Here is a 55099-nt window from a genome sequence, read left to right as displayed (position 1 = left end):
ACGGTGCGGACCGGGGCGCCGGGCTTCCTCGACGCGCCCGACCCCGGGCACCTCCGGGTCCGGGTCGCGCCCGAGCCCGACGATCCCGCCGAGGCGGGGCTCTCGGACGGCGCCGCGATCGGCCTCCTGGGGATCGACCTCGGCACGCGGCGGCGCAACCGCCTGAACGGCTCGGTGGCGCGGGACCGGCCGGACGGCTTCGCCATCCGCGTGGCGCAGAGCTTCGGCAACTGCCCGCAATACATCCGGGTCCGGACGGACCCGGAGCCGGTCCCGGCGGCAGCGGCCGCGCCCCAGGTGTCGGATCGACTCGACGCGCAGGCCCGCGCCCTGGTGGCGGGCGCGGAGACGCTGTTCGTGGCGAGCTACGCGGTCGGTCCGGACGGCACCCGGCAGGTCGACGTCTCGCATCGCGGCGGCCCCGCCGGCTTCGTCCGGGTCGGCGCCGACGGGGTCCTGACGGTGCCGGATTATTCCGGCAACCGGTTCTTCAACACGCTGGGCAACATGCTGGCCAACCCGCGCGCCGGGCTGCTCTTCATCGACTTCGCCACCGGCGACCTCGTGCAGATGACCGGGCGGCCCGAGATCGTCCTCGATGCCCCCGATCGCGCGGATTTCCCCGGCGCCGAACGGCTCTGGCGCTTCGCCCCCCGCAGCGTGGTCCGGCGTCCGGGCGCCTGGCCGCTGCGCTTCGCGCGCCCTACGGCACGATCTCGATGAGCGGCACCCGCGGGATCTCCCCCGCGGCGAAGGCCGACAGGTCGATCGTGAGGTCGTCGGTGTCGAAGCGGACCGGTACGTCGAAGTCGAAGCCCGCCGTCACGCGGGAGCCCGCCCCCGGCACGGCATCGCCCGCGAAGGTGAGGCGGCCGGTGGCGGCGTCGCAGGCGACCTTGGCGGTCGGCACCGCGAGGCCGTTCACCGCCACCCGCACGCTCTCGGCCACCGGCTTGGCGATGATCCGGCGATAGGGCGTCGGTCCGCTGCCGTAGGTCTTGGCGAGCTGGAACACCCGGGTGGTCCCGTCGCCGAGGCCGAGGAGCTGGTCGGTGGCCGCGATGGCCCGCGAGGGCGGGCCGGACCGGGCATCGACCCGGTCGCGGTAGCGGAAGCCGTAGAGCCGGCCCCGCCGCTCCTCGAAGAAGCTCAGCACGGCGTGCAGGGCGTCGAGGGTGCGGATGCCGAAGCCGGCATCGTAGCGCCGGCGCGAATCGGCCCAGCGGCTGTTGCGGTGCTCGCGGCCCGAGGCCAGGGTGACGATCTCGGTCAGCCGGCTCGGGCCGCCGCTGCCGCGCAGGGCGACGTCGAGGGGAAAGCGGACCTCGTGGAAGTCGCTGGGCCGGTCGCTGGCCATGGTGTGCTCCTTGATTCCCGGCTCACAGGCCGCGCCGGCCCCGGGCCACCGCCCGGGCGAGACCGGCGGCCACCTGCGCCTCCGAGCGGCGGAAGCTCTCCAGATCGGGCGTGGCGATGTGGATGGTCACCGGGGCGGAGGCCTGGCCGCCCGTCGCGACGCCGAGGCGCCCGTCGCTGCCGCGCTTCAGCGGCAGGATCGCCTCCGGCCCGGCCTCGCCCATCAGGCCGAGGCCGTCGCGCATCGGGAAGTAGGTCGGCGCGGCCACCACGCCGCCGGCCGCGAAGGGGCGCACGCGCCCCTGCTGGAGGACGCCGCCCCGGGCGAAGGCCGTGTCGCCGCCCGTCCCCGCCCCGATCAGCCCGTTCACCAGCCCGGTGATCCCGGCCTTGACCGGGCTGAGGGCCGCCTTGATCGCCACGCTGGAGAGTTTCGTCGCCAGGGTGCCGAGCACGCTGTCGAGCTGGCGCCCGGCCCCGACATTGAGGCTCAGCGCCTTCGACAGGCTCTGGCCGAAGCGCTGGGCGAGCTTGTCCAGGGTCTCCAATTGCCGCGCGCGGGCGGCGCTGGTGCGGTCGGATTCGGTCTCGGCCATGGCGGGGTCCCTCGGTCAGGTCGGATCGGGATAGCGGGCGATCAGGTCCCGCAGGGCCGTCCCGTCGAGGGCGGCGCGGGATCCGGTCAGGCCGGCGGCGGCCATCAGCTCGCGCGGCGTGGCGCGCCAGAAGTCGCGCGGGCGCCAGCGCAGGCGCGCGAGGCCCAGCGCCAGCGCCTCGTCCCACGGGAAGGCGGAGGGCGGCTCCGGCGCGGTCCCGCCCGTGGGGCTCAAGGGTTTTCGGAGGCCTCGCCGAAGGCCGCCGCGAGCACGGCGCCGATCGCCGTGGCGATGGCCTCGAGGTCGCCGGCGAGCGGCAGGGCCGCGACGGCGCCGTCGTCGAGGTCGTGGCCGCCGCCGCGCAGGGCCGCACCGAGGAGCGCGATGAGGTCGCGGCTCTTCAGCCGCCCGTCGCCGAAGCGGGCGGCGAGGTCGGTGAGATCGGCGGCCCCGAGGGCAGCCTCGAGTTCGGCCAGCGCCCCGAGGGTGAGGCAGAGGGTGTAGCGCTCGGCGCCCAGGGCCAGGGCCACCTCGCCGCGCCTGCGGTTGGCCATCAGGCGGCCGTGAAGGTCAGGGGGCCGGCCGAGTCGAGGGCCATGTCGAAGGTCACCTCGCCGGCGTGATCCCCCCGGTATTCGAGGCTGGTGATCTGGAACAGGCCCTCCAGGGTGCCGAAGCCCGGCACCACGATCTGGTAGGTCTCCAGGGTGCCGTCGAAGAACACCTGCCGCAGGCGGAGGTCGGAGGTCTCGTCGCGGAACACGCCGGAGCCCGAGAGCGCGGCGCGGCGCACCCCGGCCCCTGCCAGGAGCTCGCGCCAGCGCCCGGCGGAATCGGCGCTCGTCACGTCCACCGTCTCGGCGTTGAAGGCGATCTGGCGGGCGCGCAGGCCCGCCACCGCGAGGAATCCGCCGCCGTTGGCGATGCGGATGAGCAGGTCCTTGCCGCGTTGGGCTGCCATGGGTGGGCTCCGGTGTTCGGGGAGATCAGGCGGTCAGGCGCTCGGTGACCGCCCGCAGGGTCAGGATGGCGCGGGCCTCGCCGCTGGCGGGGTCGCGCCGCACGGCGATCGCCTCCAGGTCGAGCCGCACCAGGGCGTGGCCCGAGAGGGCGAGCGGCGCGTCGTGCAGGAGATCGGCGATGCGCTCGGCGGCATCGACCGCACTGCGGATCGCGCCCGGCCGGGCGAAGACCGTCAGGCCGAGGGCGTGCCGGTGGCGCCGGGCGCCGTCGACGGAATCGTCGCGGATCTCGGCGTCGCCGAACAGGGCGTAGACCGGCGCGCTGCCCCGGGGCGGCTCTTCGGTGAGGCGCAGGGACCCGCCCATCAGCCGCGCCAGGGTCGCGTCGGCGGCGAGGTAGGTCAGGATGGCGGCGCGCAGGGCCAGCAGCGGGCTGGTGGGCGAGGGGGCCAGGCTCATGCGGCGGCCTCGGCGAGGAGTTCCTCGACCTGGCAGACGAGGTCGCGCCGCCGCCCGTCCGGATCGCCGGCGCTGCGCACGGCGAAGCGGCGCGGGCCGCTGGCGAGGCGCATGCCCGCCGTGATCTCGGGCCCGAAGCGGAACCGGACCCGGTGGGTCGGGACCGTCTCGGGCCGGCCGAAGCGGACCCGGTCCATCGGGCGCAGGGGCTCGATCGCGCCCCAGAGCAGCGGGCCGGCCTCGAACCGGCGCACCACGCCGCCGAAGCCGTCCGGCGTCTCCAGGGGACGTTCGAGCACGAAGCGGCGGCGCCGCGCGCCGATCGGCACGCGGGTCAGGGGCTCGAGCATGGCGGGGTCTCCCGGGGGAAGGGCGCTAGAGGCGCATCCGCCGCAGCGGCGCGACCAGTGCGGCGAGCGCGGGCGGGGGGACGTCGTCGCCCGGCCCGTCGCCGCGATGCTCGAAGGCATGGGCGACGAGGTGCCGGATCGCCTGGGCGAGCGGCGGCGGAAGCGGCGGCCCGGCCCCGCCATAGCCCGCATCGACCTCGATCAGGGCGGCGCGCCGGTGGAGGGCGGGCACCGCCGGGTCGATGACGAGGGCGGGCGCCTCGAGGCCGTCCTCCCCGAGCCGGACGAGCCCGGCGGCGAGATCGGTGACGGTGCCGCCGGTATCGACGAGGCCCGCCCGCGCCACCGCCACCAGGGGGCTGAGCGGCAGGGGCAGCCGGCCGTCGCCGGGCCAGGCGGTGAGCATCAGGCGATAGCGCCCGGGCACCAGGATGCGCCGGGCGGCCAGCTCCACCTGGGCCCGGGCCGCCGCGATCAGGCGCTCCACCAGGGCGTTCTCGGCCCCGCCATCGTCCGGGTCGAGGCGCAGGACGCCCCGCATCTCCGCGAGCGTGACCGGCTCGACGATGGCGCTGTCGACGCGTATCGGGGTCATCGTCGTCTCCGTGTGGGGCCGTCCAGGAAAGGGATCGCGATGGCGCGCAACTTCGGCCGGACCCGCCGCGCGGCGCGGCGCGGCGCCGTGGCGCTGCTGGGGCCTCTGCTGTGCCTGGGGCCGCCGGCCTCCGGGCCGGCCGGTGCGGTGGTGGGCGGCCGCCCCGCCCCCGAGGCGGCGGGCTCGGCCGTGATGGTGCTGTCCTCGAACGGCGGCGTCTGCACCGGCATCGTCGTGGCGGCCGACGCGGTGCTCACCGCCGGCCACTGCGTGGCGGCCCGCGCCGAGCACCGGGTGCACTACAAGGACGAGGCCGGCGCGCCGGTGCTGGCCGAGATCGCCGCCCGCGCGCTCCACCCGGGTTACGATGCCGGCGCGGTGGCCGGGCGCCGCCGCTCGGTCGACCTCGCCCTGGTGCGCCTGGCCGATCCCCTGCCGTCCCGCTTCGTGCCCGCCGCCCTCAGCGCCGCGATGCCGCGGGCGGGCGAGCGCCTGACCCTGTCGGGCTACGGCGTCGCCGCCGCCGGGGTCGCCCGCAGCACCGGGACCTATCGCAGCGTCGAGCTCGACGTGATCGAGCCCTACGGCCCGAGCCGCATCCTGGTCTGGCTCGCGGCGGGCGCCGGCGGCGCGAGCGCCTGCCAGGGCGATTCCGGCGGACCGATCGGCGCGGGCTCCGCGATCCTCGCCGTCTCCGCCTGGGCCGCCGGCAAGGCCTGCGGCGGCGTCTCCCAGGGTGTCCTCCTCGGGCCGCAGCGCGACTGGATCGACCGCACCCTGTCGGGGTGGCGCACCGCCGCCCGCTGGTCCGGGGCCTGAGCAGGTCTACGGATGACGAAGGGTCCGCGGAACCAGAGCTTGGCCGAGCCATTGCCTTCCGATACGCTTGAGACCGTTCTCGTCCAGAACATCGCCGGACGCGGGAGAGACACGATGTTGCCGACCGCGCTGCGCAAGGCCGCCCCCAGCACGACCGTTGCCCGCCGGAGCGCCCGGATCGGAGCCGCGCTCCTGGCCTTGGGCGTGCCGGCTCTGGGCGCCCTGGCGCCGCTGCCGGCCCAGGCGGTGATCAACGGCGAAGTCTCGCGCGACCCCGACGGCCTGCGCGCCTCGGTGGTGCGGATCGAGAGCACCCAGGGCGAGATCTGCTCGGGCACCCTCATCGCCCGGGACCTCGTGCTCACCGCCGCCCACTGCGTCATGCACCAGGCCGGCTACAGCGTGGTGGCGGTCGACCGGGCCTTCCGCCAGCGGCGCATCAACGCGATCGCTTTCGCGATGCATCCCGACTTCGTGCCCGGCACCACGCCGGAGGACCAGCCGGGCATCGACCTCGCGCTGATCAAGCTCGCCGAGCCCCTGAGCGGCGACTTCCAGCCCCTCGATCCCCGCGGCGGCGCCATCAACACCGGCGACGCCGTCGACATCGCGGGCTTCGGCGTGGTCGCCGAGAACCGGCGCAACACCGCCCGCACCCTGCGCCAGGCCCACCTCGTCTCCATCGGCTCGCTCCAGGTCGCCAACCGGGTCACGGTGGTGACCGACCGCCGCCGCATGGCCGAGACGGCCGGCGCCGGCGCCTGCCTCGGGGATTCCGGCGGCCCGATCCTGCGCGGCGGCCCCGGCGGCTACCAGATCGTCGGCGTGGTGAGCTGGTCCAGCGGCGCCATGCGCCAGGACAAGAAGGCCCGCACCGCCTGCGGCGGCTTCACCGCGGTGACGCCCACCGGCGAGCATGCCGGCTGGATCAACGCCCGGGCCGCCGAATTCGCCCGCATGCCCTCCGGTGCCGCCATCGGCGCGACCCGGTCGGACTGGATGGCCAAGCCTGGGCGGAGATAGGGTCCGGCCGGAGATCGGCCCGGCCTCAAGCCGGCCGGCTGCCGGGGCATCATGCCTTTGGTGGACGCATCGGTGGGTGCCCCCGGGCCCGAAGGCCCGGAGGCCGTCCGCTCACGCCGAGAAGGCCAGGAGCTTGATCGCGTCGAAGTCCTGGACGCCGCCGCCGACGCGCTTGGTGGTGTAGAACAGCACGTAGGGCTTCGCCGAGTAGGGGTCGCGCAGCACCCGCAGGCCGGCACGGTCCACCACGAGGTAGCCGCGGCGGAAATCGCCGAAGGCGACCGAGAGGCTGTTCGCCGCCGCGTTGGGCATCGCCTCCGCCTCGGCCACCGGGAAGCCCATCAGGGTCGCGGCGGTGCCCGCGGCCAGGGGCGGCTGCCACAGGTAGTTGCCGTCCGCGTCCTTGAACTTGCGGATCGTGCTCTGCAGGCGCCGGTTCATCACGAAGGTGGCGTTCTGGCGGTAGCCCGCCCGCAGGCCGTAGACGAGGTCGAACAGCACGTCCGAGGGGTTGGCCGCCGGGAAGGCGCCGGCGGCGCCCGTCGACACGGTCCCGATCTTGCCCGGCACCCAGGCGGTGTTCGCCACCAGGTCGTAGGTCAGGAACCCGCGCGGGCGGCTCGCGCCGTTGCCGGTGACGAAGGCGATGCCCTCCTGCTCGGCGAAGCTCGTCTCGACCTCGTCGGCGAGCCAGGAATCGATGTCGACGATGGCGTCGTCGAGGAGCGTCTGGGTCGCCGCCGGCATGGCGTAGAGCTCCATCGCCGGGAAAGTCAGCTCGGACAGGACCGGCGAGTCGGTCTGCGCCCGCGGCGCGGTCTCGGCGACCCAGCCCGCGATCGCGTCGCGCACCGAGACCGCGCGCTTGTACTGCCCGCCGGAAATGACCCGCACGGTGGCGAGGGACCGGATCGGCGACAGGTTGGCGAGCCGCGTCAGCACCATCCGTTCGACCTCGGCCGGCACGAGGTAGCCGCCGTCCGGGCCGGAGCCGGCGGAGAGGGCCTTCTCCTCCAGCCGCTTGAGACCGCCGCTCTCGCCGGCCCGGACATAGAGGTCGAAGGCGGCCTTGTGCTCGATGCCGGCGCCGTCGCGCGCGGCCGCGTCACGTCCCGGGAGGCCGCCGGCCCCCAGGGGCGGGCGGCGGCCCTCGAGGGTGAGGCGGTCGAGGCGGGTGCGCGCCGTGTCGAGGGCGGCGTCGATGCGGGCGAGCTTCTCCTCGGTCAGCACGTCGCCGGGGGCGCGGCCCTCGATCGCGGCCAGCCGCGCGTCGTTGGTCTCCTTGAACGCCTCGAAGGCGCGGGCGAGTTCGGCCATGGCGGTGCCCACCGCCGGATCGTTCGGCGCCGGGTCATGCGGGGCGCGGCCGGCGGCCTTGTCCTCCAGGGGCGGCAGGGCGCCCTTCACCTCGGGGGCGTGCGGTGCGGTGGCGTGGGTCTCGAACGGGACGGGGACGGTCATGCGAACCTCGCGGAGCGGGCGGGACGAATGGCGGCGGGCCGGAACCCGGGCCGGGTGGAGGGGGAAGCCGCGCGCCGGGGCGGCGCCATGCGGTGGGCCAGAGCCCGGATGTCCTGCGCCAGGGCGGTGCCCGCCGGGGAGGCCGCTGCCGGGGCCTGGGCGCCGGCCTGGGCCGGGGCGGCGATCCGCGCGCCCGTCTGGAGCGGGAAGGTGACCAGGGAGATCTCCCACAGGTCGATCGCCTCCAGCCGGCGCAGACCGCCGCGCTGGGGCTGCGCCCGCACCGTGCGGAAGCCGATGGAGAGCCCGTCGAGGCCGCCCTCGCCGAGGAGGGCATCGAGCTCGCGGGCGCGGCGGACGGCGAGGTTGAGCTGGCCCGCCACGCGCAGGCCGCGGGTATCCTCCCGCAGGGAGAGCCAGCGCCCCACGGGCTCGGCCGGATCGTGCTGCCAGAGCATCCGCACTCCCGCGACGCCCCGCGCCGCCAGGCTCGCCGCGAAGGCACCCGGCGCCACCACGTCGCGCCCGAGATCGGGCACGCCGAACAGGCTGGCATAGCCGCTGAAATGGCCGTCCATGGGAGACTCCGGTGACAGGGGCGGTGACAGGCGGCCAAGTTCGGGATATTCTCTCGGCTCTCAAGGATATCCGGAGGCGTCGATGCCGCTCTACATCAAGGACGACCGCACGGCGGTGCTGGTCGCCCGTCTGGCCGAGACAGCCGGGGTGACGAAATCGGAGGCGGTCCGTCGCGCCGTCTCGGCCGAGCTCGCCCGGATCACACCGGCCGTTCCCCTGCGCGAGCGCTTCGCCACCCTCCGCGCCCGCCACCCTCTGCCGGCCCCCACCGGCGAGCCCGCCGACAAGGCCTTCTTCGACGATCTGAGCGGCGCGTGACGATCTTCGTCGACGCCTCGGCCCTGATCGCCATCATCACCGGCGAACCGGAGGCCGATGCCCTGAGCGACCGGCTCGAGGCCGACGCGGACCGCCTGTGCTCCGCCCTTTCGGTCTGGGAGACGGTGGCGGGTCTGGTCCGCAGCTACGCCTTCACGGTGGAGGCGGCCCGGGCGCAGGTTCGCCTCTATCTGGAGGCCGGCGACATCCGATTCGTGCCCCTCGGCGAAGCCGAGGCCGATCTCGCCATCGCGGCCTATGACCGGTTCGGAAAGTGCCGGCATCCGGCTGCCCTGAACATGGGCGATTGCCACGCCCATGCCTGCGCGCGGGCGCATGGGGCGACCCTCCTCTACAAGGGCGACGACTTCGCGCGGACCGATCTCGCTCATCCGACGGGCGCCGGCCCGTAGCCCACCGCCGCGCGCTTCTCCGCCTCGGTGAGGAAATCCGCGGCCTGGACCCGGCGCCACAGGCTCTCGCGCTCGGGGGCCAGGGCCTCGATGGCGTCGAGGTCGGGCTCCAGGCGGGCGGGGCCGAAGGCCGGCGCCAGCCACTGGGCCAGGGCCTCGGCGGTGCGCCGCACGAGCGGAATCACGGTCTGGCGGTAGAAGGCCCGGTTGGCCTCGGCGTAGTTGGCGTGGGTGTTGTCGCCGGGCAGGCCCAGCAGCAGGGGCGGCACCCCGAAGGCCAGCGCGATCTCGCGGGCGGCCCCGCTCTTGGCCTCGACGAAATCCATGTCCTTGGGCGAGAGCGCCAGGGGCTTCCAATCGAGCCCGCCCTCTAGCAGCAGGGGCCGGCCGGCATTGCCGGCGCCCTGGTAGTTCGCCTCGAGCTCGCCCTTGAGCCGGGTGAACTGCGCGTCGCTCAGGGTGGCGCCGCTCTGGGTCGCGAAGACCAGGGCGCCGGAGGGGCGCGCCGCGTTGTCGAGCAGCGCCTTGTTCCAGGCGCCCGCCGCGTTGTGGATGTCGAGGGCGACGGCCGCCGCCTCCATCGGCGAGAGGCCGTAATGGTCGTCGGTGGGGTGGAACAGGGTGAGGTGGAGGATCGGCGGTACGCCGTCCCCGCCCTGGTCGAAGCGCAGGGTGCGGCCGCCCACCGCGTAGTCGTAGGCCGCCGGCCAGCCGTCGGGGCCGGGCACCACCCGCATCCGGTCGGGGCGAAGGGCGTGGAGCTCGCGGGGCACCCCGTCGAGGCCGCTCGCCTGGAGGTAGGCGTTCCCCGAGACCATCAGGTGCCCGTAGAGCGCTTCGAGCAGGGCCGCCCCGCCCTGGCGGGGGTTCGGCCGGGCCAGCAGCGCCTCCAGGGGATGCGCTCCGGCGCCGCCCGTCCCCACCAGCCCGAGCGGCAGGGCGGCGGCGGCCTCGGCCACCAGGCGCACGGCCCGATGCACGATGGCGTTGCGCTGGAAGCCCTCGCGGGCCAGCGCCCCGATGTCGCGCGGGGTCCAGCTGGCCCGGCCCTCGCCGTAGAAGGCGACGCCGATTCCCGCGAGGGGCGCGGCCTTGGTGTCGGGGGCCGCGGGCGCGGCCCGGCGCACGAGCCGGGAGAGGAGGTTCGCCATCGGGGCCTCGCTGGAGGAACGGATCGGTCGGTGGAGCGCCTAGAGGCGCCGGATGCGCGGCTCGGGGCCGCCGCGCAGGAGGAGGTGCGTCAGCGCCCAGACCAGAGCGTCGAGGCGGTCCGGCGAGGCGCCGGAGGAGAGGCCGTCCGGCCCGAAATCGCAGAGCTCGTCCTCCAGTGCCGGCAGGGCGCCGACATGGTGGACGCGCCCCTGCGCGTAGAGCATCGAGACCGGCTCGGCCCGCAGGTACTTGCCGCGCGTGGCCCGCACGGGGGTCACCGGCACCGCGGCGTCGACCTGGTGCAGGACGGCGCTCGCCATCTCGCCGCCCTGGTTGACCTCGACCACGAGGCTGTCGGCCGCGAGGCGGTGGTAGAGGGCCAGCGCCGCCGAGGCCCAGGCCTCGGGGGCGGCCCGGGCCAGAGTGGCGTCGGCCAGCACGTAGGCGTGGCCGGCGGCGTCGAGGCCGGCGGCGACGATCCCGCAGGCATCCGCCCCGGCCTTCGAGGAGGCCGGCGGGTCCACCGCCACGACGATGCGGCGCAGGTCCGCCGGCGCCGCCGGGACGCGGGCCGCCTCCAGGCGGTCGCGGGTCCAGAGGGCGTCGGCGCGGTCCTCGATCAATTCGCCGTCGAGTTCCTGGCGCCCGAGGCGGGTGCCGCTGTAGCGCCCCACCACCGCCTCGAGGAAGGCGGGCGCGAGGTGGGCGGCGTTGTCGGCGGTGCGGGCGCGGCTGATGACGGTCCGCGGATCCGCCAGGATCCGCCGCAGCAGCGGGATCGGCCGGGGCGTGGTGGTGACGAGGCCGCGCGGCCGGTGCCCGAGGCGCAGGCCGAACTGGATCATGTCCCAGGCGGCCTCGGCATAGCGCCACTTGGCGATCTCGTCCGACCAGGCCGCGCCGAATTGCGGCCCGCGCAGGGAATCCGGCTCCTCGGCCGAGAAGGCGAGGCCGACCGCGCCGTTGTCCCATTCGAGGCGCCGGCGCGAGGGCGACCAGCGCGGCCGCCGCCCCGGCAGCCCGAGGAGGCCGGAAGGCCCCTCCACCATGACGTCGCGCACATCCGCGAAGGTCTCGCCCACGAGGGCGATGCGCCCGACCGGCCGGGCCGTGAAGGCCGGGTCGCCGAGCGCCAGCGCGCGGACCCACTCGGCCCCCGTGCGGGTCTTGCCCGCGCCGCGCCCGCCGATCACCGCCCAGGTGGTCCAGTCCGGCAGGGCCGGGCAGGGCGGAAGCTGGTCGGCCCGGGCCGCCAGGAGCCAGTCAGTCGCCAGGGCCCGGATCTGGGAGGGCGGCAGGCTCGCCAGCAGGGCCGGCATCCGCCCGCTCGCCGCCGAGCGCCTCAGCGCGGCGCGCGATCTCCGCGCGCAGGGTGGGCAGATCGCCGGCGGACAGATCGTCGCCCGGCCGGCCGCTCCCGTCGCCGTCGCCGCGGGAATCCGACCCATCGCGTCCTCCTCGCCCGTCATCCGTGGTCTCGTCGAGGAGGCGCTTCAGTCCGCCGAGGTCGCGCAGGACGCGGGCGCTGTCGAAGGCCGGGGCGCCCGCCGCCCCGTTCAGCGCCGCGTCGAAATGCAGGATCTGCCGGGCGATCTGCGCCCGGAGCGCCGCCCGCATCCGGCGGGGATCGGCGTCCCGCCCCAGGGCGCGCCCGACCTCGCCGGGCCGGCGCCCCTCCAGGCCGCACTGGGCGAACAGGGCCTCGGCCCGGTGCCGGGCCACGCCCAGCGCCAGGGCGAGGTCGCCGATGTCGATCCAATCCTCCCGGTAGAGCCGCGCCACCGCCGCCCGCCGCGCCGGCTTCCAGCGCTCGGGGGTGAAGGCCGTGGAGGCCGTCGCCGCGGCCGGGCGCCAGCCGAAGCGCTTGTTCCAGGTCCGGATGGTGGTGACCCGCACGCCGGTCTCGGCCGCGATCGCGGTGACGGGCCGCTGGGTTTCGCGCATGGCCGTCGCGACGGCATCACGGATCGACGCGACGATCGGCACGAGCTTCGCCAAGGCCGCCTCCCTCGCCACTCACACTTCCTGAGCGTGCCCTCCTGATACCTCAGGAGCGTCGCGCTGTCAAACATAAAATCCTATTGAATGATTTTATTCGTAGACTCTGCCGCGCCGTCGCTCCCGTCGCAACCGGTGATTCTTCCGAAGACGGCGACATCGCAGCGCCGTTCAGCGACGCGACCTCGAGCGTCTTCCTGAGGACGCCGCAGGTATTTGCCGGCCTCGGTACGGTATCCGACCCGGGTTATCACCCGGGAGATCTTGGGACGGACGCTTCCGATGACTGCCCACGACGGCAACGCGATCTTAGCACTTTGTCAGCACGATCCCGGTTCCGATCGGCCGCTTCTTGTCTGGGTCTTCCGTTGTCACGCCCGCGCACGTTGAACATGGAGCGTCCGACCCATCTCTCGGGGGTGATCACCGTCTTCAGTGTGGCGGTCGTGGTCGTTCTCTGCGCCATGACCGGCGGCGTCGTCCTGAACATGCGCGAGCATGCCTGGAGCCAGGCCACCCTCACCTCGGAGACCCTGCTCCGCAGTGCCGAGCGCACCCTCGACCGCGACATCGAGCTCTACGACCTCTCGCTCCAGGCCGTCGTCGACAGGCTGCAATCGCCGGAGCTGGAGGGCATTTCCCCGGAGGTCCGGCGGCTCGCGCTCTTCGACCGGGCCTCCACGGCACCGGGTTTCGGCTCCATCTTCGTTCTGGACGCGCACGGACAGGCCTACGTCGATTCCAGCTCGGTCGTTCCGCGGCCCCTGAACGCGTCGGACCGCCGCTACTTCCAGGTCCACCGGGACCGCGCGGATCTCGGCCTGCATCTCGGCCGGCCGATGCGGTCCAGCGTGAGCGGCCGGTTCGTGCTCCCGCTGAGCCGCCGCGTCAGCTACGCGGACGGGTCGTTCGCCGGAGTCGTCATCGGAACCATCGAGGTCGCCTACTTCACGGAGATCTTCCGGCGCCTCAACACCGAGGCGACGGCCGCCATCAACCTCTTCCACGACGACGGCATCCTGATCGTCCGAACGCCGGCCGACTCGCTGGTGCCCGGCCGCGACATGTCCGCCGTGGCGAGCGTCCAGCGCTTCATCCGGGAGGAGGCGGGCCAGCTGATCGCGTCGTCGGCCATGGACGGCGTCGACCGCCTGTACACCTTCAAGCGCGTCGGACGCTGGCCGCTGCGCATCAACGTGGCCCTCAGCGTCGCCTCGATCACCGAGGCCTGGCGGCCCAAGGCCCTCGCCCTCGCCCTCGTCCTGGCCTCGATGTGTGCCGGCACGAGCGTCCTGTCGGTCTTCCTCCACCGGGAGCTTCGCCGCCGGATGAGCGCGGAGGACGCCGCCGAGGGAACGCGCCTCGAGCTCGTCCGCCTCGCCAGCACCGATGCCCTGACGGGACTGGCCAACCGCCGGCAGTTCGACGAGGCGCTGGCGGCGGGCCGCGCGGATGCCCGGCCGGACGCGATGGCGCTGCTCCTGTTCGATACCGACCGGTTCAAGCGCTACAACGACCTGTACGGTCACCTGGCGGGCGACCGGGTGCTGAAGGCCATCGCCGCCACCCTGATGCGGGAGGCCCGCGCCACCGGCGGCCTCGCATGCCGGATCGGCGGCGAGGAATTCGCGCTGATCCTCTCCCCGGCGACCGAGGCGGAGGCCGTCGCCTGCGCCGACCGCGTCCGCCGGGCCATCGAATCGGAGGGGCTCCCCCATGCCGGGCAGGACCACGGCGTCGTCACCGTCAGCGGCGGCGTCGTGCACGCCGCGCACGGTCCCGGCCTGACGACGGAGGCGTGGTTCGAGGCCGCGGACGTCGCCCTGTACGAGGCCAAGCGGCAGGGCCGCAACCGGGTGCTGGTCGCGGGCGCGCCGGGCGAGGGGACCCCGGCGGCCTCCGCGGTGGCCGCCGGGGCCTTCGGCCGCCTCCCGGAAGGCGATGCCGAGGGCGAGTTGCAGCGGATCCTGAAGCGCTACAAGGCCCTGATCGATGCCAGCGCCTCGACGGTCTGGCGGGCCTGCCCGGACGGCCGCATCATCGACAGCGGGGACTGGGAGCGCCAGACGGGCCAGGCCCAGGGGGCCGCCGGGGGCGACGGCTGGCTCGACGTCGTCCATCCCGAGGACCGCGCCCATGCGCTGTCGGCCTGGCGCCGGATCACGGCATCGGCCGAGACCGGCGTCGCCGAGTACCGGGCCCGCCACGCGGCCGGCGGCTACCGCTGGATCTCGGCCCGCGCCGTCCCGCTGAAGGACGAGACCGGCCGGATCGTCGAGTGGGTCGGCGTCGCGACGGATATCCACGAGGCGCGCCAGGCCACGGAGGCGCTGCGCATCCAGGAGGAGCGCCATCGCCTCGCCGTGCTCGCGACCCGCGACGCCATCTGGGACTGGGACCTGGCGACCGACGAGACCCAGTGGAGCGAGGCCGCCCCGCATCTGTTCGGGGAAGGCGATTCCGGAACCGACCAGGGCGGCGAATCATGGGCCGGCCGGATCCACCCGGACGATCGGGCCCGCGTCCTGGCCTCCGTCCAGGACGCCGTCGGGGGACGGGACAGCCGGTGGGACGAGGCGTACCGCTTCCTGCGCGTCGACGACACCTACGCGGAGGTGATCGACCGGGGCTTCATCATCCGGGACGAGGCCGGGCGCGCCCTGCGCATGGTCGGGGCGATGCACGACGTCACCCAGCAGCGCGAGGCCAATTCCGCCCTGCGAAGCAGCGAGGAGCGCCTGCGCCTGGCGCTCCAGGCGGGGCGCATGGTCGCCTGGGAGCGGGACATGACGACCGGGTTGGCCACCCGTTCCGCCAACTCTGTCGCCCTCCTGGGCATCGGCTCGGGCTCGATCGCGCTGCTGATCGACCAGGTCCACCCGGCCGATCGGCCGCAGGTCGAGAACTTCGTCGCCTATGGCGGGACCGCGCACGCGGTCGAGTTCCGGTATCGCCATCCCGCGGGGCCGATGATGTGGCTCATCATGCGGGCCGACCGGGTCACGGACGACCGGATCGTGGGCATCACCTTCGACATCACGGACCGCAAGCGCGCCGAGGAACATGCCTGGTCGGTCGCCCATCACGACGGACTCACGGGCCTCGCCAACCGCGGCTTCTTCCTGCAGCAGCTCGAGGCGGCGCTGACGGAGGCGGAGCGGGCGGGGTCGTGCGTCAGCCTGCTGCTGATCGACCTCGACGGGTTCAAGGACGTGAACGAGACCCTGGGCCACGACGTGGGGGACGCCGTGCTCGTCGAGGTCGCCGAGCGCCTGCGGGCCGGCCTCGGCCCTCGGGACGCGGTGGCGCGCCTCGGCGGCGACGAGTTCGCGCTGCTCCTGACCGAGCCGCCGGAACTCGCGCAGACGGTCCGGCTGGCATCGAGGCTGCTGGAGCGCCTCCACGAGCCCCTGACCTATCGGGGGCAGACGCTCGCCTGCAAGGCCAGCATCGGCATCACCGCGTTTCCCGACCACCATCGCGATGGCCTCGAACTGCTCAAGGACGCGGATATCGCGCTCTACCGGGCCAAGGCGTCGGGCCGGAACCGCGCCGTCCTGTTCGATCCGTCCATGCGCGCCGAGTCCGAACGGCGCGTCGGCCTCATCGCGGAAATCCGCGCCGGGATCGAGGCCGGCGCGTTCCTGCCCTTCTATCAGCCCAAGGTCTGCCTGCGGACCGGGGCCGTGGTCGGCTTCGAGGCGCTGGCGCGCTGGCAGCATCCGACCCGGGGCCTGGTGACGCCCGGCTATTTCGGGCCGGTCTTCGAGGATCCCGAACTCGCGACGGCCCTGGGCGATTGCCTGCTCCGGCAGATCGCCGCCGACATGCGGGCCTGGCTCGGTGACGCCCTCGCCTTCGGGCGCGTCGCGGTGAACTTCGCCTCCGCCGAGTTCCGGAGGGCGGACCTCGCCGGGCACGTCCTCGACGTCCTGGATCAGTTCGAGGTCCCGGCCGCCGCCTTCGAATTGGAGATCACCGAGACCGTCTTCCTCGGGCAGGGCTCCCAGTGCGTGCCGCAGACGCTCCAGCGCCTGCGCGACGCGGGCGTGCTGGTGACCCTCGACGATTTCGGGACGGGCTTCGCGTCCCTGACCCATCTGAAGCAGTTCCCGGTCGGCCACATCAAGGTCGACCAGAGCTTCGTGCGCAACATGGAGAAGGACCGGGACGACGCCGCCATCGTGGCGGCGGTGATCGGCCTCGGGCACAGCCTGGGTCTCCAGGTCACGGCGGAAGGCATCGAGACCCTGGGACAGGCGGAGCAGCTGGTCCGGATGGGATGCGACTACGCGCAGGGCTATCTCTACGCGAAGCCGATGATCGGCACGCGCATCCCCTGGTTCGTGCGGAACCGGAGCGGCGCCGCGCCGGTGGCCCCCGAGGCGCAACGGGCCTCCGCGTGAGGCCGGCGCGCCGCGTTCTTCGGCTCGTGGCGGAAATCCGACGTTTGGTCCCCGACCCTGAACGTCCGAGAAGAGCGGCCGAACATCCGAGAAGGGTGGATTTCCGCGAGCTGGTTCAAGGCTGACCCCTGTACGAAGCGGCCATGAGGCTGATTGACCGCTCTCGCGGCGATAGCGCCTCAGGTCCGCCGGCACGGTGATCCACACCCGCAGAACGGCTCCGCCGAAACAGCGCGGCACTGAGCCCAGCCCAGGGGCCGATCCAGGGGCTCGCAGGCATCAGGGCGGAGACGAGAGGTCCCGAGCGCGTACCGCGCGCTCGGGAAAGGCCGGTTCAGTTCGGGATCAACTCACGGGCGGGGCCACCGGTCTCCTGACCGCGGGCCTGAGCGTAATCCGGCAGGGCGGGGTTCCGGGCGTTGCCGCTGTCGGTGTCCATGCGTCCGAGCCAGTACGGCGACGGCGCCTGCGGCAGGATCGAGCCGATCACCGCCGGGCCATCCATCGGATGGGGGACGGTTCGAGCCATGGAGGCTCCGGTCAAGGCAGCGAAGGTGCAGGCGGACGCGAAAGCGACGGTCGAGAAGGTCTTGAGTATCGTCATATCTGATCTCCTGTGCTTCCTGCCTGATCCAACAGTGTCAAGCAGAGATGCCGGACAGACGACGGCGTCGATCGCTTATTCCATGCGTCGTCGAAAGATTTTCATATCACATCGAAGACTACGGTTCCGGGGGGGCGTTACGCGATGGAAGCCTAAAAAATCCTGATGGATGGAATAATCCAGTTTCGCTGGCGTCCATGCCTCCGTAGCCGGCCTTGAAGCCCGTCCAACGCGGCCAGCGTGCAAGCAGAGGAGTTCCGCCCATGCCAGGACACCGGACATGATGGACATGATGCGCCTCATCGGGCCGCTGATCCCGGCCCTGCGCCGCTATGCGCGGGCGCTCCTGCGCAATCCCACCGATGCCGACGACCTCGTGCAGGATTGCCTGGAACGCGCGGTCGGCCACTGGCACCAGCGCCAGGCCGATGGCGACGCGCGGACCTGGCTCTTCGCGATCCTCCACAACCTGGCCGTGACGCAGATGCGCCAGCGCGTCCGCCGCGGCGCCCACATGCCGATCGAGGACACCGCGGAGGCCAACCTCGCGGTGGCGCCGACTCAGGAGAGCGGCCTGCGCCATCGGGACCTGATGACGGCCCTCGACGCCCTGCCGGAAGAGCAGCGCAGCGTCCTTCTGCTCGTGACGGTTGAGGGCCTGTCCTACGCCGAAACGGCGGACGTTCTCGCCATCCCGACCGGGACCGTGATGTCCCGCCTGTCCCGGGCCCGGGACCGGATGATCCAGCTCATGGAGGGCACCGAAACCTTAGCGCCCACCAAGCGCCCACTCCTGCGGAGGATCAAATGACCATGCATCCGATCGGCGAAGACGATCTCCAGGGCCTCGTGGACGAACGGCTCGATGCGGCCCGGAGGCGCGAGGTCGAGGCCTATCTCGACGCCCATCCCGAGGCGCGCATGCGCACCGCGCGCATGGTCGCCCTGCGGGCGGAGATGCGCGCTGCCTTCGCGCCCATTGCGACCGAACCGGTGCCGGCCCGGCTGAACTTGGCGCGGATGGTCGAGGCACGCCGTCGCCCGGTGCGGCCGACCTGGCAGGCGATGGCGGCCGGGCTTCTGCTCCTCATCGGGGGAGCGGGAGGCTGGGGCCTGCGCGAGGTGGTCTCACCAATACCGACCGGCATCGAGGCGTTGGCTCAGTCCGCGAGCATGAACTACGCCGTCTACGCCCCTGACCATACCCGGCCCGTCGAACTTGCCGCCGCGAACCGAGACGAACTCGCAGGCTGGTTCTCGTCCCGCCTGAAGCGACCGGTCGGCGTGCCGGACCTCAGCGGCTCCGGCTACCATCTCATGGGGGGACGCCTCGTGGCGACGCCCCAGGGGCCTGCCGGACTGCTGATGTACGATGACGGGCATGGTGCGCGCTTCGTCATGCTGATGCGACCCATGAACGTGCCCGGCGACGCGCCCATGCGCCCGCACACCACGGAGACGTCGAACGGCTACGCCTGGATCCAGGACGGGCTGGGCTACAGCCTCGTGGGTACGGCCGTCGACACCGTCCTGCATCCGCTCGCCGACGCGATCCGGCGCGCGACCGCGAAGAACATCTGAAGGTCCGCCATGTCCCTCCTGAACGATCTTACCGGCGCCGCGCCCGGCTTGCGCCCGCGCGCCGTTCTCCTCCGGCTTGGCGCCATCGGAGCCCTGGTCGCCGGCACGACGGGGGCCTTCGCGTATGCCGGAGGCTGGCTCTCGCCGGGAGACCTCACCCAGGCCCGGATCGTCGACCGCTTCGAGAGGGTCAACGGCCCGCATCCGGGGTTCCGGCGCAATCACGCCAAGGGACTCTGCCTCGCGGGGCGCTTCGAGAGCAGCGGCGGGGGCGAGCGCCTGTCGAAGGCTTCACTGTTGGCCGCAGGACAGGTCACCCCCGTCACCGGGCGCATCGCGTTGGCGGGCGGCCAGCCCTACGCGGCGGACGCGACCATGACGGTGCGCAGCCTCGCACTTCGCTTCCATCTTTCCGACAGGGAGGAATGGCGCACCGGCAACAACGACATTCCGGTCTTCCCGGTGCGCACCCCGGAGGCGTTCTACCAACAGATCCTCGCCGCCAAGCCCGATCCGACCACGGGCAAGCCCGATCCCGAGGCGCTCAAGGCGTTCTTCGCCAAGCATCCGGAGAGCGCGAAGGCGGCGGCCCTGATCAAGGCGCGGACGATCACCTCCGGGTTCGCCGACGACACGTTCCGGAGCCTCAACGCCTTCCGGTTCGTCGCGACGGACGGCACCGAAACGCCCGTGCGGTGGGCCTTCGTACCGGAGCGGGCCGCCACGGCTGAGAGCCCGGCCCAGGCGGGGCGCGCGGATAAGAACTTTCTGTTCGATGACTTCACGGCGGCGGTGCGCCAGGCCCCGGTGCGCTGGCACCTGATCGTCACTCCCGGCTCGCCCGGCGATGACAGTGCAGATGCGACGCTCCCCTGGCCGTCCGAACGAGCGAGCATCGACGTCGGAAGCGTGATCGTCACAACGACGGAGGCGGAGGCGACCGGCAATTGCCGCGACGTGAACTTCGATCCCCTCGTCCTGCCCGTCGGCATCGTGGGATCGGACGATCCTCTGCTCAGCGCCCGCTCGGCGGCCTATGCGCAATCCTTCGCCCGGCGTGCCGGTGAACCGAAAGCACCGAGCGCCGTGCTCGACACCCCTATGTCAGGAGCCGGATTGTGAGAAACGTCGCGCACTTCAACCTGCCCGCCCGGCTGCTACACTGGACGATGGCCGTCATGATCCTAGTCATGCTGTTCATCGGCGTGGCTATGGTGACCTCTGTGGCCCACTATCACGCCCTCCTGGCGCTTCACCAGCCGCTGGGTATCGGCATCCTGATCCTCGCGGCGCTGCGCCTCGTCAATCGCTGGCGCAGTCCGCCACCCAAACTGCCGGTGGAGCTTCCGGGCTGGCAGCGCAAGGCAGCCCATGCCTCACACATCCTGCTCTACGGGTTGATGCTCGGGCTGCCGTTCGTCGGCTGGGCGATGCTGTCGGCGGCTGGTTACCCGATCGGACTCGGCGGCGCGGTGGTGCTTCCGCCGATTCTGCCGCGCGATCCGAGCCTCTATGCTTGGCTGCGTCCGCTTCACACCATCCTGGCCTATGCCTTGTTCGGAATTATCCTTGCCCATCTCGGCGCAGCTCTGATGCACGGGCTGATCCGCCGCGACGGGGTCTTCTCCAGCATGGCCCCGCACCCGATCCGTTAGCGGTCCAGGTGAAGCGATTGCCGCCGCGATCCAAGTCGGTCCGAGGAGCACCGAAGGAGGGACGCGAGCCGCAGGCCCGAGTATCGAAAAACCATCGCAAGTGACTTGCGGCCCTGCGCCTTCGCGTCGAATGTCCGATTCTGAGAACCGGGCAGAGACCTTCGACCGGCGAGATTGGGTCGTGAGCGGATGGTCTCGACCGTCAGGCTTCCATCACCAAATCTGTCCGGACTCGGGCGAGGAACGGGAAGGACATGCGGGCGATGAGTACGGACAGCCTGACGGCGCACGGCGTCTTCGACGTGGCGGAGCAGGCCGCGCGCCTGCCCGAGAGCTGCGACACCATGGTGGCGGATCACCGCTTCACCGACGATCCGGCGGCGAGCGCCAGGGTGTTCCGGGTCTACCGCCCGACGCCGCCGCACAGCCACGCCTCGTGCGACGAGTACCTCTACGTCCTGTCCGGGCGCTGCCTGATGAAGTTCGGCGACGAGGCCCCCGTGGAGGTCGGCCCCGGCAAGCTGGTGTTCTTCAAGCGCGGGGTCGTGCACTCGGTGCCGGAGATCCTCGAGCAGCCGATGGTGTTCCTCTCCGTCGACACCCCGCGGCGCGAGCCCCGCGACATCCGCTTCGTCGCCGACGGCACGGGCACGCCCGACACCTTCATGCGGCAATCGTGAGCGGCGGGCGCCCGGCGGACCGGGCCTACTCGACCTTCTCGTTGGGGTAGACGCCCCAGAGCCGGTCCTGGCGGATGTAGCCGTCGACGTCGCCGCGCCGCTGGGGCATCGCCACGATGATCCGGCACCAGGCGCCGGTGCAGGTCTTGACGCTGCCGATGACGCCGGCCTGGAGGCGGGCCTCCTCGCCGGAGGCCTCGTCGGCCCTGGCGTAGAGCGGCACCGGGGCCTTGTCGCCCCCCTTGTCACCCCCCTTGCCGGCGGTGACGATGGAGGTGCGCCGGCCCGAGAGCAGCGAGTGCAGCACCCAGCCCTCGGTGCCCTCCGAATCGCGGATGCGGCGCCAGGTCTCGAACTCGGCCACGATCTCCACCGGCAGGCCGGCGCGCTGGAACACCCAGAGGGTGCGGTGGTCCTTCGAGGGGCCCTCGCGCAGGTTGACCCGGTCGGTCTTCAGGCTGGCGTAGCGCGGCAGCGGCAGCTTGGTCACCGGCCCCAGGGCCATGTCGGGCGAGGCCCCCGGGGCCGGGGCGGCCGCGGCGGCGCCGGCCGACAGGAGGGTCGCGAGGGTGAGGAGCAGGGCAGGCGCGCGCATCGTCCGATGATCCTTCACGCTCTCCGGAGCGGGGGTCGCCGAAGGCTGGCGGCCGGCCCCGGCGTGCATTGTGTTCCGCGGCCTCTCTGGTAGAGAGGCCTTGAGGGTCGAGAGGACCCCGGGATCGTGGCCTTCCGGCCGCCGGCCCGGTCGTCTCGAATGTCTTGACCGGTGCGTGGTTAACGCACGGTAAGCCTGCGGCGTCGCCCCGCATCGCCGATCGCGCCGGAGACCGGCCGGGTCGGATGCGGGCCGGCGGTGCCGTTCGCGGGGAGGGTGCATGTCGTCGTTGAAGCGCAAGCCGCTCGTGGTCGTCACGCGGCGTCTGCCCGAGGTCGTCGAGACGCGCATGCGCGAGCTCTTCGAGATCCGACTCAACACCGACGATGCCGCGATGGCGCCCGACGCCCTGATGGCGGCCATGCGCGAGGCCGACGTGCTGGTCCCGACGGTGACCGACGAGATCGATTCGGGTCTCCTCGCCCAGGCCGGACCGAACCTGCGGCTGATCGCCAATTTCGGCAACGGCGTCGATCACATCGACGTCGCCGCGGCCCTGGAGCGCGGCATCACCGTCACCAACACCCCCGGCGTCCTCACCGAGGACACCGCCGACATGACCATGGCGCTGATCCTCGCCGTGGCCCGCCGGGTCACCGAGGGCGCCCGGATCATCCCGGACGACGCCTGGACCACCGGCTGGTCGCCGACCTGGATGCTCGGCCGCCGGATCACGGGCAAGCGCCTCGGCATCGTCGGCATGGGCCGGATTGGACAGGCCCTGGCCCGCCGGGCCAAGGCCTTCGGCCTGCAGATCCATTATCACAACCGCCGGCGCGTGCCCGCCCAGATCGAGCGCGACCTCGACGCGACCTACTGGGAATCCCTCGACCAGATGCTGGCGCGCGTCGACATCGTGTCGGTGAACTGCCCGCACACGCCGGCCACCTACCACCTGCTCTCGGCCCGCCGCCTCAAGCTCCTGAAGCCCGAGGCCGTGGTGGTGAACACCGCCCGCGGCGAGGTCATCGACGAGACCGCCCTCGCCCGCCTCCTGGAGGCCGGCGACATTTCCGGTGCCGGCCTCGACGTGTTCGAGCAGGAGCCGGCGGTGAGCCCGCGCCTGGTCAAGCTCGCTCGCGCCGGCAAGGTCGTGCTCCTGCCCCACATGGGCTCGGCCACCCACGAGAGCCGCGTCGACATGGGTGAGAAGGTGATCATCAACATCAAGACCTTCATGGACGGGCACCGCCCGCCCGACCGCATCCTGCCGAGCATGCTCTGAAGTTCCTGCCGTTCCACGGCATTCCAGCCGGCTGAGGATAAGGTCCCTCATCACAACGTAGGATCGGAACGGGCCCATGCCCGGCACGTTGACCGGCGCTGGCCACGGCGGGGCCGGTGCTTGGAACGGGTGGATCGAAACATCATGGCCGCGGACACACCGTCGACCGAGGCGGCATCGGTGAGTGTTTTGGGGTGCGGCGAGTTCCGGCATTTCGCCGATTTCGTACCCCTGATGATGTGGCGCGCCGATCCCCAGGGAGCTGCCGTCCACCACAACGAATCCTGGCTCGCCTTCACGGGGCGCTCGGTCGAGGAGGAACTCGGTCACGGCTGGCGCCGCGGTCTCCATCCCGACGACCTCGAGCGTCACGCCGCCATCGTGGCCAAGGCTTTCGCCGCGCAGGAACCCTTCACCTCCGAATTCCGCCTGCGCCGGCACGACGGTGCCTACCGGTGGCTCCTCGACACTGCCAAGCCCTTGCGCGAGAACGGCGATTTCGTCGGGTTCCTCGGCACGTGCTTCGACATCACCGATCGCAAACATGCCGAGGAGCATTCCGAGCGGGCGCTGGTGGAGAAGGAGGCGCTCCTCGCCGAGGTCTACCATCGGGTTCGCAACAACCTCCAGGTCATGGTCAGCCTGATCGGACTCTACGGCCGCGCCGCGCCCGCGCCCTGCCGGGGCAGTTTCGAAGCCCTGGGTCAGCGGGTGCGTGCCATCGCCCTGGTGCAGCAGCACCTGCACGAGGCACCCCACATCGCCTCGATCGACCTGCGCGACTACCTGCACCGCCTCGCCTCCGGCCTCGGCCAGTTGCGCCGGGCCGGGCGGATCGGCGTCACCGTCGGTGGCCACGGCACCAGCCTCGTCGAGCCGCGCACCGCCAACGCTCTCGGGATGATCGTCGCCGAGGTCGTGTCCGAATGCCTCGACACCACGGCCGAGACGGTCGCCTGCACCATCGCGATCCAGATCGATGCTGCGGCCGGCGGCCCCGTGCGCCTGAGCATCGTCTCCGGAGCGGGCGAGGGCGCCGCGCCCGGCAAGCTCGAGGTGCCGAATCTCGGCCCCCGTCTGATCGCCGCCTACGCCTCGCAGGCCGAGGTCGCGGTGCGTGGCATCGGCACCGCCGCCGAGCCGCTGGAACTGCAACTGCCCGAGGTGCTGGCACCAGCCTCCTGAGGATCGCATTGGTGCAGGGATCGACTATATGCGTGGGGGTGCCGCCGCGCAGGAGCCGTTCCCCCGATCATGCTTCCAGACATCGAGACGATCATCGACAATTTCGGCATCCTCGATGAGGGACCGGACCGCTACGAGTACCTGATCGAACTCGGGCGCGCCCTGCCGCCGTTTCCGGAAGAACTGTTGACCGAGGAGAACCGGGTCCATGGCTGTGAGAGCCAGGTCTGGGTCGAATCCCACATCGACCGTTCCGAGACCCCGCCGCGCCTCCACCTGCGCGGGACCAGCGATTCGGTGATCACCAAGGGGCTGATCGCCCTCGTCATGGCGCTCCACGATGGGAAGGCGCCGGAGGACATCGCCAAGGTCGACGTCTTCCAGACCTTCAAGGAGATCGGCCTCGGCGCCCATTTGACCTCGAAGCGTTCCAACGGCGTCCGCGCCATGGCCGAGCGCATCCACCGGGATGCAATCCGACTCACCGCCGCCTGAGCGCTGTTAGGAGGCGCCCGTCAGGCCCGCTGCCTCGGCGGGCTGGCCGGCGCCCGCCACAGACGGGGACGGCTCCGATCCGGTCCCACCGCCTCGCGCTCCAGTCCGTAATGCTCGGCAAGCCGTGCCAGGGCGATGCGGGCGACCACCTTGGCCGAGCGCGCCGGCCAGCGCCGCTCCGCCTCGATCCGTTCGAGGCCCTTGAGAAAGCCGCACAGGTCGATCAGCAGGCCGGACAGATCGCTGCCGACCGCGTCGAGCGCCGATCGGACCCTCTGGCGAGCGGCCAGCATCGCGTCGGAGCCGGCCGCCGGATCGCGCGGCCCCGACCCATCGACCTTCACCCCGCTCCAGTCCTGGCCCATCCGAGGCATCAGAGCCGCCCCGGTCAGATCGCGGCGCAGGCGTTCGCCGGCCTCGAAGCAGGCTGCGTCGATCAGGGGCACGCCGTCGCGGTTCCGCCGCCGCGCCATCCAGGCCAGGGGGCTCTCGGAGGCATCCCGGACCGGCCGGTCCGGTTCGGTCGAGCTGACGACAAGGTCGAGGTGCTGTGCAAGGTAGGGCGTCTGCGGGCCGGCCGTCTCCCGTCGCAGCCGAGCCCGTCCGGCCGGGCTGATTGTCAGCCGGGCGCGGCGTCCGGGTCCCTGCTCCGCCAGATCCTGTGCCAGCAATTCGGTGCCCGCGCTCCCGACGAAGCGGCCACCTCCGACGGAGATGCCGTTGCCGCCTTCCCGAACGATCCAGCCCTCGGCCTCGATGGGATCGGGGAGGGCGTAGGCGCCCTCCTTCGCCAAGGCGCTGAGCAGCCGCCGCGCTTCGGCGTTCATCGGCTCGATCTCGCAGCGGGGATGCGGGGATTTTGCGGGGCGGGAACCGTGCGCCCGAGCCGGACGCAGAACTCCCGGCAACGGAAAAGTCCGATCTGTGTTCATGTTTTGTTCCAGTACTCAGGACAGCGACGGGTCGATCGTCGATTCTACCGTACGGGAAAAATATCCTATATCAAGTCTTGACGGCGTTTTCCGAAACGCCCTCCGGCTCGGGGCGTCAAGTCTCCGACGCGGTAGACAGGGGCTGTTCGGACGGAAGGCGGGCTCCGGAGACAGCAGGTTCTCCGGAGTGGTCGCAGCCTCAGGCGGCTTCGTCGTAGTTCCCGCTGCGGGTCTGGCCGAGGCCGATCGCCTTCGCGAGGTCGGAGCGCGCTTTGGCGTAGTTCGGAGCGACCATCGGGTAGTCGGGCGGCAGGCCCCACTTGGCGCGGTATTGCTCGGGGCTCATATCGTATTTGGCGCGAAGGTGGCGCTTCAAGGACTTGAAGGTCCGACCGTCTTCGAGGCAGACGATGTGATCAGCGGTCACTGATTTTTTCACGGCGATCGCAGGCTGGAGCGGCACTGCGGGCGCCTTCGACTCGACTTGGCCGCTGGCAATCTGCGACAGCGCCCCATGGATGCGCGTGATCAACTGAGCCAGTTCGCCGGGAGGCACCGGGTTGTTGCTCACGTAGGCCGACACGATGTCGACGGTCAGTTCGACATAATCCGTGGAGTGTTCGATATCGTTCATAATTGGAAGAGCTCTCCTGACGCGATGCAGTGAATAAGGCGCGCAAGCAATTCGATCGCCTTCGCGTCGATGCCCACTCGTTCCCCGGATCGATCCCGCAGCGTTACCGTCTGCTCTGCATGCGCTATAGAATGCGCAGCAACTTCATCCGCTACGATTTCTTGATATGCTATTCTCCGTCACGTCGCAAGATGGGCTGGCCCGCCTCGATAACGTCAAGCAACTGTGGCGAACAATATTTCAACCGTGCCGATGTCGTGGGATTTCCATCCCCGTGAGGCGAGGCCGCTCCGTATGCAACCCGAGGACAGATTGCCGCAGAGGCGGTATCGGTCCGTTCGCTCCTCCACTGTCGTCCCGCTTGCTTGCCGTCCGCACCCGCGCCACATGGCACGGCCATATGGAGCAACGCGGCTCCGCGTCTCGACCCTGCGCCAGGATTTTTTGCAATGGCTTCCCAGTCAACCAGCATTTCGGTGTCAGCCGCCGCTCCGGTCGCGGAAGTGCGTCCTCACACCTTTGAAGTCCACGGCCATGTCGTCCACGACGACTATGCTTGGCTGAAGGCTGAAAACTGGCGGGATGTCCTCAAGGATCCGGCTGCCTTGCCCAGCGATATCCGGGAACATCTGGCAAGCGAGAATACCTACTCGGAAGCCGCACTCGCGAGCACGGCAACGCTTCGCAAGACCCTCGTCGCCGAGATGCGCGCCCGCATCCGCGAGGACGACAGCAGCGTGCCAGAACCGGATGGGCCCTTCGCCTACTACACCCGGCATCGCGAGGGCGGACAGCATCCGCTCGTCTGCCGGCGGCCGCGCACCGTCGTGGTGATCCCCGGGCAGGGGGCCGAGACCGCAGCCGATGGCGGTCCGGAAGAAGGCGAGGTCATCCTCATCGACGGCGACCGCGAAGGCGATGGGCTGGCCTTCTTCGAGATCGCGGCCGCGGTCCATTCCGACGACCACCGGCTTCTCGCCTGGAGCGCCGATACCAAGGGCTCGGAGTTGCACAGCATCCGGGTCCGCGACCTCGAGACGGGTGCGGATGCGCCGGATTGGGTCGAGGCGACGACTGGCGAAGTGGTGTGGACCGCTGACAGTCAGGCCTTCTTCTACGTCGCCGTGGACGACAACCATCGCCCCGCACGGGTCATGCGCCACCACCTCGGTACAACGCAGGAGGCCGACACCCTCGTCTACGAGGAAGCCGATTCCGGCTTCTTCGTCCATATCGAGGAGACGCAATCGGGCGACTACCTCGCGGTCACCGCGAGCGATCACGAGACGTCCGAGGTCCATCTCCTCGACCGCCGCGCGGGGGAAGGCCCACTCACCGTCGTGCAGCCGCGCGAGCCGCTGCTGATCTACTCTGTGGAGAACTGGGCCAACCACCTCTTCATCCTCACCAATGCCGATGGGGCCGAGGACTTCAAGATCGTGACCGCCCGGGTTGAGGCGCCCGGGCGCGAGAATTGGACCGACGTGATTGCTCATCGCCCCGGCGTGATGATCCGCCACCAGCACGTGATCGCCGATCACCTCGTGCGTCTCGAGATCGAGAACGCGCGTCCCCGCATCGTCGTGCGCGACACCAAGGGCAACGAGCACGTGGTGGCCTTCGCCGAGGAAGCCTATTCTCTCGGACTTCAGCCGGGGCATGAGTTCGAGACGGCGGTGATCCGCTTCACCTACTCGTCGATGACCACGCCTGCGGAGACCTACGATTACGATTGCGTCACCCGAGCCCGGCAGCTGCGCAAGCGCCAGACCGTGCCGAGCGGACACAATCCGGAGGATTACGTCACCCGCCGCCTGTTCGCGACGGCGCCGGACGGCGAGACCGTGCCGATCTCCCTGCTGCACCGGCGCGACTGCCTCCTCGACAGATCGGCGCCGCTGCTCCTCTACGGCTACGGGTCCTACGGCACGCTGATGCCGGCGGCCTTTCGCACCAACCTGCTCTCCCTCGTCGACCGCGGCTTCGTCTACGCCATCGCCCATGTGCGGGGCGGGACCGAGAAGGGCTGGCGCTGGTACCTCGACGGCAAGCGCGAGAAGAAGCCCAACACCTTCTCGGACTTCGTCGCCTGCGCCCGGGCGCTCATCGACGCGAACTACACGGCGCAGGGCCGGATCGTCGCCCATGGCGGCTCCGCCGGCGGCATGCTGATGGGCGCGGTGGCCAACCTCGCGCCGGAGTTGTTCGCGGGCATCGTCGCCGACGTGCCCTTCGTCGACGTGCTGAATACCATGCTCGACGGCGAACTGCCGCTGACGCCGCCGGAATGGCCGGAATGGGGAAACCCCGGTGAGAGCCTCGCGGCCTTCGAAACCATCCTGGCCTACTCGCCCTACGACAACGTGGCGGCCAAGGCCTATCCGGCGATCCTGGCCCTCGGCGGACTGACCGACCCCCGCGTCACCTACTGGGAGCCGGCGAAATGGGTCGCACGTCTGCGCGCCACGATGACGGGGGGCGGACCGATCCTCCTGCGCATCAACATGGAGGCGGGCCACGGAGGGGCCGCCGGGCGCTTCGACCGCCTGGAGGAGGTCGGCCTGATCCAGGCCTTCGCTCTGCTGGCCGTCGGTAAGGCTTGAGACCGCCGCCTCAGGGCCGAGGCGCCGCTTCGGGCTGCGGCGCATGGGCCTCCGGAGCCGGAGGCCGCGCCCCCTCCTCGCGCTTCTGAGCTTCGCGTGCGGCCTCGTCGGCCGCCTGCTGGGCACGCAGGCGCGCCTGGCGGGCCGCATCCTCGGCCGCCAGCTTGTCAGCCGCGGCCTTGATGGCGAGGGTGCGGGCCTTGTCCATCTCGATGCGGGCGCGGCGGCGCAGGCGCTCGCTCTGGTCGGCCTCGAACACCTCGATCGTCTCGAGTTCGCGCTGGAGCACCAGGGCGGCGAGCCCGTTGGTCACCGGCCCGGCATCAATGGTGCGCTCGGGGCTGCGGAGCGGGCCGCCGAAGCCGAGCTGGATCGACGGGTTCGCCCCGCTCCAGCCCTTCGGCGCCTGGCCGGCGAGGAGGGTTCCGCGTGCATCGAGGCGTGCGTCCCGCAGGTCGATGCCGAGCGTGCCGTTCCAGCGTGCGGAGCCGAGGGGAAGCAGGAGCGGCCCCACCCGCAGGCTGCCCCCGACGAGGTTCGCGGAGGTCGTCACGGGCCCCTTCATCAGGAGCGGTCCTGCACCGAGCTCCTCGACCACGAGGGTCTGCAGCCGGCCCTCCCGCAGGGGATCGTCCTCCGCCAGCGCCCGCGTCAGGGCGCGGTCGAGGCCGGCCGGATCAGCCCCCGGCAGCCGCAGGTCGGCAAGCGTGAGGGTGCCGCTGCCGCCGAGGTTGTTCATCAGTCCGGTCAAGCTCTCGCCCGAGCTGCCGAAGCGCAGCTGGGCCGTGACCCGACCCTCGACCGGTCCCGGGCCGACCAGGCCGGGGATCGCCGCGTCGGTGATCTGGCCCTCGCCGGAGAGCGCGGCGGCGCCGCCCTGACGTGTCAAGGTCGCGCGTCCCGCGACGCGTCCGCCGGCGAGGGTCGCGTCGAGGTCACGCAGGGTCAGGGTCTCCGCGTCGAGGGCGACACCGAGGGTCGCGTCGGTGGCGATGAGCCCGCGGCCGAGGTCGAGGCTGTCGATCCGAAGGCCGAGCGAAACCGGCGGGCGGCCCGTCGGAACCGGAGCGAAGCGGGCGCTCGCCGGGCTCTGTCCCGGTCCTCGCGGCGCCTCGGTGGGCAGGATCGTCGCGCCGACGAGCAGCGGCAGGGACAGCCGGGTCAGGGTCGCGCTGCCGCCGATCGCGCCGTCCGGCGCGGCGGTGAGGTCGGCCGAGACGGGCTGGCCGGCGACCCGGCCGACCAGGCCGAGGCGTGCCTCGCCGCCCGCGCGCGACAGACGCAGGCCGAGTTCGGCCGGCAGGGGGCCGGGGATCGGCACGGCGCTGCCGGCGAGGCTGAGGAGCGGCGCGAGGTCGGGCAGGCCCAGCTGGAGCTCGCCGGCCCGCGGCAGGGTCTCGGCGTCGAGGAGGACCGGCTGGACCGTCGCGACGCTGATGTCGGCGACCGTCCCGCTCAGGCGCAGGGCGAGGCCTGGGCCCTGCGCAGGCCCGTCGGCCGCGGCGGGGGTCCCGGCGATGCGCAGGCGGCCGGGCCGGCGCAGGGCCGGGATGTCGGTGCGCCCGAACCAGGCGGCGGCGTTCGCCGTCGCGATGGTGAGGTCGAGGGCGTCGATGCGGCCCGCCCGGCTCCGCAGGTCGAGGTCGAGGGTGCCGCCGGCGGCGTTGCCCCGCGCGCCGACCCGCAGGGTGTCGGCGGCGCCCGCATCCCGCTCCAGGCTGACGGCGAGGTCGAGGGCGCCCGCCCGGAGGAAGGCCGGGACGCGGCGGGCCTCCGCCACCCAGACCCGATCGAGCAGGGCGAACAGGGGGGCGGCCACCGCTGCCGAGACCTGGCCGGCGATCCGCCCCGTACCGTCCGGGCTGATCCGGCCCGAGAGCTTGGCGTTGGCGCCGGCGAGATCGGTGATGTCGAGGCTGTCGACCACGAGGCTCGGCCCGTCCGATTGGATGCTCGCCGCGATCGTGCCGTTGCCCGAATGTGCGCCGGCGGGGCCGTAGCGGACGTCCCGGGCCTGAAGGGTGATCCCGACATCGTGGCCGCGCAGGTCGGCGAGGGTGCCGCCGAGCACCGGCAGGGCGGCGATGTCGATGCCCTGCGCGGCGAGCTGCGCGTCGAAGCGGCCCCGCGCCGTGCCCTCCGCCGCCGTGTAGCGGGCATTGCCGGTGACGCGGGCCTCGCCGAGGCCGAGGCGCAGGTTGCGCAGGGAGACGGTGCCGGCCGCCACAGACAGGTCGGTGGCCAACTGCACCGGGCGTCCGTCCATCACCGTCACGGCCGGACCCTCGAGCCCGAGGCGGCGCAGGTACCGGCCGAGCCCGTCGGAGGCCGGCGTGTCGAGCGACAGGTGTCCCGTGAAGCGCGCGCCGGCCTCGGTGTCGATCTCGCCGCTGGCGCCCAGGGCCGCGGCGCCCGGGGCGGTCACGTCGAGGCGACGCAGGATCACGCCGCCCGTGCGGTCGAGGGTGCCGCTGGCGGAAAGGCCCGTCCATGCGTCGAGGCCGAGGGCCAGGCTCTCCACTGCGAGGTCGAGGTCGACCATGATCGGCAGGCCGAAGCCATTGCGGCCGCCGGTGGTCGGCACGCCGCGGGCGATCAGGGCCTGCCCGGCCGCCGAGGTCAGGAAGGCGTCGAGGTCGAGGCGCCGGGCGGAGAGGGCGAGGGCGCCGCGCCATTGCTTGAGGTCGAGCTGGCCGGTGCCGCCGAGCCGCAGGGCCTGCCCGCCGGGGTCGATCTCCAGGGCGACGTCGGTGAACCGGGCCGTCAGGCCGCGCCCCTTGAACTTGCCGGCGAGGGAGAAGGGCAGGTAGGCGCCCGCCGCCTGGACGGGCGGCCCGACGACGATCCGGGCGTTGCCCTCGGCGACGGCCGCCATCAGGCGACGGCCGGCCGTACCGGTGCCGGCAGAGGCGAGGCCGATGCGGGCATCGGCCTCGAAGCGGGGCTGCGTATCGCCGCCGCCCGCGATCTTCACGCTGACGCCTTCCGGGCCGAGCTCGCCGGTCGAGACCCGGAAGGGCACGCCCCGGCTGGTTCCCTCGGCCCGCCAGGGTCCGACGAGGGCGGGGGCCGAGACCTGCAGGGCCTCCGCGTAGAACTGCTCGGTCCGGCCCGTCGCCGGGACCTGGGTCGTCAGCACGAACTGCCGGATCGACAGGTCCTCGATGGCGAGGTCGCGCCGCAGGGCGGCCGAAAGGCCGCGCGCGGGCAGCAGGATCGCCTCGCCGTCGGTGACGGGGAGCTTGACCTCGGCCCGGCCGACCCGCGTCTCGGTGAAACGGATCTCGCCCTTCAGGAGCGGCGCCAGGGCGACCTCGGCCTTGATGCCCTGAAGGTCGACCTGAGGCTGGTCGAGGGACGGGTTCTGGGCGGTGCCGGGTCCGAGACGCAGCCGGTCGAGCTTGAGGCGCGGAGAGGGCAGGAGCCGCAGGCCGATGCGGCCCTCGGTCTGCGCCTCGATCCCGAGGGAGCGCGCGATCGTCCGGTCGATCGTGCCGCGATAGCCCTCCCAGGCCACGAAGGGCGGGACGGCGAGCGCCGCGACGAGGAGCAGGACGACGGCGCCCGCCAGCGCGGTCAGGATGTCACGCACCGTCTCTGTTCCGCCTCGTCATCCGGAGCCCGCTCCGCCTGCGGGACCCGCGCCCTCGCTTCCACGGCGGGCATAGCACAGGCGCGGCGGTTTGCGCGCCGCGCGCCGCGCCCGTCTCCGTCAGCGGCGGCCCGGCACGATGATCGGGGCCGCGGGCGCGCTCGGCCGGAACAGGTCGCTCCGCTGGATCTGCATCCGGGTCTGGTTGCTGTCGAACTGCTGGCGCTGCTCGATGCCGCGGATCTCGCTGCGGGTGGAGAGCCGGTCGTTCGTGGCGTTGAGGCTGTTGATGGCGCCGTTGGAGGATTGGGCGAGAGCGGGACCGGCGGCGAGGAGCGCCAAGCCGGCGAGGATCAGGGCGGGGGAGCGATGCATGGCGGTGTCCTTGTCGGGTGCATTGTGATGGCTTGATCTGGTGAGGCGACTCGCCGGTGGGAAGGCGGGTTCCCGAAGCCGGGGTTTCTGCGACGCTGCGTGAGACTGCCGCATCGATCGTCGGCAGAGGCGCCGTAGAGGACGCACGGTCGCCGGCATCCGGCCCTGGTTGGGGGAAGTCCCGGGTTGGGGGAAGTCCCGGGTTGGCGGCAGTCCCGGGTTGGCGGACCGTGCTGCCCGCGGCCGAACACGTCGTGCAGGCGCTTCCGGGATACGGTCTCCGATATCATCCGAGCCGAGGTCGGGCATCTTCCGGAGAGCCCGCGACCCTCGACGCCGTTCGCGTTTTGGTCCAGGGATGCGGGATGACTCAACGCTTCGACGCGGCCGGCCCCACCGCCTCCGACGCCGCCCCGACCTCCATCGCCGCCCGTGCTATGGCCTCCCTGCGGCCGCAGGGCTCGCCCTACCTCGAAGGGCTGAACGCCGAGCAGCGCCGTGCCGTCGAGGCGACGGACGGGCCGGTCCTCGTGCTGGCCGGGGCCGGCACCGGCAAGACCCGGGTGCTGACGACGCGGATCGCCCACCTGATCGCCACCGGCAAGGCGCGGCCCTTCGACATCCTCTCGGTGACCTTCACCAACAAGGCCGCCCGCGAGATGAAGCACCGCATCGGCGGGCTCATCGGGCCGGCCGGCGAGGGCATGCCCTGGCTCGGCACCTTCCACTCCATCGGCACCAAGATCCTGCGGCGGCACGCGGAGCTGGTGGGCCTGCGCTCCGACTTCACCATCCTCGGCATGGACGACCAGCTTCGCCTGATGAAGCAGGTCATCGTCGACCAGAACATCGACGAGAAGCGCTGGCCGGCGCGCGCCCTGTCCTCGGCCATCGACGGCTGGAAGAATCGCGGCCTCCTGCCCGAGCAGGTGCCGCCGGGCGAGGCCCAGGCCTTCGCCTTCGGCAAGGGCGGCGCCCTCTACGCCGCCTACCAGGCCCGGCTCCTGACCCTCAACGCCGCCGATTTCGGCGATCTCCTGCTGCTCTGCCTGAAGCTCTGGCGGGAGAACCCGGACGTGCTGGAGAACTACCAGCAGCGCTTCCGCTACATCCTCGTGGACGAGTACCAGGACACCAACGTCGCCCAGTACCTCTGGCTGCGGCTGCTGGCGCAGGGCCACCGCAACGTCGCCTGCGTCGGCGACGACGACCAGTCGATCTACGGCTGGCGCGGCGCCGAGGTCGACAACATCCTGCGCTTCGAGCACGACTTCCCCGGTGCCGTGGTGGTCCGCCTGGAGCGCAACTATCGCTCCACCGGCCACATCCTCGCCGCCGCCTCCGGCCTGATCGCGAAGAACGAGGGGCGGCTGGGCAAGACGCTCCGGACGGAGGACGTCGCCGGCGAGAAGGTGACCGTCTCGGGCGCCTGGGATTCCGAGGAGGAGGCGCGTCAGGTCGCCGAGGCGATCGAGAGCCTCCAGGCCAAGCAGCATCCCCTGTCGGAGATCGCCGTGCTCGTGCGCATCTCGGCCCAGATGCGCGAGATCGAGGACCGCTTCGTCCAGCTCGGCCTGCCCTACCGGGTCATCGGCGGCCCGCGCTTCTACGAGCGTGCCGAGATCCGCGACGCGCTCGCCTACCTGCGCGTCACCGCCAACCCGTCCGACGACCTCGCCTTCGAGCGCATCTTCAACACGCCGAAGCGCGGCCTCGGCGACGCCACCCTGCAGGCCCTGCACGCCTACGCCCGGGCCGAGCGGGTGCCCCTGCTCCAGGCGGCGCGCCTCGTCGTGGAGACCGACGAGCTGAAGCCCCGCGCCCGCTCCGGCGTGCGCGCCCTGGTGGAGAGCTTTTCGCGATGGTCCCGGCTGGTGGGCACCCAGCCGCATCCCGAGGTGGCCCAGACCATCCTGGAGGAATCCGGCTACACCGAGATGTGGCAGAAGGAGAAGTCGGCCGACGCCGCCGGGCGCCTGGAGAACCTCAAGGAGTTCGTGCGCTCCATGGAAGAGTTCCCGGACCTCGCCGCCTTCCTCGAGCACGTCTCGCTCGTGATGGAGGCCAGCGAGCAGGAGGGGGCCGACCGGGTCTCGCTGATGACGCTCCACGCCGCCAAGGGGCTGGAATTCGACACCGTGTTCCTGCCGGGCTGGGAGGACGGCCTGTTCCCGAACCAGCGGGCGCTCGACGAGAGCGGCCGCGCCGGCCTGGAGGAGGAGCGCCGCCTCGCCCATGTGGGCCTGACCCGGGCCCGCAAGCGCGCCAAGCTGTCGTTCGCGGTCAACCGGCGCATCCACGGCCTGTGGTCCTCCACGGTGCCGAGCCGCTTCATCGACGAATTGCCCGAGGGCAGCGTCGACGTGATCGACGCGCCCGCCCACTTCTCGGCCGGGGCCTCGCGCTTCGACCGCAACCCGACGCCCTTCGGCTCGTCCTACGGTACGCCCGGCTGGCAGCGTGCCCAGGCCAACACGGCGCAATCCGGCAACGCCAACGGCTACGGGGTCGGCAATCGGCCGCCCGCCGGCCGCGGTGGCCCGCGCCAGATTGAGGGCGAGCTCATCGCCAAGTCGACGGGCGCGCCGTCCGCCTTCAGCGTCGACATGCGGGTGTTCCACACCAAGTTCGGCCCCGGCACCGTCGCGGGTGTGGACGGCAACAAGCTGACCGTTGATTTCGACAAGGCCGGCCGGAAGATGGTCCTCGACAGCTTCATCCAGGCGGCCTGATCGCGGGGCGCCGGTGGCTGCGAAGGGCGGGGCGCGGATGCGGACTGCGTCTTCTACGACACAGCACCGGACAATCGGCCGCGGCGGCGCATTTGTTCCCGCAGCGCAGCATCGGCGTAGAATTTTTACATCATTCCCAAGAATAGTTGCTGTCACGCCCCTGTCGCGCCCGGCGCGGCATGGTGCGTGCAACGCGAAATCCTGCGGTCATCGGGACCGCATCGGGAATCCACAGGCTTGATGGACCCGCCCGGAACTTGAGGGCGGTCTCCGGATTGGCTGTGAAGCGGGCGAGGCAGAAAGGATCGCCGGAACGGGATCGGTCAAAGAATGATGCGAAGCAAGTTCAGCAAGTCAGGCTCAGATTAAATCCAGGTTGGCAAGTCCGGTTGGAGTGTTGATCGATGAAGAGACGCCGCGCACGACTTGAACTCGTTGAGGACCGTCCGGTCCGACTGCACAAGACCCGCTTCGACGAAGAACGCAACCTCAGTCCGATCCAGCCCCTCACCGACCGGCAGGCGCAGTATCTCGACGCCCTCGCCCTTCACAAACAGGTCATCGTCCTCGGACCCGCCGGCACCGGCAAGACCTTCATCGCCGGGACTCGCGCCGCCGATCAGCTCCGCCAGCGCCGCATCGCCAAGGTGATCATCACCCGGCCGAACGTTCCCTCGGGCCGTTCCCTGGGCTTCTTCCCCGGTACGCTGGAAGAGAAGATCGCCCCCTGGGTCGCGCCGCTGACCGAGACCATGAAGGAGCGCATGGGCGAGGCCGCCTTCGAGATCGCGGTGAAGACCGGCGACATCGAGGTGGTGCCCTTCGAGGTGATGCGCGGGCGCACCTTCAAGAACTGCCTCGTGATCCTCGACGAGGCGCAGAACACCACCACCGCCGAGATCAAGATGTTCCTCACCCGCATCGGCGACGATTGCCAGGTGATCATCAACGGCGACGTGTCTCAGACGGATCTGCGCGAGACGTCGGGGCTGCGCACCGTGATCCATCTGGTCAAGAGCCGGATGATGCCGATCCCGGTGGTAGAATTTACCCTCGACGACATCGTCCGCTCGGGAATTTGTGCTGAGTGGGTCCGGGCTTTCGAGGAAACGAATCTCTGAGTTGCGGGTTGTCTGCGGCGGGCCGGAACGGGGCCTGCCGCTCACTCCGGTGCGCGACCTCAGTTTCTCGGCATCCTGTGCGAGAGATCCAACCGGGTGCCGCGCTCGGACAAATGAGAATGGGAGTCTTCACGTGAGGAAACTGACCCTTGCCTTCGCCGTGCTCGCCTCGCTCGGCGGTGCCAGCCTCGCCACCTCCGCCTCGGCCGCGCCCGGCGCGCCGATGGGCGTCACCGCCCCCGAGACCGTGTCCACCGTGCAGATGCGCATGGAGCGCCGGATGGAGCGTCGGATGATGCACCGTCGCATGGAGCGCCGCATGATGCGCCGTCACATGGAGCGCCGCATGATGCACCGTCGGATGGACCGTCGGATGATGCACCGGATGTGATCGGTCGCCCGATCTGACCGGTCTGGAGAAGGGTCCCTCGCGGGACCCTTTTTCGTTGGGCGCCGGGCTGCCCCGCGTCGCGGCCGGGCACCGCCTCGGGCCGCGGTCTGCTAGGAGGCCCCCTCGTCGCGCCGGGGCGCGACCGATCGGGAGCGGCCGACCGTGACCTTCCAGACCTGGTGGCTGTTCCTCAGCGCCGTCTTCCTCCTGTCCGGGACACCCGGACCGAACATGCTGCACATCCTGGCCCGCAGCGTCCGCGTCGGCCTGCGCCGCAGCCTGGCCGCCATGGCCGGCTGCCTGAGCGCGGTGATCCTGGTGCTGATCGCCTCGGCCGCAGGCCTGAGCGCGGTCCTCCAGGCCTCACCGGTCCTGTTCGATGGCCTGCGCTATGCCGGCGTCGCCTACCTGATCGTCCTCGGCGTCCGGGCCTGGCGCGGACGGGACGGGGCGCTGGGCGTGCCGGGCGCGGAGGGGCGGCCGATGCCCCGCGTCGGGCCGGCGCGCCTCTACCGCGACGGCCTGCTGATCGGCCTGAGCAATCCCAAGCTCCTCCTGTTCGCCAGCGCCTTCCTGCCGCAATTCGTCGAGCCGACGCGGCCGCAGGTCCCGCAATTCGCGATCCTCGTCGTGACCTTCGCGGGGGCGGAACTGTTCTGGTACGCGGTCTACGCGCTGGGCGGGCGACGGCTCGCCGCGTCCCTGAGCCGCCCGGCGCTGCGGCGCGCCTTCGACCGGATCACCGGCGGGATCTTCCTCGGCTTCGGCGTCATGCTCCTCGGCACGCGCTGAGCCGGGGCGCCTCAGTTCTTGGACGTGGTGGAGCCGGTGGTCTTCGGCGAGGCGGCCGCGGCGGCCTTCTGCGCGGGCCTCGCGACCTTCTCCTCGTCCGCCTTGCCGGCCTTGGCCGGGGCGAGCGCGGCGTGGGCCGCCTTCGCGGGGACGTGCTTCGCGGCCGGCTTGGATGCGACGGGCTCCGGCTCGGCCGCGGCCACGGCCGGGACGGTGGCGGCGTCCGTCGCCGGGGTCGCCGGCGTGCCGTTGCTGAACAGGTTGCCCAGGAGCTTCCTGTAGGCGGCCGGGTCGCCCTCGGCATCGGCCACCATCACGCGGGCGGGCTTGGCCGGTTCGGCGACCACGGGTTCGGGCTTGGGCGCAGGAGCGGCCCCCTTCCGGGCGAGGCTGGCGGCGGCGGCCTTGGTGGGGATCGGGGCGGCCGCGGCCATCATCACTGGTCGGCCCTTGGCGTCGACCTCGATCTCGCGCTCGCCGGCGGCCAGGCTCTCGGGACGGCTGACGTCCCCGAGCTTGTGCTGGGCGTAATCCTTCGGATCGAAGGGCAACTCGGGCTCGGCCGCCGGCTTGCCGAGGCTCGCGAAGGTCAGGGTGTTGGCGGGCGTCTGCGGGCCCCGGAACACCGGGTTCTGGCTGCCGTCGTCGTAGACGAGGCGGGTGGCCGGCGTGCCCTTGGCGATCAGCTCGGCGATCTCGCGGTTGTCGCGCTCGCGCTTCTCCGCCACCTGGGGCTCGACCTTCGGCGTGCAGGCGCCGGCCGCCGCATCGGCGCCGCCGAAGACGTACTTCGTCCCGCACAGGCCGACGCGCGGCTCCTCGCGCAGGGCCTCGAAATAGTCCGAGCCCTCCTTGAGGTTCTTCCAGAACGGGGCGTTGGGGTCGTTGCGGAACTTGGCGATGTTGGCCGCCGTCATCCGGAACGGGTAGGACTGGAACTGGAACGCGCGCTGGCCGCCCGCGAAGGAATCGCGCGCCAGGGCGTAGATCTCGCCCATCGACTCGTCGGTCATGGCAAAGCAGCCCGACGACGAGCAGGTGCCGTGCACCATGATGTAGTTGCCGGTGCGCCCGTTCGCCCGGTCGTAGGCGTTCGGATAGCCGGTGTCGAAGGACAGGTAGTAGGACGAGTTCGGGTTCATCTGACCCGGCGTCACGGTGTAGAAGCCTTCCGGCGCCTGGCGGTCGCCCTGCTTGGTCTTCGGGCCGAGCTGGCCGGACCAGCGGCAGATCGGGAAGGTCTTGAGGAGGGCGTACTGGCCGTTGGTGCCGCGCTTCCACACCTCCATCTCCGCTTCCCGCTTGTAGGCGCGGATCAGGATGGGGTCGTTCTGCGACATGCCCTTCTGGGCCATCAGCGCGAGGGTCTTGGGAGGCACCGGTGCCAGGGCCCGCAGCGGAACGCCGCCGCCCGTCGATCCGTCCTGGCAGGCGCCGAGTGACAGAGCGATCAGAGCGAAACCGGCGGCCACGAGTGGGCGCATAGCCATGGGGAACCTATCCTCAGTCACGCAGTCCCGGGCTCGCGCCCTGGCATGCCACTCCCCAACCCCTTAGCGTCGTTAAACTTACCCGGTTGTTACCGCAAGGCGACGCCGTCCGCGGCCCGGGCGGGGTGTGGATTGCGGACATCACCGCCTGTTCGACCCGATCCTGCCGCATTCGGTGCCGCGCACGATGCGCTCGCGGAGAGAGGATTGATTCCGCAGGTGTTTCCCCGATCAGGCGCCGTGCGTCGGTATGGCGAAACCTTGGCAGGCTCACCTGAACGAAACCGTCTTTGGTTCCGCGCCCGATGAGCGACGGAATGTCGCGGTCTCAGAGTTTGCGACCGATCTCCAGGAACTTCGCCGCGCGCCGATCGCGGATCTCGTCGGCACCGAGCCCCTGGAACTCCACCAGGGCGCTCTCGATGGCGGCTCCCGTCGCCTCGATGGCGGCCTCGCGCCCGCGATGGGCGCCGCCCGTGGCCTCGGGGATGATGCCGTCGATGATGCCGAGGCGCAGCAGGTCCTGGGCGGTGATCTTCATGGCGGTCGCGGCGTCCGAGGCCCGGCCCTGGTCGCGCCACAGGATCGAGGCCGCGCCCTCCGGCGAGATCACGCCGTAGATGGCGTGCTCCAGCATGAGCACCCGGTTGGCGGTGGCGAGGGCGATGGCGCCTCCCGAGCCGCCCTCGCCGATGACCACGGCGACGTTGGGCACGCCGAGGGCGAGGCAGGCCTCCGTCGAGCGGGCGATGGCCTCGGCCTGCCCGCGCTCCTCCGCCTCGATGCCCGGGAAGGCGCCGGCGGTGTCGACGAAGGCGAGCACGGGCAGGCCGAAGCGGTCGGCGAGCTCCATCAGGCGGACGGCCTTGCGGTATCCCTCGGGCTTGGCCATTCCGAAATTGTGCCGCAGGCGGGTCTCGGTGGTGGAGCCCTTCTCCTGGCCCAGCACGCAGACCGGCCGGCCCCGGAAGCGTCCGAACCCGCCGACGATGGCCTGGTCCTCGCCGAAGGCGCGGTCGCCGGCGAGCGGGCTGAAGTCGGTGATCAGACCGGCGCAGTAGTCGATGAAGTGCGGCCGCTGCGGATGCCGGGCGACCTGGGTCTTCTGCCAGGGCGTCAGGGCGGCATAGATGTCCGACAGGGCGGCGGCGGCCTTGGCCTCCAGGCGCCCGACCTCCTCGCTGATCGAGACCGCGCCGTCGCGGGCGGCCATGGCCCGGAGCTCCTCCAGCTTGGATTCGAGCTCGGCCACCGGCTTCTCGAAATCGAGATAGGAGCGCGTCACCGACATGGGTCAGGGATCCTTGTTCGTCGCCATCGCGCGCGCGGCGGCCGGGGCAGGGACGAGTGCGGCGGAGGGCGTGCGGGAAAAGCCGCGACTGGGCGGGGGGTGTTGGCGAAGGAACTCCGCCTGTCAACCATCGAAGGAGTTCGGCCGGTCGGTCACGACGGTGCGACGCCTGACAACGGACCCGCTTCGTCCGGTCCGCCGGATGGCGATCACACCGGCCTTCGGTCATGGTGGCGTCACCCGCATCGGGCAACCATCGGTTGGGCGTTCGCCGACCGGCGGGTCGGCCCCCGCGACGCGCGCAGGATGGAGTGTCCCGGCCGATGAGAGAGTACCGCTCGTGACGACCTCTTCCGGCGGCACCAACGTCCTCGTCCTCCAGGGCGGCGGGGCGCTGGGCTCCTATCAGGCCGGGATCTACGAGGCGCTGGCGGCCGACGGCCTCGGGCTCGACTGGGTGGCCGGCATCTCCATCGGCGCCATCAACGCGGCCCTCCTCGCCGGCAATCCGCCGGAGCGCCGGCTCGACCGCCTGAAGGCCTTCTGGGAGCTGGTCTCCTCCGGCGTGCCCGGAACCCCGTGGCTCCCGGGCGATCAGGCCCGGGCGGCATTCAACGAGGCGAGCGCCGGCTGGATCGCCACCTTCGGCGTGCCCGGCTTCTTCAGGCCCCGGTTTCCGCCCGCGACCTTCTTCCCCGCCGGAGCGCCGGAGGCCCTCAGCTACTACGATACGGCGCCCCTCAGGGAGACGCTGGAACGCTTCGTCGACTTCGACCGCATCAATGCCGGCCCGGTCCGCCTGAGCGTGGGCGCAGTCAATGTCCGCACCGGCAACTTCGCCTACTTCGACAACCGCCGCGATCGCATCACCCCGGAACACATCATGGCCTCCGGCGCCCTGCCTCCGGGCTTCCCGCCGGTGACGATCGATGGCGAATCCTATTGGGACGGCGGCATCGTCTCGAACACGCCGCTGCAATACGTCCTCGACGTGGAGCGTGGGCGCGATCTCACCGTGTTCCAGGTGGACCTGTTCCCGGCGCGCGGGGCCATGCCGCGGTCGCTGGTCGATGCCGCCGAGCGCGAGAAGGACATCCGCTTCTCCAGCCGGACCCGGCTCAACACCGACATGAGCCTCCAGATCCGCAAGGCCAAGGCGGCCACGCGCAGCCTCCTGGCCAAGCTGCCGCCGGAACTGTCCGACGATCCCGACGTCGCGTTCCTGAGGGACATCAGCCACGACAACGTCGTGACGATCCTGCAGCTGATCTACCGGCGCAAGGCCTACGAGCGGAACTCGAAGGACTACGAGTTCTCGCGCGCGACCATGCGGGAGCATTGGAGCGCCGGGCTCGACGACATGCGGCGCTCCCTGCGCGCGCCCGCCTGGCGCGACCGCCGGGCGGATGCCGGCGGCATCGCCGTGTTCGACCTCACCCGCGACGGGGCGACCTGAACGGCCCCACCTTCCGAAGGGAGACACGCCCGTGACCCGCGACGAGATCCTCCAGGTTCCCTCGATGCCGGCCTTCAGCCCGAGCTATCCGCGCGGACCGTATCGCTTCCTCCGGCGCGAATACCTCATCGTCACCTACGAGACCGATGCGGACGCCCTGCGCCGGGCGCTGCCCGAGCCCCTGGAGCCGCACCCGGACAACCTCGTCTACTACGAGTGGATGAAGATGCCGGATTCCTCCGGCTTCGGCGATTACGAGGAGAGCGGCTCGGGCGCCCTGGCCACCTTCGACGGCGAGCCCTGCAACTTTTCGATCCAGATGTATCTCGACGACGAGCCGCCGATCACGGCCGGCCGCGAGATCTGGGGCTTTCCGAAGAAGTGGGGCGTGCCCCGCCTCAAGCTGACCAAGGACACCCTCACGGGCACCCTGCACTACGACGACGAGCGGGTCGCGATGGGCACCATGACCTACAAGCACCGCAGCCTGGAGCATGACCTGCCGGCGGTGAGGCAGGGTCTCGGCAAGCTCAACGTCAACCTCAAGCTGATCCCGGATGTCGGCGGCGGCCCGAAGGTCGCGCAACTCGTCGGCTATCGCCTGGAGGACATCACCGTCCACGGCGCCTGGGAGGGCAAGGCCCGCCTCCACCTGATTCCGCACGTGAACTGCCGGGTGGCCGACCTGCCGGTGCGCCGCATCGTCGGCGGCCGGCACATGGTCGTCGACTTCACATTGCCCTACGGGCAGGTGCTGCACGATTATCTCGCCTGACCGGACTGCCGTCCGCGTCGTGCCCGCCGGTCGGCCGGGTACGGGGCACGGATGGTGTTCGACCCGATGAACGTCCGACGAACCAGCACCCCCGCATCGGACGAGCGCTTCAAGGAGGCTTCCATGATCCTGAAATCCAAGACCGCCGTCGTCACCGGCTCCACCAGCGGCATCGGCCTCGCCTGCGCCCGGGCCTTTGCCAAGGAGGGGGCCAACATCGTTCTCAACGGCTTCGGCAAGCCCGAGGACATCGAGGCGGCGCGGGCCGGAATCGAGTCCGAGTTCGGCGTGAAGGCCGCCTATTCGCCGGCCGACCTGACCAAGCCGGGCGAGATCGAAGGACTGATCCGCCTCGCGGAGGAGACCTACGGCTCCGTCGACGTGCTCGTGAACAATGCCGGCGTCCAGCACGTCTCGCCGATCGAGGACTTCCCGCCGGAGAAGTGGGAGCAGATCATCAGCCTGAACCTGTCCTCGGCCTTCTACACCATGCGGGCGGCGATCCCGGGCATGAAGCAGCGCGGCTGGGGGCGGATCATCAACACCGCCTCGGCGCACTCGATGGTCGCCTCGCCCTTCAAGTCGGCCTACGTGGCGGCCAAGCACGGGCTCGTCGGTCTGTCGAAGGCCGCGGCGCTCGAGGTCGCCACCCACGGCATCACGGTCAACTGCATCTCGCCGGGCTACGTCTGGACGCCCCTGGTCGAGAGCCAGATACCCGACACCATGAAGGCGCGGGGGATGACCAAGGACGAGGTCATCAACGAGGTGCTCCTGAAGGCGCAGCCGACCAAGGCGTTCGTGACCATCGACCAGGTGGCGGCCCTGGCGGTGTTCCTCGCCTCCGACGCGGCGAGCCAGATCACCGGCGCGAACATGGCGATGGATGGCGGCTGGACCGCACAGTAGGGCGGTCGCATAACGTCCCCGCCCTGTCGGACGGGGACGCGGATCGGGTTCAGCGGCGCCCGTGCAGCAGCAGGGCGAGGCCGTAGCCGACGGCGCCCGCGATCACGAGGGCGATGAACGGATTCTCCTCGACGCGGTGGCCGACCACCCGGCCACCGTCGCGCAGGTAGCCGCCGCCGCGCTCGTAGGCGTCACCGGCGTAATCCGAGACGTTGTCGGCGACGTCGCGCAGGGTGTCCTTGGCCTGCCCGTAGATGTCCTGCGCGCGGCCCTCGGCCTCGCGATAGCGGCCCTCGGCCGAGCTGCGCGAGGACCCCGCGAGGTCTCCCGCGGCGCTCTGAACCTTGCCGCCGAGCTCCTTGGCGGTGCCGACGATGCGATCCGTATCGACCATGGTCTCTCTCCTGAACGCGGATGATGCGGGCCACCCGTCCGGGGTCGGGGGCGCCCGCATCCGACGTTCACAGAACGCCCGACGGCGCGAAGGGGACCCATGCGGCGGCTGAAAATCTTCCGGCGCCGGCGAAGGATCGCGGGGTGTTCCGCTCAGCGGCCTGCGCGGCCGCGCAGCACGAGCCGGCGCGCCACCTCGGCGCAGCCCCGGGCGAGAGCCTCCTCGGGGGCTTGGCGACGGGGCCGCACGGGCGCCTTCGCCGGCCGCCGTGTCCGGGGCGGCAGCGGGATGTGCACGAACAGCGCCGGCGGACCGTCGCGCAGGGCGCGGAAATAGGTGGCGTTGCAGAGGTAGCGCCCCGCATCCCGCGAGGGGATCGCGGCGATCCCGTGCCCGCGCAGCGCCGCGAGCGCGGGACCCGCCGCGGAGGAGCGGCGCGCGGGCGGACCCTCCGTCTCAAGGGTGAGGCGCGACGCGATCCGGCCGGAGGCATCGGGGAAGAGCCGGCTGGTGCGGTTGCGGCCCTGCAACTCCACCCGGGCCCGCCTGGCGCGGGTCGCGACGCCGAGCATCAGGATCGCGGCCGGCGCCCCGGCCAGGGCCGGCTCCAGCATGTCGGGGATCGCCGCGTAGGTGGTGGATAGGATCAGCACGCGCACCGGAACGCCGCCGAGCTTCGGGCGCGCGAGTGCCCCGATGCGCCGGGCCAGGGCCGCGCTCGGATTGCGGGGCACGCCGGGAAACGGACCGAAGCCGGTGATCAGCAGCGGCCCCGCCATGGAGGTCAGAGGCCGATCAGCGTGGCGATGGCCTCCGCCCCGGCGGCCGGCGAGGCTTCCCCGCGCCCGACCGCGGCCTCGGCCTCGGCCGTCTGCCGGCGCACGTCAGCCGAGCCGACGAGGCGCTGGTGCAGGCGCTCGTGCACGAGGGCCCACATCCACTTCACGTCCTGGGCCCGGCGCTTCGTGGCGATCTCGCCCGTGGCGGTGAGCTTGTTGCGGTGGTCGACGATCCGCTCCCACAGGCCGTCGAGGCCCTTGTTGTTCAGGCCCGAGATCGTGACCACCGGCGGCGTCCAGGTCGCGCTCGGCGCGGAGAGGATGTGCAGGGCCGCGCGGTACTCGGAGGCGGCGGCGCTGGCCCGGCGCTCGCCCTCGCCGTCGTCGGCCTTGTTGACCGCGATCATGTCGGCGAGTTCGAGGATGCCCTTCTTGATGCCCTGGAGCTCGTCGCCGGCCCCCGGCAGCATCAGGACGAGAAAGAAGTCGGTCAGGTCCGCCACCGCCGTCTCGGACTGGCCGACGCCGACGGTCTCCACCAGGATCACGTCGAAGCCCGCCGCCTCGCAGAGCAGCATGGTCTCGCGGGTCTTGGCCGCGACGCCGCCCAGGGTGCCGGAGGAGGGGGAGGGGCGGATGAAGGCGTTGGGATCGAGGGCGAGGCGCGCCATCCGGGTCTTGTCGCCGAGGATCGAGCCGCCGGTGCGGGTGGAGGAGGGGTCGACGGCGAGCACCGCCACCTTGTGCCCCGCCGCCGTCAGGTTGGCGCCGAGCGCGTCGATGGTGGTGGACTTGCCGACGCCGGGCACGCCGGTGATGCCGACGCGGATCGCGGTGCCGGTCCGGGGCAGCACCGCGTCGATGAGGCCGCGCGCCGCCGCCCGGTGGTCGGGCCGCTTCGATTCGGCCAGGGTGATCGCCCGCGCCAGGGCGGCGCGGTCTCCGGCGAGCAGCCGCTCGCGCAGGGCATCGATGTCGAGGGCGGGAGCGGGGGAGGCGGCCATGGCTGTCTTCTTTGCCGGTCCGGCCGGGTTTCGTCGAGGGGGGCGGCCCTGCGCGCGGGCGCTTCTCCCGCAAACCGGCGTGATCCCGCGGGCGTCCCGGCCTGTGGGTCCGGGGCCACAGCCCCGCCTCTGCCCGCAATCCACATCGCCACGGCCACGCTTCCGCCCCGCCATGGTCACGATCCTGATCGACAGGGTAGCGACGCGCTGCGCCCGTCCCGGGGCCACCACGTTCAGGGCCGCCTTGCACGACATGATCCGACCCATGATCCGCCGCCAGCCTCCCACCCGTCGCGCGCTGCTGCGCCTGGCCGCCCTCTCGGGGGTGGCCGGCCTCGCGTCGGGCCTGGCCGGCTGCGTCGCCGACGGCCTCGTCACCGATGCCGTGGGCGGGGGCGCGCCGGAGCGGCAATCCGCCCTCGACGTCAGCCCGGTCCTGCTCGTGGCCACCACGCGCAGGCCTGTCGGCTCGCCGCCGAAGAGCCCCTACTTCACCTCCGAGCGCGGCCGCGGCCTCAGCTTCGCCGAGGTCCGCCTGTCTGCGCCCGACCGCTCGCTGATCGGCAAGGTCTCCTCCGTGGTGACCGGCGACTGGGCGGTGACGGCGGTGCCGCAGGTCGAGACGGGGCCGGGGGCCGCCGGCGCCTTCGCCCAGGCGGCGCTGGGGCGGGACGTGCTGATCTACGTCCACGGCTACCGCGAGAGCTTCCAGTCGGCGGCGGTGAGCGCGGCCAAGCTCTCGGACGGCATCCGCTTCCGCGGGGCCTCGGCCCTGTTCACCTGGCCCTCGGCCGCCGCGACCTTCGACTACGGCTACGACCGCGAGAGCGCCCTGTGGTCGCGCGACGGCTTCGAGGATCTCCTGAAGGCCCTGGCGAACTCGTCCTCGGGCGGGCGCATCAACATCGTCGCGCATTCCATGGGCACCCTGCTAACCCTGGAGACCCTGCGCATGCTGCGGGCCGAGGCCGGCGAGGCCGCGATGGCCCGCATCGGCGCCGTGGTGCTCGCCGCGCCCGACATCGACATCGATCTCTTCACCAGCGCGGTGGAGCGGATGGGGCCGGATGTGCACAAGATCACGGTGATCTCGTCGACGAACGACCGGGCCCTCGAGCTCTCCGGCGCCATCGCGGGTGGCATTGTCCGGGCCGGCGCGGCCGACCGCGAGCGCCTGGAAGCCCTCGGCGTGCGCGTGGCCGACGCCTCCGATTACGGCGGCGGCCTCATCAACCACGACCTGTTCCTGTCGAATCCCGACGTTCAGGGCGTCGTCAAGCGGGCGATCGCCCGGGCGAGCGGCGGGGCCTGAGGGCCGGCCACCCACCGCAAACCGGACGCGGCCCGCCCGGGCCTTGGCCTGCGCCCCGTTCGCCCCTAAACGGACGGCGGCCCCGAGGCCGCAGACAACAAGGATTCGCGATGTTCACACTCGAGATCGATGGCGTGGCCATCGCGGTCATCAACGGCTCCGAGGAGGTCGCCAACGACCTCTTCACCTGCGATGGCTTCAAGGACGACATCCAGACCATGAAGAGCGACGGCAAGGTGCTGTGGAACGGCACCTCCCCGCTCAAGGTCCGGGCGGCCACCGAGGAGGAGATCGAGATCTTCGAGGACGCCCTCGCCGAGGACGATTCCGAGGAGGACGAGCCCTACGAGCCGGATGCCCGCCATGCCGAGGCCTCGAACGACGACGAGGCGGACGACGAGGACGAGGACGATGCCGACATCGTGTTCCTGGTCGATATCGACGAGGACGGCGGCCTCGATTCCTGATCGACCGCGCGGGAAGCCCCGGCCCGGGATCTCAGCCCCGGGGCGGCGTCGCGCCCGGCGCCGGCCGCGGCCCCTTGGTGGGGATCAGCCCGGGGGGAACCGGTCCGTCGCTCGCTGACCGGGCCGGGGCGGCACGCGCCGGCTCTGGCCTGACCGCCTCGGGCCTGGAACCGTCCGGCTTGGCCGTGTCCGGCTTCTGGGCCGGGCTCCGGCCGGTATCGAGCCGGGCCGGGCTGGCCGGGCTCGGAGCCGCCTTCGGCTTCGGAGACACGATCGTGCCCGTCGCCGCCACGTCGGGCATCGGCACCGCCGGGCTGTCGATGCCGTAGATGTCATCGCGAAAATGGGCGCGGCCGTCCGGGGTCGCGTAGCCGGTGAGGTAGACGAAGGTCACCGGGATCTGCTTGGGCAGCTTGATGTCGAGGCGCTCGTTGGTGGCGATGCTGGTCTCGATCTCGATCGGACCCCAGGTCGAGCCGGGACCGTTGGGGCCGGGCGTGCCCTCGAGCAGCCAGCCGGCGAGTTCCTTCACCTGCGCGACGCGCACGCAGCCATGCGAATGGAACCGCACCTCGCGGGCGAACAGCGACTTCGACGGCGTGTCGTGCATGTAGACCGCCTGCTTGTTCGGCATGTCGATGCGCACCTGGCCCAGGGAGTTCTCCAGGCCGGAATCCTGCCGCAGGGTGTAGTTGGCCGCCTTCTCGCTCGACCAGTCGATGGCGGTGGGGTCCACCTCCACGCCGCCGGGGCCGAGGATGCGGATGCGCTCCCGGGCGAGATAGCCGGGATCCTTGCGCATCTTGGGGATGATCTCCTTCTTGATGATGGAGACCGGCAGGGTCCAGGTCGGGTTGAGGTTCACGTCGGTGATGCGTGCCTCGATCCGGGGCGTCGCCTTGTCGGGCTTGCCCACCACCGCCACGTAGCGGCGCACCACGACCCCGTGGTCCACCGCCTCCACGGTGGCCGAGGGGATGTTCACCACCACGTAGCGGTCGCCGTAGGCGAAGTTCGAGCCGATCTGGCGCGCGGCCGAGGCCGCGAGCTGGCGCTGGCGGGTCGCCGCCGGCACGTTGAGGGCCGCCACCGTCTGGCGCCCGATCAGCCCGGTCTCCGGCAGGCCGTGGCGCGCCTGGAACGCCTTCACCGCCGCCGCCAGGGGGGCGTCGAGCTGGTCGCTCACCGGGGCGTCGGCGGCCAGATCGCCGACGAGCGCGAGGTGCTTGCGCAGGGCCGGGATGGACGGGTGGCTGGCCCCGGGCTTGACCACGAGATCGGCGGGCAGGGCGCTCCAGCCCCCGGCATCGACCATGGCCTGGTAGTGGTCGGCCATCCGCAGGGTGTCGAGGAAGGTCGAGGGGCTCAGGGTCGGCACCGGGTCGGCGGAGACCCGGGCCACCACCAGCGGCGGCAGCTCGCGCGACTTCTTGGCCGGGGCGGCGGCAGGCGCAGGCGTCGCGTCGGCCGCGCTCGGGGCGATGGCCTGCACGGCGGGGGTCGCCGGAGCGGTGCTGGTGAGATTCTCGACCCTGGGGGGCTTCGCGGAGGCGGGCGCGTCCGGCGCGCCCGAGACCTGCGCCGTCGCGGCTCCGCCCAGGGCCAGGAGCAGGGCCAGGGGCGACAGGCCCGCGCGGAGGCGGTGCGGGCGGAGGGCGACGGTCCTGTGGCGCGAAAGCATCGCGAACCTTTCGAGTGGAATGTCTCCCCGACCATGCGCACAGAGGGTTACCAATCTCCTGTCGTGCGGTGACGGAGGCCGGCGGGCGCCCTAACTCCCGCCCCGAAGCGGCAGGGGAGAAGCGGCCATGACCAACCATCCGGCAATCCAGGCGGGGCGGACGGCCGTCGTCACCGGGGCGGCGAGCGGCATCGGACTCGCGGCCGCCCGACGCTTCGCTGCGGCCGGGATGCGGGTCTGGCTCGCCGACCTGCCGGGCGACGCGCTGGAGGCTGCGCGCGCCGAGGTCGCGCGAAGCGGGACGGCGGGGTCCGTCCACGCGATGGCCACGGACGTGGCGCGCCCCGAGGCCTTCGCGGCCCTGAGCGCGGCGGCCGGCGCCGAGGGGCCGCCGGCCGTGGTCCTGCTGAATGCCGGGATCGAGGCCGGGGGACGGCTGTTCTCCGATGCCGAGACCTGGCACCGCATCCTCGACACCAACCTCTGGGGGGTGATCAACGGGATCCAGGCCTTCGCGCCGGCGATGACCGCGGGCATGGAGCCCGGCGCCATCGTGGTCACGGGCTCGAAGCAGGGCATCACCACGCCACCCGGCAACACGCCCTACAACGTCTCGAAGGCGGGGGTGAAGGTCGTGACCGAGGCCCTGGCCCACGACCTGCGCGGCCGCGAGGGCGCCCGCGTCAGCGCCCACCTGCTGATCCCGGGATTCGTCTATACCGGCCTGGCGCGGGCGCGCGGCGTCGACGAGAAGCCGGCCGGCGCCTGGACGCCCGACGAGACGGTGGATTTCCTGATGGCCGGGCTGGCGCGGGGCGACTTCTACATCCTGTGTCCCGACAACGAGACCACCCGGGCCCAGGACGAGAAGCGCATCGCCTGGGCCGCGGGCGACATCATCGAGAACCGCCCGGCGCTGTCGCGCTGGCACCCGGACCATGCCGAGGCGTTCAAGCGGTTCGCCGGGTCGTAATCGGGTGCCGTCTCGCACGCCGCACGGGTGGCGGATGCCTTGCATAGCGCTGCCGGGAAGCCGACACAGCGGGGGCGATTCTTCGCGACCGGCTCCTGGCCGCACAGCCGCGTGCAGCACGACCCGTGGACCGGCCGCCAACCGAACGACCTGCAAACCGAACGGGAGCCGCCCTTGGCCACCATCATCCCCGTCGCCTCCTTCGACTGCGTCGTGTTCGGCGCCACCGGCGACCTGACCACGCGCAAGCTGCTTCCGGCCCTGTACTATCGCTTCAAGGATGGGCAGATCCCGGGAACGAGCCGGATCATCGGTGCCTCGCGTTCGGAGATGAGCGCCGAGGCGTTCCGGGAGCGCGCGCGCGACGCGGTCAAGCGCTTCGTGCCGGCCGGGGACATCAGCGAGGACAGGCTCGCCGCCTTCCTCGACCATCTCGACTACGTCGCGGTGGACGGGGCCGGCGATGACGGCTGGGAGGATTTGGCCGCCAAGCTCGCCGAGCGCCCGGACCAGGTGCGGCCCTACTACCTCGCCACCTCGCCCGACCTCTACGGCTCGATCTGCCAGAACCTGTCGAAGCACGGCCTGATCGGCGAAAAATCCCGCGTCGTGCTGGAGAAGCCCATCGGCAAGGACCTGAAATCCGCCCGCGCGATCAACGACGCCGTCGGCAAGGTGTTTCCGGAAGAACAGATCTTCCGCATCGACCACTATCTCGGCAAGGAGACGGTGCAGAACCTGCTGGCCCTGCGCTTCGCCAACACCATCTTCGAGCGGCTCTGGACGGCCGACGTCATCGACCACGTCCAGATCACGGTCGGCGAGACCGTGGGCGTCGAGGGCCGCGCCGGATATTACGACACTTCGGGCGCCCTGCGCGACATGGTGCAGAACCATATGCTGCAGCTCCTCTGCCTGATGGCGATGGAGAGCCCGCTCTCGCTGGACGCCAACTCGGTGCGCGACGAGAAGCTGAAGGTCCTGCGCGCCCTCAAGCCTATCACCCCGCACGATGTGCAGACCGTGACCGTGCGCGGGCAGTACACGGCCGGCGCCATCGGCGGCAAGCCGGTGGACGGCTACCGCACCGATCTCGGCAACGACGCCGACAGCCGGACCGAGACCTTCGTCGCCCTGAAGCTCGAGGTGCAGTCCTGGCGCTGGGCCGGGGTGCCCTTCTACCTGCGCACCGGCAAGCGGCTGCCCCAGAAGCTCTCCGAGATCGTGGTGCAGTTCCGCGCCTCGCCGTTCTCGATCTTTCCGTCCGAATCCTTCGGGCGCGAGCCCAACCGCCTCGTCATCCGGCTCCAGCCGGAGGAGGGGATCAAGCTCGAGGTCATGACCAAGGATCCGGGACCCGGTGGCATGCGCCTGCGGCCGACCAACCTCGACATCTCCTTCGAGGAGACCTTCAAGCAACGCTATCCCGACGCCTACGAGCGCCTGCTCATGGACGTGGTGCGCGGCAACGCCACCCTGTTCATGCGCCGCGACGAGGTCGAGGTGGCCTGGGCCTGGGCCGACTCCCTGCTCAAGGCCTGGGCCGACCGGCCCGAGCCGCCGCGCCCCTACGCCGCCGGCAGCTGGGGACCCACCGCCGCCATCGCGCTGATCGAGCGCGACGGCCGGACCTGGCACGAGGAGATCCGCTGATCCGGCCTCCGCCCGATCGCCGCGGAGAGGTGGCGCGGGCAGGCCCAAGCGCCGCCTGAGCGACGCCGCGCGCCGCTACCCCATAGGGATCGAGCGCCGAAGGGATCGAGCGGATCTGCCGGAGGCCTGTGCGCAGAACAGGGGTATAGTTCCGAACTCCCTCGACAGGTTCCAGTCGAGGGATTACCAAAGGGGAGTATTTTTCATTCCTGCTGCAGACGTCGCGGACCCATGAACAAGATCGAGACGGGCCTCGGCATCAACCGGCGCTATCTCCACGATGAAGTCGTCGATCGAATGCGCGACCTCATCCGCTCGGGTGAGCTGGAACCACGCGCGCGGATCAACGAGAGCGAGCTGACCGAGCGCTTCGGCATCTCCCGCACGCCCCTGCGCGAGGCGATCAAGATCCTCGCCACCGAGGGCCTGTTGGAACTGCTGCCCAACCGTGGCGCGCGGGTCGCGAGCCTGTCGCAATCCGAGATCGAGGAGATGATCGAGGTCATCGCCGGCCTGGAGGCGACGGCGGCCGACCTCGCCTGCCGCATCATCACCGATGCGGAGATCGACGGGATCTCGCGCGACCACGAGGCGATGGTCGCGGCCTGGCGGGCCGGCGAGGAGGGGGTCTATTTCGCCCTCAACCGGGAAATCCACGAGGCCATCATGCGGGCCAGCCGCAACGCCACGCTCGGAAGCATCTACGACAGCCTCTCGGGCCGCATCCAGCGCTCGCGCTACGCCGTGCACCAGACGCCGGAGCAATGGGAGCAATCGGTGGCCGAGCACGAGCGGATGATCACCCTGCTGCGCGCCCGCGACGGTGAGGCGCTGGCTCCGCTCATGCGCGCCCACATCCGTGCCCGGACCCCGGTGATCGCCGAGAACTTCGGTGCCTCCAGCCGCGAAGCCTCCGGCTCGGCGGCCTGAGACCGTTCATCCTGGGCCGCTCGCGGGCCGACCGGCCTGGACCGAGGAGGGGAGCCGGGACGGCGCCAAGTGCCGGCCCGGCCCTCCGTCCCGAGACGAACCCCTAATTCCAGGTGTGCAGCACGGTGCGCCAGCCCTCGGGACCGCGCTCCATCACGTTGACCCAGTTACCCTCGAACTTCTTCCTGGCCCCGCCTTCGCCGGGACCGTTCATCTCCCAGCGCCCGGACAGCACGAGGACGTCGCCCTTCTCCCGCGCGGACTGGACGGTAATCTTGTGATCGTCGAAGCCCTTGGCCTTCACGCCCGAGAAGAATTTCCTGATGTCGGCCGGTCCCGAAACCGCCGCGCCCTTCGGGATCACCTGCGCGTCCGGGGCATAGAGCGTGCCCAGGGTCTCGATGTCGCCGCCGTTGTAGCTCCTGTCCCAGGTTTCGGCGGCGCTGCGTCCTGCCGAGGCGGGGGTCTCGGCGCGGGCCGATACGGGCAGGACGAGACACGCAGTCAGAGCCGCACCGAGAAGTTGTCCGGTTGTCAGCATAGATACCTCCCAAGCGAGGTCAGGTCGACATACCTCGCGCGAGAGATTTGGCAACGCAAGTCGTCGCAAGTAAAGCAATTTTGCGAAGACTTCCGTGTTTTGGCGGGTCGCCCGGGTAGACGGTTCAGGCGGCCCGGACCGTGCCGAGGAACCGCGCCAGTTCCTGCGTCAGATGCTCGGCTTCGCGCGAGAGCTCCGAGGCCGAGGCCAGGACCTGGGACGCGGCCGCGCCGGTCTCTTCGGCCGCTCCGGCGACTCCTGAGATGTTGGCCGTGACCTCCCCGGTCCCGGTGGCCGCCTCGCTCACGTTGCGGACGATCTCCTGGGTCGCCGCGCCCTGCTCCTCCACCGCCGCCGCGATCGAGGTCGCCACGTCGCTGATCTCGCGGATGCGCCCGCTGATGCTCTCGATCGCGGTGACGGCTTGGCCGGTGGAGCCCTGGATGCGGCCGATCTGGCCGCTGATCTCCTCGGTGGCCCGCGCCGTCTGGTTGGCGAGTTCCTTGACCTCGGCGGCGACCACGGCGAAGCCGCGGCCCGCCTCGCCGGCGCGCGCGGCCTCAATGGTCGCGTTGAGGGCGAGCAGGTTGGTCTGGCCGGCGATGCTCGCGATCATGGCGACGACGTCGCCGATCCGCGCGGCGGCCGCGCTCAGTTCCTGAACCTGCGCGGCGGTCCGGGCGGCTTCGTCCACCGCCCGCTGGGCGAGCTGGGTCGAGCCGTCGACCTGGCGGCCGATCTCCTGCACGGAGGCGCCGAGCTCCTCGGCGGCCGCCGCCACCATGCCCACGTTGGAAGCCGCCTGGTCCGCCGCGGCCGCGACCGTGCTCGATTGGTGGGCCGTCTCGGAGGCCGTGCTCGCCATGCTCTGAGCCGTGCCGCGCAGCTGGCCCGCCGCCGTGGTCACCCGGCCGAGGATGCCGCCGACGGCGCCCTCGAAACCATCCGCCATCTCGCGCATCGCGGCCTTGCGCTGCGCCTCGGCGCTGGCGCGGGCGAGGTGGGTCTCCTCCTCCAGGGCGCGGCTGCGCAGGAGATTGGCCCGGAAGGTCTCCAGGGTGTCGGCCATGGCGCCGATCTCGTCCTGACGGCCGACGCTGGGGATCTCGGTCTGCGCATCGCCGTCGGCCACGCGCCGCATGGCCGCCGTCATCGCGCCCAGCGGCCGGGTGATGCCGCGGATCGTGTAGGCCATGGCGGCGAGGGCCATCAGGACGGAGAGCCCAAGCATGACCTGGGTGGTCCGCACGGCGCTCGCCTGCTCGTCGCGCGCCGCCGTCTTGGCGGCCTCGCCGGCCTCGCCGTTGAAGGTCACGAGCTTCCGCATGCTGGCGCTGGTGGCGAGGTAGTTGGCATTCATCGGGCCCCGGAACAGGGTCAGGACCTCGTCGCGCCGGGCCGGGTCGATGGCCTGGAGCTGGGTCCAGTCCTGGCCCATCTGGGCGATCTTGGCCGAGACCTCGTCGTAGAGGGCGTTCTCCTCACGGGAGTTCACCAGGGCCTTGTAGGCCACGCGCCGGGTCTCGAGCTCCTTGGCCAGGGTCGCGGCCTGGCCGACGCTGTTGGCGCGCTCCTCGGCGGTGTCGGCGACGATGTAGCGGAACTGCCAGAGACGGATCCGCATCACCAGGGCGTTCATCGCGTGTGCGGCATCGACCGAGGGAAGGGCGTTGTCGGACAGCACTGCCATGCGGTCGCCGATGGC

54 protein-coding genes (2 of these 54 only partly in view) are annotated in these 55099 nt (G+C 71.6%); 27 read left to right on the top strand and 27 right to left on the bottom strand.

Features of this window, described 5'->3' with window-relative positions; all coding sequences use genetic code 11:
* Positions 1–723, top strand: the 3' portion of a protein-coding gene (locus tag ASF49_RS09920) for a pyridoxamine 5'-phosphate oxidase family protein (protein WP_056471526.1). The gene continues 234 nt to the left of window position 1, outside the view; 723 of the gene's 957 nt are visible here — the last part of the coding sequence; the start codon falls outside the window, past its left edge; it ends in the stop codon at positions 721–723.
* On the opposite strand, the gene ASF49_RS09915 is transcribed toward ASF49_RS09920, so the two are convergent.
* The 8 genes from ASF49_RS09915 to ASF49_RS09880 are packed head-to-tail and all read right to left on the bottom strand — an operon-like array spanning position 704 to position 4318.
* Positions 704–1357: a DUF2460 domain-containing protein gene (locus tag ASF49_RS09915; RefSeq protein ID WP_056471523.1), complete on the bottom strand. Its 654-nt coding sequence runs from the start codon at positions 1355–1357 to the stop codon at positions 704–706. The two genes, ASF49_RS09920 and ASF49_RS09915, sit on opposite strands and share 20 nt — an antisense overlap.
* 22 nt (positions 1358–1379) lie before the next feature.
* On the bottom strand, positions 1380–1952 hold the full coding sequence (locus ASF49_RS09910; RefSeq protein WP_056471519.1) for a phage tail tape measure protein: 573 nt from the start codon (positions 1950–1952) through the stop codon (positions 1380–1382).
* Between the two features lie 15 nt (positions 1953–1967).
* Entirely contained in the window at positions 1968–2186 is a 219-nt protein-coding gene (locus ASF49_RS09905) for a phage tail assembly chaperone (protein ID WP_056471516.1), read from the bottom strand.
* Complete coding sequence (locus ASF49_RS09900) at positions 2183–2506, bottom strand: GTA-gp10 family protein (protein WP_056471514.1); 324 nt, start codon at positions 2504–2506, stop codon at positions 2183–2185. The genes ASF49_RS09905 and ASF49_RS09900 overlap by 4 nt, the downstream gene beginning before the upstream one ends.
* On the bottom strand, positions 2506–2913 hold the full coding sequence (locus ASF49_RS09895) for a phage major tail protein, TP901-1 family (protein ID WP_056471512.1): 408 nt from the start codon (positions 2911–2913) through the stop codon (positions 2506–2508). Before ASF49_RS09895 ends, ASF49_RS09900 begins: the two co-directional genes overlap by 1 nt.
* A gap of 25 nt (positions 2914–2938) precedes the next feature.
* On the bottom strand, positions 2939–3373 hold the full coding sequence (locus tag ASF49_RS09890) for a DUF3168 domain-containing protein (RefSeq protein WP_056471509.1): 435 nt from the start codon (positions 3371–3373) through the stop codon (positions 2939–2941).
* Positions 3370–3723 (bottom strand): head-tail adaptor protein, encoded by a 354-nt coding sequence (locus tag ASF49_RS09885; RefSeq protein WP_243214536.1) that lies wholly within the window; start codon positions 3721–3723, stop codon positions 3370–3372. Before ASF49_RS09885 ends, ASF49_RS09890 begins: the two co-directional genes overlap by 4 nt.
* 25 nt (positions 3724–3748) lie before the next feature.
* On the bottom strand, positions 3749–4318 hold the full coding sequence (locus tag ASF49_RS09880; RefSeq protein WP_056471507.1) for a head-tail connector protein: 570 nt from the start codon (positions 4316–4318) through the stop codon (positions 3749–3751).
* Between the two features lie 39 nt (positions 4319–4357).
* Here ASF49_RS09880 and ASF49_RS09875 point away from each other — a divergent pair, with 39 nt between their 5' ends.
* Entirely contained in the window at positions 4358–5137 is a 780-nt protein-coding gene (locus ASF49_RS09875; protein WP_056471504.1) for a trypsin-like serine protease, read from the top strand.
* A 114-nt stretch (positions 5138–5251) separates the two neighbouring features.
* Entirely contained in the window at positions 5252–6160 is a 909-nt protein-coding gene (locus ASF49_RS09870) for a S1 family peptidase (protein WP_082511091.1), read from the top strand.
* Between the two features lie 111 nt (positions 6161–6271).
* On the opposite strand, the gene ASF49_RS09865 is transcribed toward ASF49_RS09870, so the two are convergent.
* Positions 6272–7477, bottom strand: a complete 1206-nt coding sequence (locus ASF49_RS09865) for a phage major capsid protein (protein ID WP_156652965.1) — start codon at positions 7475–7477, stop codon at positions 6272–6274.
* Positions 7478–7617: 140 nt separating this feature from the next.
* Complete coding sequence (locus tag ASF49_RS09860) at positions 7618–8199, bottom strand: HK97 family phage prohead protease (RefSeq protein WP_056471501.1); 582 nt, start codon at positions 8197–8199, stop codon at positions 7618–7620.
* Positions 8200–8281: 82 nt separating this feature from the next.
* On the opposite strand from ASF49_RS09860, the gene ASF49_RS09855 reads away from it, so the two are divergent.
* Positions 8282–8518 carry a type II toxin-antitoxin system VapB family antitoxin gene (locus ASF49_RS09855; RefSeq protein ID WP_056471498.1) on the top strand — a complete coding sequence of 79 codons (237 nt, stop codon included), beginning with the start codon at positions 8282–8284 and terminating at the stop codon, positions 8516–8518.
* A gap of 2 nt (positions 8519–8520) precedes the next feature.
* A complete protein-coding gene (locus ASF49_RS09850; protein ID WP_200930038.1) occupies positions 8521–8931 on the top strand; it encodes a type II toxin-antitoxin system VapC family toxin in 411 nt (136 codons plus the stop codon).
* Here the strand turns inward: ASF49_RS09850 and ASF49_RS09845 are convergent.
* From ASF49_RS09845 to ASF49_RS09835, 3 genes are read right to left on the bottom strand one after another with little or no spacing between them, the layout of a single operon-like run.
* Complete coding sequence (locus ASF49_RS09845; RefSeq protein ID WP_056471493.1) at positions 8907–10082, bottom strand: phage portal protein; 1176 nt, start codon at positions 10080–10082, stop codon at positions 8907–8909. The genes ASF49_RS09850 and ASF49_RS09845 overlap by 25 nt on opposite strands.
* Before the next feature lie 39 nt (positions 10083–10121).
* Complete coding sequence (locus tag ASF49_RS09840) at positions 10122–11402, bottom strand: DNA-packaging protein (protein WP_056471490.1); 1281 nt, start codon at positions 11400–11402, stop codon at positions 10122–10124.
* Positions 11347–12081 carry a hypothetical protein gene (locus ASF49_RS09835; RefSeq protein WP_082511084.1) on the bottom strand — a complete coding sequence of 245 codons (735 nt, stop codon included), beginning with the start codon at positions 12079–12081 and terminating at the stop codon, positions 11347–11349. The genes ASF49_RS09840 and ASF49_RS09835 overlap by 56 nt, the downstream gene beginning before the upstream one ends.
* Positions 12082–12473: 392 nt before the next feature.
* Here ASF49_RS09835 and ASF49_RS09830 point away from each other — a divergent pair, with 392 nt between their 5' ends.
* Positions 12474–16487 carry a diguanylate cyclase domain-containing protein gene (locus ASF49_RS09830; protein WP_056471486.1) on the top strand — a complete coding sequence of 1338 codons (4014 nt, stop codon included), beginning with the start codon at positions 12474–12476 and terminating at the stop codon, positions 16485–16487.
* Positions 16488–16821: 334 nt separating this feature from the next.
* On the opposite strand, the gene ASF49_RS09825 is transcribed toward ASF49_RS09830, so the two are convergent.
* Positions 16822–17016: a hypothetical protein gene (locus ASF49_RS09825; RefSeq protein ID WP_156652952.1), complete on the bottom strand. Its 195-nt coding sequence runs from the start codon at positions 17014–17016 to the stop codon at positions 16822–16824.
* Between the two features lie 355 nt (positions 17017–17371).
* Here ASF49_RS09825 and ASF49_RS09820 point away from each other — a divergent pair, with 355 nt between their 5' ends.
* From ASF49_RS09820 to ASF49_RS09800, 5 genes are all read left to right on the top strand, one after another.
* The gene (locus ASF49_RS09820; RefSeq protein ID WP_056471480.1) at positions 17372–17902 is read left to right on the top strand and encodes a sigma-70 family RNA polymerase sigma factor; all 531 of its coding nucleotides are present in this window, start codon (positions 17372–17374) and stop codon (positions 17900–17902) included.
* Positions 17899–18672, top strand: coding sequence for an anti-sigma factor family protein (locus tag ASF49_RS09815; protein WP_056471477.1), 774 nt, complete (start codon positions 17899–17901; stop codon positions 18670–18672). Before ASF49_RS09820 ends, ASF49_RS09815 begins: the two co-directional genes overlap by 4 nt.
* A 9-nt stretch (positions 18673–18681) precedes the next feature.
* Positions 18682–19794 (top strand): catalase family peroxidase, encoded by a 1113-nt coding sequence (locus tag ASF49_RS09810; RefSeq protein WP_056471474.1) that lies wholly within the window; start codon positions 18682–18684, stop codon positions 19792–19794.
* Positions 19791–20327 (top strand): cytochrome b, encoded by a 537-nt coding sequence (locus ASF49_RS09805; RefSeq protein ID WP_082511080.1) that lies wholly within the window; start codon positions 19791–19793, stop codon positions 20325–20327. Before ASF49_RS09810 ends, ASF49_RS09805 begins: the two co-directional genes overlap by 4 nt.
* 263 nt (positions 20328–20590) lie before the next feature.
* Positions 20591–21007, top strand: a complete 417-nt coding sequence (locus ASF49_RS09800; protein WP_056472617.1) for a cupin domain-containing protein — start codon at positions 20591–20593, stop codon at positions 21005–21007.
* A gap of 25 nt (positions 21008–21032) precedes the next feature.
* Here ASF49_RS09800 and ASF49_RS09795 read toward each other — a convergent pair whose 3' ends face one another.
* Entirely contained in the window at positions 21033–21602 is a 570-nt protein-coding gene (locus tag ASF49_RS09795; RefSeq protein WP_056472615.1) for an SH3 domain-containing protein, read from the bottom strand.
* A gap of 280 nt (positions 21603–21882) precedes the next feature.
* Between ASF49_RS09795 and ASF49_RS09790 the strand changes: the two genes are divergently transcribed.
* From ASF49_RS09790 to ASF49_RS09780, 3 genes are all read left to right on the top strand, one after another.
* A complete protein-coding gene (locus tag ASF49_RS09790; protein ID WP_056471471.1) occupies positions 21883–22887 on the top strand; it encodes a 2-hydroxyacid dehydrogenase in 1005 nt (334 codons plus the stop codon).
* A gap of 144 nt (positions 22888–23031) precedes the next feature.
* Complete coding sequence (locus ASF49_RS09785; RefSeq protein WP_056471463.1) at positions 23032–24072, top strand: sensor histidine kinase; 1041 nt, start codon at positions 23032–23034, stop codon at positions 24070–24072.
* Positions 24073–24141: 69 nt separating this feature from the next.
* Complete coding sequence (locus ASF49_RS09780) at positions 24142–24567, top strand: SufE family protein (protein ID WP_056471460.1); 426 nt, start codon at positions 24142–24144, stop codon at positions 24565–24567.
* A 20-nt stretch (positions 24568–24587) separates the two neighbouring features.
* Here the strand turns inward: ASF49_RS09780 and ASF49_RS09775 are convergent, their stop codons facing one another.
* Together ASF49_RS09775 and ASF49_RS09770 are read right to left on the bottom strand one after the other, a co-directional pair.
* Entirely contained in the window at positions 24588–25394 is an 807-nt protein-coding gene (locus ASF49_RS09775) for a DUF6456 domain-containing protein (protein WP_056471457.1), read from the bottom strand.
* A gap of 304 nt (positions 25395–25698) precedes the next feature.
* The gene (locus ASF49_RS09770; protein WP_056471453.1) at positions 25699–26133 is read right to left on the bottom strand and encodes a MucR family transcriptional regulator; all 435 of its coding nucleotides are present in this window, start codon (positions 26131–26133) and stop codon (positions 25699–25701) included.
* 449 nt (positions 26134–26582) lie between these two features.
* Here ASF49_RS09770 and ASF49_RS09765 point away from each other — a divergent pair, with 449 nt between their 5' ends.
* On the top strand, positions 26583–28736 hold the full coding sequence (locus tag ASF49_RS09765; RefSeq protein ID WP_056471451.1) for a S9 family peptidase: 2154 nt from the start codon (positions 26583–26585) through the stop codon (positions 28734–28736).
* A gap of 10 nt (positions 28737–28746) precedes the next feature.
* Here ASF49_RS09765 and ASF49_RS09760 read toward each other — a convergent pair whose 3' ends face one another.
* Together ASF49_RS09760 and ASF49_RS09755 are read right to left on the bottom strand one after the other, a co-directional pair.
* Positions 28747–32328, bottom strand: a complete 3582-nt coding sequence (locus ASF49_RS09760; protein WP_056471448.1) for an AsmA family protein — start codon at positions 32326–32328, stop codon at positions 28747–28749.
* Between the two features lie 120 nt (positions 32329–32448).
* On the bottom strand, positions 32449–32703 hold the full coding sequence (locus ASF49_RS09755) for a hypothetical protein (protein WP_056471445.1): 255 nt from the start codon (positions 32701–32703) through the stop codon (positions 32449–32451).
* 365 nt (positions 32704–33068) lie between these two features.
* Here ASF49_RS09755 and ASF49_RS09750 point away from each other — a divergent pair, with 365 nt between their 5' ends.
* From ASF49_RS09750 to ASF49_RS09735, 4 genes are all read left to right on the top strand, one after another.
* Positions 33069–35435, top strand: coding sequence for an ATP-dependent helicase (locus ASF49_RS09750; protein WP_056471442.1), 2367 nt, complete (start codon positions 33069–33071; stop codon positions 35433–35435).
* Between the two features lie 404 nt (positions 35436–35839).
* Positions 35840–36556: a PhoH family protein gene (locus ASF49_RS09745; protein WP_056471439.1), complete on the top strand. Its 717-nt coding sequence runs from the start codon at positions 35840–35842 to the stop codon at positions 36554–36556.
* 133 nt (positions 36557–36689) lie between these two features.
* On the top strand, positions 36690–36947 hold the full coding sequence (locus ASF49_RS09740; protein WP_056471436.1) for a hypothetical protein: 258 nt from the start codon (positions 36690–36692) through the stop codon (positions 36945–36947).
* A gap of 162 nt (positions 36948–37109) precedes the next feature.
* Entirely contained in the window at positions 37110–37739 is a 630-nt protein-coding gene (locus ASF49_RS09735) for a LysE family translocator (protein ID WP_056471433.1), read from the top strand.
* Positions 37740–37750: 11 nt separating this feature from the next.
* Here the strand turns inward: ASF49_RS09735 and ASF49_RS09730 are convergent, their stop codons facing one another.
* Both ASF49_RS09730 and ASF49_RS09725 read right to left on the bottom strand, forming a co-directional pair.
* The gene (locus tag ASF49_RS09730; protein ID WP_056471431.1) at positions 37751–39229 is read right to left on the bottom strand and encodes a L,D-transpeptidase family protein; all 1479 of its coding nucleotides are present in this window, start codon (positions 39227–39229) and stop codon (positions 37751–37753) included.
* A 328-nt stretch (positions 39230–39557) separates the two neighbouring features.
* Positions 39558–40520 carry an acetyl-CoA carboxylase carboxyltransferase subunit alpha gene (locus ASF49_RS09725; RefSeq protein ID WP_056471428.1) on the bottom strand — a complete coding sequence of 321 codons (963 nt, stop codon included), beginning with the start codon at positions 40518–40520 and terminating at the stop codon, positions 39558–39560.
* Between the two features lie 340 nt (positions 40521–40860).
* On the opposite strand from ASF49_RS09725, the gene ASF49_RS09720 reads away from it, so the two are divergent.
* From ASF49_RS09720 to ASF49_RS09710, 3 genes are all read left to right on the top strand, one after another.
* Entirely contained in the window at positions 40861–41976 is a 1116-nt protein-coding gene (locus ASF49_RS09720; protein WP_056471425.1) for a DUF3734 domain-containing protein, read from the top strand.
* Between the two features lie 31 nt (positions 41977–42007).
* Positions 42008–42751 carry an acetoacetate decarboxylase gene (locus tag ASF49_RS09715; RefSeq protein ID WP_056471421.1) on the top strand — a complete coding sequence of 248 codons (744 nt, stop codon included), beginning with the start codon at positions 42008–42010 and terminating at the stop codon, positions 42749–42751.
* Positions 42752–42874: 123 nt separating this feature from the next.
* A complete protein-coding gene (locus ASF49_RS09710) occupies positions 42875–43660 on the top strand; it encodes a 3-hydroxybutyrate dehydrogenase (protein WP_056472612.1) in 786 nt (261 codons plus the stop codon).
* Between the two features lie 49 nt (positions 43661–43709).
* Here ASF49_RS09710 and ASF49_RS09705 read toward each other — a convergent pair whose 3' ends face one another.
* The 3 genes from ASF49_RS09705 to meaB form a co-directional block, all read right to left on the bottom strand.
* Positions 43710–44054, bottom strand: a complete 345-nt coding sequence (locus ASF49_RS09705) for a CsbD family protein (protein WP_056471418.1) — start codon at positions 44052–44054, stop codon at positions 43710–43712.
* A gap of 152 nt (positions 44055–44206) precedes the next feature.
* The gene (locus ASF49_RS09700) at positions 44207–44833 is read right to left on the bottom strand and encodes a pyroglutamyl-peptidase I family protein (protein WP_056471414.1); all 627 of its coding nucleotides are present in this window, start codon (positions 44831–44833) and stop codon (positions 44207–44209) included.
* Positions 44834–44838: 5 nt separating this feature from the next.
* Entirely contained in the window at positions 44839–45837 is a 999-nt protein-coding gene (gene meaB / locus ASF49_RS09695; protein ID WP_056471411.1) for a methylmalonyl Co-A mutase-associated GTPase MeaB, read from the bottom strand.
* A gap of 265 nt (positions 45838–46102) precedes the next feature.
* Between meaB and ASF49_RS09690 the strand changes: the two genes are divergently transcribed.
* Positions 46103–47149: an alpha/beta hydrolase gene (locus ASF49_RS09690; protein ID WP_056471408.1), complete on the top strand. Its 1047-nt coding sequence runs from the start codon at positions 46103–46105 to the stop codon at positions 47147–47149.
* Positions 47150–47259: 110 nt separating this feature from the next.
* A complete protein-coding gene (locus ASF49_RS09685) occupies positions 47260–47616 on the top strand; it encodes a hypothetical protein (RefSeq protein ID WP_056471405.1) in 357 nt (118 codons plus the stop codon).
* A 31-nt stretch (positions 47617–47647) separates the two neighbouring features.
* Here ASF49_RS09685 and ASF49_RS09680 read toward each other — a convergent pair whose 3' ends face one another.
* Positions 47648–49297: a L,D-transpeptidase family protein gene (locus ASF49_RS09680; protein ID WP_056471402.1), complete on the bottom strand. Its 1650-nt coding sequence runs from the start codon at positions 49295–49297 to the stop codon at positions 47648–47650.
* A 127-nt stretch (positions 49298–49424) separates the two neighbouring features.
* On the opposite strand from ASF49_RS09680, the gene ASF49_RS09675 reads away from it, so the two are divergent.
* The 3 genes from ASF49_RS09675 to ASF49_RS09665 all read left to right on the top strand — a co-directional run bounded on the left by ASF49_RS09675 (position 49425) and on the right by ASF49_RS09665 (position 52853).
* Entirely contained in the window at positions 49425–50270 is an 846-nt protein-coding gene (locus ASF49_RS09675; protein WP_056471399.1) for an SDR family NAD(P)-dependent oxidoreductase, read from the top strand.
* 174 nt (positions 50271–50444) lie between these two features.
* On the top strand, positions 50445–51923 hold the full coding sequence (zwf, locus tag ASF49_RS09670) for a glucose-6-phosphate dehydrogenase (protein WP_056471395.1): 1479 nt from the start codon (positions 50445–50447) through the stop codon (positions 51921–51923).
* 231 nt (positions 51924–52154) lie between these two features.
* The gene (locus ASF49_RS09665) at positions 52155–52853 is read left to right on the top strand and encodes a GntR family transcriptional regulator (RefSeq protein ID WP_056471392.1); all 699 of its coding nucleotides are present in this window, start codon (positions 52155–52157) and stop codon (positions 52851–52853) included.
* Between the two features lie 103 nt (positions 52854–52956).
* Here ASF49_RS09665 and ASF49_RS09660 read toward each other — a convergent pair whose 3' ends face one another.
* Both ASF49_RS09660 and ASF49_RS09655 read right to left on the bottom strand, forming a co-directional pair.
* Complete coding sequence (locus ASF49_RS09660) at positions 52957–53394, bottom strand: YybH family protein (protein WP_056471389.1); 438 nt, start codon at positions 53392–53394, stop codon at positions 52957–52959.
* Between the two features lie 124 nt (positions 53395–53518).
* Positions 53519–55099, bottom strand: the 3' portion of a protein-coding gene (locus ASF49_RS09655; protein WP_056471382.1) for a methyl-accepting chemotaxis protein. 96 nt of this gene lie beyond the right edge of the window; 1581 of the gene's 1677 nt are visible here — the last part of the coding sequence; its start codon lies off the right edge, out of view — the gene reads right to left on this strand; its stop codon occupies positions 53519–53521.

This window comes from Methylobacterium sp. Leaf104 (assembly GCF_001422885.1).
GTDB lineage: Bacteria > Pseudomonadota > Alphaproteobacteria > Rhizobiales > Beijerinckiaceae > Methylobacterium.
This window is presented reverse-complemented; position numbering and strand designations above follow the sequence as displayed.

Bases quoted from the DNA above. Each gene is read 5' to 3' on its own strand.
- ASF49_RS09730 (WP_056471431.1), bottom strand. From the start codon at position 39,229: ATGGCTATGCGCCCACTCGTGGCCGCCGGTTTCGCTCTGATCGCTCTG.
- ASF49_RS09660 (WP_056471389.1), bottom strand. From the start codon at position 53,394: ATGCTGACAACCGGACAACTTCTCGGTGCGGCTCTGACTGCGTGTCTC.
- ASF49_RS09840 (WP_056471490.1), bottom strand. From the start codon at position 11,402: ATGCCGGCCCTGCTGGCGAGCCTGCCGCCCTCCCAGATCCGGGCCCTG.
- ASF49_RS09725 (WP_056471428.1), bottom strand. From the start codon at position 40,520: ATGTCGGTGACGCGCTCCTATCTCGATTTCGAGAAGCCGGTGGCCGAG.
- ASF49_RS09820 (WP_056471480.1), top strand. From the start codon at position 17,372: ATGATGGACATGATGCGCCTCATCGGGCCGCTGATCCCGGCCCTGCGC.
- ASF49_RS09800 (WP_056472617.1), top strand. From the start codon at position 20,591: ATGAGTACGGACAGCCTGACGGCGCACGGCGTCTTCGACGTGGCGGAG.
- ASF49_RS09855 (WP_056471498.1), top strand. From the start codon at position 8,282: ATGCCGCTCTACATCAAGGACGACCGCACGGCGGTGCTGGTCGCCCGT.
- ASF49_RS09890 (WP_056471509.1), bottom strand. From the start codon at position 3,373: ATGAGCCTGGCCCCCTCGCCCACCAGCCCGCTGCTGGCCCTGCGCGCC.
- ASF49_RS09885 (WP_243214536.1), bottom strand. From the start codon at position 3,723: ATGCTCGAGCCCCTGACCCGCGTGCCGATCGGCGCGCGGCGCCGCCGC.
- ASF49_RS09865 (WP_156652965.1), bottom strand. From the start codon at position 7,477: ATGGCCGAACTCGCCCGCGCCTTCGAGGCGTTCAAGGAGACCAACGAC.
- ASF49_RS09785 (WP_056471463.1), top strand. From the start codon at position 23,032: ATGGCCGCGGACACACCGTCGACCGAGGCGGCATCGGTGAGTGTTTTG.
- ASF49_RS09710 (WP_056472612.1), top strand. From the start codon at position 42,875: ATGATCCTGAAATCCAAGACCGCCGTCGTCACCGGCTCCACCAGCGGC.
- ASF49_RS09815 (WP_056471477.1), top strand. From the start codon at position 17,899: ATGACCATGCATCCGATCGGCGAAGACGATCTCCAGGGCCTCGTGGAC.
- ASF49_RS09915 (WP_056471523.1), bottom strand. From the start codon at position 1,357: ATGGCCAGCGACCGGCCCAGCGACTTCCACGAGGTCCGCTTTCCCCTC.
- ASF49_RS09875 (WP_056471504.1), top strand. From the start codon at position 4,358: ATGGCGCGCAACTTCGGCCGGACCCGCCGCGCGGCGCGGCGCGGCGCC.
- ASF49_RS09845 (WP_056471493.1), bottom strand. From the start codon at position 10,082: ATGGCGAACCTCCTCTCCCGGCTCGTGCGCCGGGCCGCGCCCGCGGCC.
- ASF49_RS09690 (WP_056471408.1), top strand. From the start codon at position 46,103: ATGATCCGCCGCCAGCCTCCCACCCGTCGCGCGCTGCTGCGCCTGGCC.
- ASF49_RS09750 (WP_056471442.1), top strand. From the start codon at position 33,069: ATGACTCAACGCTTCGACGCGGCCGGCCCCACCGCCTCCGACGCCGCC.
- ASF49_RS09900 (WP_056471514.1), bottom strand. From the start codon at position 2,506: ATGGCCAACCGCAGGCGCGGCGAGGTGGCCCTGGCCCTGGGCGCCGAG.
- ASF49_RS09775 (WP_056471457.1), bottom strand. From the start codon at position 25,394: ATGAACGCCGAAGCGCGGCGGCTGCTCAGCGCCTTGGCGAAGGAGGGC.
- ASF49_RS09895 (WP_056471512.1), bottom strand. From the start codon at position 2,913: ATGGCAGCCCAACGCGGCAAGGACCTGCTCATCCGCATCGCCAACGGC.
- ASF49_RS09765 (WP_056471451.1), top strand. From the start codon at position 26,583: ATGGCTTCCCAGTCAACCAGCATTTCGGTGTCAGCCGCCGCTCCGGTC.
- meaB (WP_056471411.1), bottom strand. From the start codon at position 45,837: ATGGCCGCCTCCCCCGCTCCCGCCCTCGACATCGATGCCCTGCGCGAG.
- ASF49_RS09755 (WP_056471445.1), bottom strand. From the start codon at position 32,703: ATGCATCGCTCCCCCGCCCTGATCCTCGCCGGCTTGGCGCTCCTCGCC.
- ASF49_RS09770 (WP_056471453.1), bottom strand. From the start codon at position 26,133: ATGAACGATATCGAACACTCCACGGATTATGTCGAACTGACCGTCGAC.
- ASF49_RS09830 (WP_056471486.1), top strand. From the start codon at position 12,474: ATGGAGCGTCCGACCCATCTCTCGGGGGTGATCACCGTCTTCAGTGTG.
- ASF49_RS09705 (WP_056471418.1), bottom strand. From the start codon at position 44,054: ATGGTCGATACGGATCGCATCGTCGGCACCGCCAAGGAGCTCGGCGGC.
- ASF49_RS09860 (WP_056471501.1), bottom strand. From the start codon at position 8,199: ATGGACGGCCATTTCAGCGGCTATGCCAGCCTGTTCGGCGTGCCCGAT.
- ASF49_RS09795 (WP_056472615.1), bottom strand. From the start codon at position 21,602: ATGCGCGCGCCTGCCCTGCTCCTCACCCTCGCGACCCTCCTGTCGGCC.
- ASF49_RS09880 (WP_056471507.1), bottom strand. From the start codon at position 4,318: ATGACCCCGATACGCGTCGACAGCGCCATCGTCGAGCCGGTCACGCTC.
- ASF49_RS09680 (WP_056471402.1), bottom strand. From the start codon at position 49,297: ATGCTTTCGCGCCACAGGACCGTCGCCCTCCGCCCGCACCGCCTCCGC.
- ASF49_RS09810 (WP_056471474.1), top strand. From the start codon at position 18,682: ATGTCCCTCCTGAACGATCTTACCGGCGCCGCGCCCGGCTTGCGCCCG.
- ASF49_RS09675 (WP_056471399.1), top strand. From the start codon at position 49,425: ATGACCAACCATCCGGCAATCCAGGCGGGGCGGACGGCCGTCGTCACC.
- ASF49_RS09665 (WP_056471392.1), top strand. From the start codon at position 52,155: ATGAACAAGATCGAGACGGGCCTCGGCATCAACCGGCGCTATCTCCAC.
- ASF49_RS09745 (WP_056471439.1), top strand. From the start codon at position 35,840: ATGAAGAGACGCCGCGCACGACTTGAACTCGTTGAGGACCGTCCGGTC.
- ASF49_RS09870 (WP_082511091.1), top strand. From the start codon at position 5,252: ATGTTGCCGACCGCGCTGCGCAAGGCCGCCCCCAGCACGACCGTTGCC.
- ASF49_RS09910 (WP_056471519.1), bottom strand. From the start codon at position 1,952: ATGGCCGAGACCGAATCCGACCGCACCAGCGCCGCCCGCGCGCGGCAA.
- ASF49_RS09825 (WP_156652952.1), bottom strand. From the start codon at position 17,016: ATGGCTCGAACCGTCCCCCATCCGATGGATGGCCCGGCGGTGATCGGC.
- ASF49_RS09790 (WP_056471471.1), top strand. From the start codon at position 21,883: ATGTCGTCGTTGAAGCGCAAGCCGCTCGTGGTCGTCACGCGGCGTCTG.
- ASF49_RS09780 (WP_056471460.1), top strand. From the start codon at position 24,142: ATGCTTCCAGACATCGAGACGATCATCGACAATTTCGGCATCCTCGAT.
- ASF49_RS09685 (WP_056471405.1), top strand. From the start codon at position 47,260: ATGTTCACACTCGAGATCGATGGCGTGGCCATCGCGGTCATCAACGGC.
- ASF49_RS09700 (WP_056471414.1), bottom strand. From the start codon at position 44,833: ATGGCGGGGCCGCTGCTGATCACCGGCTTCGGTCCGTTTCCCGGCGTG.